We start from the raw sequence: 57,204 nt of genomic DNA on the forward strand, positions 1-57,204 counted from the left end.
TTCACCGCCAAGCCCACCGAACCCGAACCGCAGATCACCCCAAAACCGGAACCGAAACAGCTGCCGTGACTACACCACACCGCGGGACATGACCCCGGCGACGACCACTGGGCGTCCACGGCGCGCACTGTATCGCGCCCCCGGGACCCTTGAGTTGTCTAAATGTGTGACCACGCAGACGAACAACGGCGGATAAGCGCGAACGTCTGCGGACCATCAGAGCAGATAGGAACCACAGCCCAAGACTCCGCCCCACCCCAAGTTGCTTCGGGACGATGCTTCCGCCGTCGCGGCTTGCTCTGACGGACGTCATCGAGCAGCGTGGCTGAGGTCGGTGGGGGTGAATCGAGGCACACGTGCGCCTGATCGGTCGGCGCACCCGCCATCGTGGCTGACTTTCGGCGGCTGAGGCTCAGACGGCTCACACGATGGCTACGCTCCCTGGACACCCCGCCTCAGAAGTTCGTCATCGACAGCTCGAAGCCGCTGCCTCCACTCCCGCCCAGCCTTGGGGTTGCGGCCCATGCCACGCGCCACGGCACCCTCAGCCCGCTGAGCGGCGAAGGCCCGACGCTCCCGCAGTTGCTCGACAGAGAGGCCGGCCAGATCGGCGTACCAGTTGTCGTAAAGCTTCCAACGACTCATCGTCCCAGGGTGCCGATCACCACACCCCGGCCGCACACCAATTTCGGGCACCCGCGATGACCTGTTGCCCGACCGCACCACAAGCGCACCAGAACGAGCGGGGAACAGCGGGGAACCACGGGGAAAGCAGCCCAGCCGGACGACGCCGCGATTCGGCCGTTCACCCAGGTCAGAGACCGAACCAACCGCAAATGATCGGAGCTTCCCAAGCTGAGGGTCTTCACGGCACCATGGGGCGACTGACCATAGGGGGGTGTCGTGGGGAACAAGGAGACTGAACAGGCCGCGATCACGCATGTGATGGCCTTGGAGCGAGCCGCCGGCCGCGATCCGAAGGACGTCCGCACCTCGGGCCTCCCGTACGACGTCGAGAGTTCCCCTCGCATGATCGAGGTGAAGGCCTTCAGCCGCTCGGCGCGCAGTGAAGCGCTGCCGCTGGAACACCGGCAGGTGGAGGCCGCCAAGGCGAACCCCGAGCGCTACTACCTCTATGTGGTCGACAACCTTGCGGGCCTCGACGGGGCAGAGGTCGGTGTGCGCACTCTGCAAGGAGAGGCGCTTTTGGCAATGATCGAGCGAACCCAGCCCCATATCACGTATTGGCCCACGTTCAGGGCAGCCGAGTACGACCAGGCGGAACGGCTGCTGTGAGCGCTGCGGTACAGCAGTGAAGTACAGCAACCACCACGACCGCAGCCGACCACCATGAGCCGTCAGCGGCTGACTGGCCAGCTCGCTGGACCTCGAGACCACCCAGCCGAGAGTCCGGGACGAAGAGGTCGTCACCCAAGGTCTCATCACCACGCATCCGCCGACGGGGCTTGCTCTGATCGGCGGCAGGGCAGCGTGGCTGAGGCCGGTGGGGGTGCGGCGAGGCACACGCGTGCGTGGTCGGTCGGCGCGCCCGCCGTCGTGGCTGGCTGTCGTCGGCTGAGGTTCAGGCGGCCGGCGTCGAAGGTGTCCGTCGTCGGCCAACCGGCCGGACCGTGATGATCAACCTTGGGCCGTCCCTGGGCCGTCCCTGGGCCGTCCGAGGTCCCCCGAGGCCACTCGACAGCCACCGGCAACGACAGACGTCCCGCACCTGTCAACAGCGAAACCCCAGGTCACAGCCCGCCGCCCATACGGGTTTCCCCCCAGGGGTAGCCGTCCGGCAAGATGGGGTGTATCTGCCCACTGCCAGATTTCAAGCTGCCGGACGGTTTCTCTTGGCTGAGTACATCTACACCATGCGCAAGACGCGCAAGGCACACGGCGACAAGGTGATCCTTGACGACGTCTCGCTGAACTTCCTGCCCGGCGCGAAGATCGGTGTGGTCGGCCCGAACGGTGCCGGTAAGTCGACCGTTCTGAAGATCATGGCGGGGCTCGAGCAGCCGTCGAACGGTGACGCCTTCCTCTCGCCCGGGTACAGCGTCGGCATCCTGATGCAGGAGCCCACGCTGACCGAGGAGAAGACCGTCCTGGAGAACGTCCAGGAGGGTGTCGCCGAGATCAAGGGCAAGCTCGACCGGTTCAACGAGATCGCCGAGCTGATGGCCACCGACTACTCCGACGCCCTGCTCGACGAGATGGGCAAGCTGCAGGAGGACCTCGACCACGCGGGCGCCTGGGACCTCGACGCGCAGCTCGAGCAGGCCATGGACGCGCTCGGCTGCCCGCCCGGCGACTGGCCCGTCATCAACCTCTCCGGTGGTGAGAAGCGGCGCGTGGCGCTCTGCAAGCTGCTGCTGGAGGCCCCCGACCTGCTGCTCCTCGACGAGCCCACCAACCACCTCGACGCCGAGTCCGTGAACTGGCTGGAGCAGCACCTCGCCAAGTACGCGGGGACGGTCGTGGCCATCACTCACGACCGGTACTTCCTCGACAACGTGGCCGAGTGGATCCTCGAGCTCGACCGCGGGCGGGCGTACCCGTACGAGGGCAACTACTCCACGTACCTGGAGACCAAGGCCACCCGCCTCAAGGTCGAGGGCCAGAAGGACGCCAAGCGGCAGAAGCGGCTCAAGGAAGAGCTGGAGTGGGTGCGGTCCAACGCCAAGGGGCGTCAGGCCAAGTCCAAGGCCCGCCTCGCCCGCTACGAGGAGATGGCCGCCGAGGCCGAGAAGATGCGGAAGCTGGACTTCGAGGAGATCCAGATCCCGCCGGGGCCGCGGCTCGGCAACGTCGTCGTCGAGGTCAGCAAGCTCAACAAGGCCTTCGGGGAGAAGGTGCTGATCGACGATCTCTCCTTCACCCTGCCTCGTAACGGCATCGTCGGGGTCATCGGTCCGAACGGCGCGGGCAAGACCACGCTGTTCAAGATGATCCAGGGGCTCGAGACGCCCGACTCCGGTGACATCAAGGTCGGCGACACCGTCAAGATCTCGTACGTCGACCAGAGCCGCGAGAACATCGACCCGAAGAAGACCCTGTGGGCCGTCGTCAGCGACGAGCTCGACTACATCAACGTCGGGCAGGTCGAGATGCCGTCGCGGGCGTACGTCTCCGCCTTCGGCTTCAAGGGGCCCGACCAGCAGAAGCCGGCCGGCATCCTCTCCGGCGGTGAGCGCAACCGTCTGAACCTCGCGCTCACCCTCAAGCAGGGCGGCAACCTGCTGCTCCTCGACGAGCCGACCAACGACCTGGACGTGGAGACCCTCAGCAGCCTGGAGAACGCGCTGCTGGAGTTCCCCGGCTGCGCCGTCGTCGTCTCCCACGACCGGTGGTTCCTGGACCGGGTGGCCACGCACATCCTCGCCTACGAGGGTGAGTCGAAGTGGTTCTGGTTCGAAGGGAACTTCGAGTCGTACGAGAAGAACAAGGTCGAGCGGCTGGGCCCGGACGCCGCGCGTCCGCACCGCGCCACCTACAAGAAGCTGACCCGGGGCTGATCGATCTTGCGGCACATCTACCGCTGCCCGCTGCGCTGGGCGGACATGGACGCGTATGGCCACGTCAACAACGTGGTGTTCCTCCGCTATCTGGAGGAGGCCCGCATCGACTTCCTGTTCCGCCCGGAGAAGGACTTCCAGCAGGGTTCCGTGGTGGCGCGCCACGAGATCGACTACAAGCGCCAGCTCGTCCACCGGCACTCGCCCGTGGACATCGAGCTGTGGGTCACGGAGATCAGGGCGGCGTCCTTCACCATCGCCTACGAGGTGAAGGACGACGACCAGGTCTACGTCACGGCCTCGACGGTCATAGTGCCGTTCGACTTCGCCGCACAGCGACCGCGCCGGATCACGGCGGAGGAGCGCGAGTTCCTGAACGAGTACCGCGACGACGCCGAGGAGGCCGTCGCCGCATGACGGTGCTCCACCTCGCCGACGAGGGGGAGGCGGCGGACCTCGCGGCCTTCCTCTCCCGGCTGCTCCACTACGACCGTGGAGCCGCGGTGCGCCTCCAGGCGGCCGGTACGGCACTCGCCGTGTTCGGCCGGCCGCCCTCCTTCGAGGTGCTCGCGATCCGTGCCGTACGCCTCGCCAAGCCGTACGAGGACGGGCTCGCCGTCACCCTGGACGCCACCGTGTCCGCGGGTGAGCTGTTGGAGACGGTGGACGAGAGCGCGGCCACGGCCGCTGTGCCGACCGCTGTCACCGGGCCGCCGTGGGCGGGTGTCCTGCCGCCGCGCGGCGGATGGCGGGCCGAGGCCGGGCTGCCGGCGCCGGACGCGCTGCGGGCACTGGTCGGCGCGGCCGTCGCCGAGTTCCGGGGCCGTACCGAGGAACTCGCCCCCGAGAGCCGCAGCCGCGCCGAACTCGACCGGATCGGGCGGGAGATCTGGTCCCGGCCGGTCGGCGACACCGCGCTTCCGGTACGGGCCGTGCACGCGGCCCAGTCACTGGGCTTCCTGCGGCCCTCGGCCGGGGCACGGGACCTGGCGCTGCTCTCGCTCGGGGCCTGGCTGCGCCTGCGCACGCCGTACGGCTCGATCGCGGTACGGCGTGCGGGTTCGCTCGGGACCTTGGACGTCAGCGTCCGCTGACGGCCGGCGCCCCGGTCACACCAGGGGCCACAGCGCGGCCGTCAGGCCGAAGCCGATGACGCCCATCGTGGTCGTCAGGACCGTCCAGGTGCGCAGTCCGGAGGCCACGTCCAGGCCGGCCAGCCGGGTGAACATCCAGTAGCCCGCGTCGTTGATGTGCGACACGGCGAGACCGCCCGCGCCCATCGCCAGGGCGACCAGGGAGAGCTGGGCCGTGGACAGGTCGGCGCGCTGGAGCAGCGGGGTGAGGATGCCCGCCGTCGTGATCAGCGCGACCGTCGTCGAGCCCTGGGCGGCGCGCAGGGCGAGCGCGGTGAGGAAGGCCAGGAAGAGCGCCGGCAGACCTGTCCTGTCCAGGACGTCGGCGATCGCGTCGCCGATGCCGCTCGCCACCAGCACCTTGCCGAAGACACCGCCCGCGCCCGCCACCAGGATCACCATGGCGACGGCGGGGAGCGCCGAGCCCATCACGTTCGCGATGTGCGAGCGGTCCCAGCCGCGGCGGGCGCCGAGCAGGTACGCGCACAGCGCCACGTCGATCAGCAGGGCCACCATCGGGGCGCCGAGGACGGTGAGGACCGCGCGGAGCGTGGAGCCTTCGGCGAGGAGGTTCTGGCCCAGGGTGCCGGCCAGGATCAGCAGGATCGGGGTGACGATCAGTGCGAGGACCATGCCGAAGGAGGGCGCGGGCGGGGTCACGTCCGTGCTGGTGGAAGAGGCGGCGGGGGCGGGCCTGGTGAGGACCGCGGTGCCGTGGCCCTCGTCGGCGGGGGCGACGGCGGGGGCGGAACCGCCCGTGGCCTCGGGGGTGGGCTCCTCGCCGTAGACCTCCGCGTACACGGCCGGGTCCATCGGGTACTCGCGGCGGGTCATCCGGCGGGACACGAGGTAGCCGAGGAGGACGACGACCGCGGTGACCGGGATGCCCATCAGCAGGACCAGGCCCTGGTCGGCGCCGATGGCCTGGGTGACGGCGACCGCGCCGGGGTGCGGCGGCAGGAAGGCGTGCACGGTGAGCATGGCCGCGCCCATCGGAAGGGCGTAGACGAGGAGCGGCTTGCGGGAGGCGCGGGCGACGCCGTACGCGATCGGCATCAGGATGATCAGGCCGACCTCGAAGAAGACCGGGATGCCGAGGACGAAACCGGCGACCGTGAGCGCGAGCGGGGTGCGCTGGGAGCCGAAGCGGTCGATCAGGGAGTGGGCGAAGGAGGCCGCGCCGCCGGAGAGTTCGATGATCCGGCCGATCATCGCGCCCAGGGCGATGATGGTGGCTATGTGACCGAGGGTGGAGCCCATGCCCTCCTCGATGGTCTTCACCAGGTCGGCGGCCGGGACACCGGCGCTGAGCGCGACGCCGATGGAGACGACGACCAGGGCGACGAACGGCTGCACCTTGGCCCGCAGGATGAGCAGGAGCAGGGTGGCGACGCCGATCGCGGCGATGAGGAGGAGAGTGGTGTGGCTCATCTGGTGCCTCCCTCGGAGGGGACGGGGGTGGTGGGGGCTGCCGGGGCTTGCGGGGCTTGCGGGGCTTGCGGGGAGAGGATGGTGACGACCGAGGAGTCGTCGTGCGCGGCCAGGCCGGCGGCCTCGCCGAGGAGGTAGAGCTGCTGGGCGGCGGAGGCGAGCGGGACGGGGACGTGGGCGTCCTTCGCGATGCCGGTGACGATGCCCATGTCCTTCACGAAGATGTCGAGACGGGACTTCACCTCGGGGGCGGAGCCGTTCGCGTACGTCTCGACCATGCGGGGGCCGCGGTCGGCGAACATGAACGAGCCCGCGGCGCCGTGGCGGAGGCTTTCGACGACCGTGGCCGGGTCGAGGCCGAGGCCGCGGGCCAGCGCGATCGCCTCCGCGGCGGCGGCGATGTGGACGCCGGCGAGGAGCTGGTTGATCGCCTTGAGCGACTGGCCGTCGCCGGGGTTCGGGCCCACGACCGTGAGGGTGGAGGCCAGCAGGTCCAGGACCGGGCGGGCCAGGTCGAGGGCCTTGTCCTCGGCTCCCACGACGATCAGCAGATCGCCGTTGCCGGCGCGGACCGGGCCGCCGCTGACCGGGGCGTCGACGGTGAGGACGCCCCGCTCGGCGAGGCGGGCCGCCGTGGCGCGGGCGGCGTCGGGGCCGACGGTGCTGGTGAGGACGACGGCGGCGCCGGGGCGGAGGGTCTCGGCGGCGCCGTCCTTGCCGAAGAGGGCGGCGTCGACCTGGGCCTGGTCGCGTACGGCGAGGAGGACGACGTCCGCTTCCCGGGCGGCGTCGGCGGGGGTGGGGGCGGGGGTGCCGTTCGCTGCCGCGAGCTGGGCGAGGCGGGGTTGGGAGATGTCGTAGGCCGTCACGGGGAGGTGGGCGGCCAGGTGGGTGGCCATGGGGAGGCCCATGGCGCCCAGGCCGATCACGGCGGTGCGGGGAGGGAGGGGCATCGGGGGTGGGGCCTTTCTGGGGAGCGGGTGGTGGGGGTACGGGGGTGTGGGTGGGGTTTCCGGAGGGGTGCGGGTTGGCTGGTGCGGGCCGGGGGTGGGTCTCGCTCGCCCGCGCTTGCAGGGTGCCGCTGCGCCCACCCGTGCCGCCCCAGCGGCACGATTGCCCGCAGCTGCGGAGCGAATGGGGGCAGCTGCGGAGCGAATGGGGGCAGCGTGATTGCAACTCCCCAGGGGCGCGGGGAACTGCGCGACCGGCCACGACGGCCCGCAGACGAACGACGGCCGTAGCTACGTCAGCGTGCTGATCACTCGGGATGCTGCCTCGGTGACGGCGGCTCGGCCTGCTGACCACACGGTCACCGTGTCCGAAGCGGGGAGGGCGGACGGAAGCGCCGCGGATATCGCGTCGAGGTACGCGCGGCGGAGTTCCGCGTTGACGTTGATCTTGGCCACGCCGCGGGTGAGGGCGGCGCGGAGCTGAGGCTCGGGGACGCCGCTGGCGCCGTGGAGAACCAGGGGGACGGGGACGGCGGAGTGGATCGCGGAGAGGCGGTCCAGGTCCAGTCGTACCGGTTCGGCGGTGAAGCCGTGGACGTTGCCGATCGCGATCGCCAGCGCGTCCACTCCCGTCTCGGTGACGAACTCCGCCGCCTGGGCCGGGTCGGTCATGGCGGCAGGGGCGGCCGCCGCGTTCGTCGAGACGTCCTCGTCGCCCGGCAGGGCGCCCAGCTCGGCCTCCACCCAGGCGCCGTGTTCGCGGGCCCGGCGGACGGCCTCGCGGGTCAGGGCGATGTTCTCGGCGAAGGGGAGGTGGGAGCCGTCGACCATGACGGAGGTGTAGCCGGCCTCGAGGCAGGCGGTGATCTCGTCGAGGTCGCGGCTGTGGTCGAGGTGGACGCCGATGCGGGCGGTGGAGGTGGCCGCCGCGTCGAGGGCGAGGCGCATCAGGGGGTCGCGGCCCGCGTGCTTGAAGGGGCTCGAACCGGCCTGGATCAGGACCGGGTGGTCGGGGTGCGCCTCGGCCGCCGCGACGATCCCCTGGACGGTCTCCAGGTTGTACGCGACGAAGCCGGGCAGGGCGCTGCCGTTTTCGTAGGCGGTGGTGAGGGCCTTGAGGCCGTCGGGGCCGGTCAGCAGCATCGGGCGGCGCTCCTCAGCAGGGCGAGGGCGTCGGCGAGGGCGTCGTCGCCGCCGACGTTCCCCGCGAACACGATGTAGGGGATGCCCGCGGCCGGGCCGTCGACGGGCTGCCAGAGGGAGACGATGCCGGGCAGCAGCGTGCCCCGGGCCCAGGCGCGGCGGATCTCCAGACCGTGGGTGGCGGTGTCGCTGGAGGTGATGCCGCCCTTGGCGATGACGAAGGCGGGCCGGCGGGCCGCGGTGATCAGACGGACCGTCTCCACCAGCGCGGCGGAGACGCTGCGGGAGATCGCGAGGCTCTCGTCCGGGTCGGTGGCCGTGACGACCGTGCGGGTGGTGCGGACGACCGTGTCGGCGGTGGCCATCGCGGTCGCCGCGGCGTCGGCGATCTCGCGGATGTGCGGGTTCCGGCGGGCGGGGTCGAGGAGCTGGGTGACGTCCAGTTCGAACTCGGCGAGGTCCGTCGTCGTCTCGCGCAGGCGGTTCAGCTGGCGGGTGGTGAGGCCCACGTGTGAGCCGACCACGATCAGGCCGTGCGGGGCGTCGGCGCGCAGGGGGGCGAGTTCGGGGGCGGTGAGCGGGGGGTGGGCGGGCTGGCCGGCGCGGGCGCGGACGAAGGAGGGGCCGACCCGGTGCAGAAGCCGGGTGCCCTGCTCCTCCGCCTCGGCCAGGGCGAGGGCGAGGACGCGCAGGTCGTCGTCGCGGACGGCGTCGACGACCGCGGTGGCGCCGTCGCGGAGGCCGGCGAGCAGGCCGGCGACGTGGGCGGGGCCGCCGGTGCGCAGGTCGGTGAGGGTGATGCGGACGACCTTGTCGGCGGGGATACGGCCCTTCGTCTTCTCCTCCACCCAGTCGGGCAGGGCGGAGGAGGTGTAGCCGAAGGTGGCGTCGCGCGCGAACTCGCTCTCGCCGACCGGGAGGAGGCCGTCCGGGGTGCGCATCCAGTGGACCGAGTCGACCGTGAGCCGGCCGGCCTCGATGTAGGCCGGGACGAGGACGACTCCGTCGGGGGCGGCGCCGGTCGTGGACAGTTCCTCGGCGAGGACGTCCGTCTCCAGGGGGAAGTGGCCGCGCAGGGTGGAGTCGCCCCGGGAGGCGATGACGTACGGGATGTTCTCGGCCCGCGACGCCTCGTGCAGGGCGCGGGCGATCTCGCGGTTGCGGGTGGCGGCGTCCTGGGGGGAGAGGCTGCGGGTGTTGGTGAGGACGAAGAAGGCGGGGCTGTCCTGGCGCAGCGCCCAGCGGAGGTCGTCGGTCGTCCAGGTGGTGAGGACCGGGATGTCCTTGACGGTCTGGGTGCCGGTGGGGTCGTCGTCGAGGACGGCGAGACGGGGGGCCGTGGTGAGGCGGGCGGCCACCTCGGAAGGGGCGACGGTCCTCACTGGTGGGATATCTGCCAGTATTTCGGGCTCGGGGAGGGCATGGCGGGGTAGGGACATGGCGGTTCCTGGGATGGGGGTCGGCTACGGCGCGGGTGCTTGCGGCGTGGGTGCTACTGCTGCTTCAGCACATGGGTGCGGTAGTCCGTCGCCGTCTGGTGCATGTGGGCGTTCATGGCCTCGCGGGCCTTGTCCGGGTCGCCGGTTTCCAGGGCCCGTAGGACCTGTTCGTGGTGGGCGATGGCGTTGACGCGGATCTGGGGGACGGAGGAGGTCTCGCGGCGGCCCTCGGCGAGGAGCGCGCCGAAGGGTTCGAAGAGGAGGGGGACGAACAGGTTGCCCGTCGCCCGCATCACGGTCGCGTGGAAGTCGATGTCCGCCTGTACGAACTTCTCGGTGTCGTGCTCGTCGGCGGCCTCCCGCATGGTGGCGAGATGCTCGCGCAGCTCCGCGAGATGGGTCTCGTCGCGGCGGAGTGCGGCCAGTTCCGTGGCGCCGTTCTCGATCAGGCGGCGGGCCTCGATCAGACGCTCGGACAGCGAGGTGTGGGAGGAGCGGGACGCGGCGCGCACCACCGGCTCCAGCGCCGTCCAGCGGTCCGGCGCGTTGACGTAGGTGCCACGGCCCCGTACGACCCGTACGACGTTCTGCGCGCGCAGTTGCTTCACGGCCTCGCGCACGGTGAGCCGGCTCACGGAGGCCTGCTCGGCGAGCTCGCCCTCCGGGGGGAGGGCGGCGTCCGGCGGGTAGGTGCCGTCGATGATCTCGCTGAGCAGGCGTTCGGCGAGGTCTTCGGAGAGCGACATCGTTGGGCCTCCGGCAGGCGGGTGCGGGTGCGGGTCAGGAGCCACCGTACAGTCGTCAGCTGGAGATCTGACGTCAGACATCTGATGTCTCGATGGGGGTAACCATGACAGCGGGTCGGGGGTGCGTCAATACCCCTACGGGATTTCTGTCCGGTTACGGCACGGGATCGCCCGGCGTCGGCCGAACGCTCAGTCGGCCGCGTTCACCATCGACGCCGCGGCGTACGTCAGGTACTTCCACAGCGTCTCCTCGTGCTCCTCGGAGAGCCCGAGCTCCTCGACCGCGTCCCGCATGTGCTTCAGCCAGGCGTCGTGCGCCGCCCGGTCGACCACGAAGGGGGCGTGCCGCATCCGCAGACGCGGGTGGCCGCGGTTCTCGCTGTACGTCGTGGGGCCGCCCCAGTACTGCATGAGGAACAGCGCCAGACGCTCCTCCGCCGGGCCCAGGTCCTCCTCCGGGTACATGGGCTTGAGGAGCGGGTCCTCGGCCACCCCCTGGTAGAAACGGTGGACCAGCCGGCGGAAGGTCTCCTCCCCACCGACCTGCTCGTAGAAGGTCTGCTCCTGAAGCGTGCCGCGCCGAATCTCTTTCACCACCCCATGGTCTCAGACGGGTGGACCGAGGTCGGAAGGCTTAGGGCCTGTCCGGCGGATCATGCCGCAGACGCGGGGTCTGGCACGCCCTCCCCCAGAGGGGGTACCCCCAGCGGCGTTGTCGTCGGTTGCCGACTCCCCCACTCTCGACTGCGCTCGAGCGGGGGGACCCCGATCGCGTCGACGCCCTCCTCCGCCTTGCAGTTGCACGCTCCCCCACGCTCGAACGACCTCGCGCGGGGGCACCCCCATCGCCCCCGCTCACCGGCGCTTATAAGGCGTCGTCGCTTTCCTGCGACTTGATCCGCCGGACAGGCCCTAGGACCGGCCGCCTGCGCACACTCGCCTCGGCGCGGGTTCCGCCGCACAGTGGAGGCATGGGCGGGCTCGACCTCGATCACAGCCTCGACGACCTCGCCGTCTCGGCGCGGGCCGCGATGGTGCGCGCCATCGAGGCGAGTGGGGCCTTCGCCGCCGATCCGCGCTGGCGGGAGGCGTTCGGGGCGGTCCCGCGCCACCTCTTCGTGCCGTACTACTACGTCGGCTGCGTCGGCGGATTCGAACGGCGCTGGGGCGAGAGCCCCGACCCCCGCACCCGTGAGCGATGGGTGCGCGGCGCCTACGAGGACACCCCGCTGGCCACCCGGCTGCGCGACGGCGAACTGCTCTCCTCCAGCAGCCAGCCCTCACTGATGGCGCTGATGCTGGCCGAGCTGCGGGTGGAGAGCGGCGACCGGGTGCTGGAGATCGGGGCGGGGACCGGCTACAACGCGGCGCTGCTGTCGTACCGGCTCGGCGACGACCATGTCACCACCGTCGACCTGGACCCGGAGATCACCGAGTCCGCGCGCCGCCATCTCGCCGCCGCCGGCTACCACCCGACCGTCGTCACCGGGGACGGGGCGCGCGGGGTGCCGGAGCGGGCCCCCTTCGACCGGATCATCGCGACCTGCCGGCTCGCGTCCGTGCCCCGCGCCTGGATCACCCAGTGCCGACCGGGTGCGCTCATCCTGACCCCGCTGGCCACCGGCCTGGTCGCGCTGACCGTACGGGACGCCGGGCACGCCGAGGGGCACTTCCTGCACACTCCCGCCTACTTCGTGCCCCTGCGCGGGGCGAGCCGCCCCGAACCCGAGCCGACCGCGCTGGGCGGGGTGCCGCGCCGGGCGAGGGAGAGCGACCTGTTCCGCTTCCTGCTGTCGCTCACCCGAGGCAGCCTCGAACCCCGGGAGGCGTACGCCCTCTGGGAGCGCGAGGGCATGCCGGACCGGCAGCGCTACGGCGTCACGGTCGGCGTACGGCACGCCTGGGCGTGGCTGGACGAACCGGAGGGGCCGTACGCCTGGCCCCTGCCGGGGCCGTCGGGGGCCAGGCTCGTCGAACCGTAGCCCCCGACGCCTCGACGAGTTCCGTGGTCGGAGCCTGTGTCATATCCCCGGCCGGATCAGCGCGCGGCGTCATGGGGCCCCTCCCGCTCGAGCGAAGCCGAGAGCGTGCGTGCCAGGCGTCGCGCGCCCGGCCGGGGATATGACACAGGCTCTCAGCCGCGGCGGATCGTGATCGTCGTCCAGGCGCCCACGTGCACCCGGTCGCCGTCCTGCAGCGGCACCGGGACGAACGGCTGGATCGGCTCCTCGCCGTTGTTGACCGTCGTACCGTTCGTCGAGTTCTGGTCGACGACCGCCCAGGTGCCGTCCGGCTGCTGGACCAGCACCGCGTGCTGGTGCGAGACGCCCGGGTCCTCCGGCGGCACCGACAGGTCTATGTCGGGGGTCTCGCCGGTGGAGTGCCGGCGGCGGCCGATGGTGACCTGGTTGCCGGTGAGGGTGCGCTGCTGCTCGGGCGAGTACGCGGGCAGGTTGAGCCCCGCGGCCTCCGGGCCCGAGCGGTGCATCATCGCCATGAAGTACGCGCGGTCCGGGCCGATGGTCGCCGTCCAGGTCGCCGGCTGCTGTGGGAACGCCGGGCCGGGCGGGGGCGGTGCCTGCGTGGCACCGGGCTGCGGGTAGCCGTAGCCACCGCTGCCCTGGCCGCCGGGGCCCTGGCCCTGACCGGGCGGGGAGATCACCCAGTCGTCGTCGGCGCCGCCGAAGGCCGGGCCGCCGGGCTGCGGCCGGCCGGTCTCCGGCGGGAAGCCGGGAGGGGCCACCGGGCCACCGGGACCGGGGGGCTGGAAGGCCTGCGGGACCCCCGGACCACCAGGCCCGCCGGGACCGCCGGGACCGGGCGGCGGCGGGACCGGGCGCGAGGGGTCGGGGCCGAATCCGGAGGGACCACCGGGGCCACCAGGGCCACCGGGACCCGTGGGTTCACGTCGGAAGGGGTCCGGGTGCGGACCCGACGGCTCACGGCCGAAGGGGTCGGCGGAGGGCCGGCCACCGGGACCGGACGGCTCCCGCCCGAACGCCCCGGGACCACCGGCCGTGGCGCCCGGACCGCCCGGACCGGACGGCTCGCGCCCGAACGCCCCGGGACCGCCGGGTTCACGTCCGAACGCGTCGGGACCACCCGTCGTACGCCCGGGCTCACGCCCGAAGCCACCGGGCGCCCCGGGCTCGCTCCCGAACCCGCCGGGTCCGCCGGGGCCACCGGGCGCCGTACCGCCGGGATCCCGCCCGAACGCCCCGGGACCACCCGGGCCACCCGGGCCTCCGGGACCGCCCGGCCCCGACGGGTCGCGGCCGAACGCGCCGGGACCGCCGACCGTGCCCCCCGGACCCGGAGGCCGGGGCGGCTCGCCGCCGAAGGGCGGGCCCGGCGGGATCGGCTCGGCGGGCCGGTTCACCTGCGACGGCCGGGAGCTCTGGTAGTCGAAGGAGTCACTGCCGCCGAAGGACGGCGGCGGCCCCTGGAAACGCCCACCGGGACCGCCGGGGCCGCCAGGGCCGCCGGAGCCACCGGGAGCGCCCGGGCCGGGGGCCGGCGGGCGCGGGGCCGCCGGGGTGTACGAGGTCGCCGTGTTGGTGAGGAAGTTCCACCGGCACTCCTCGCAGAACGGCGCACCGCCCTCACGCGGCGTACGGCACTGCGGGCAGAGCTCCGGCTCGTGGTTCGGCACGGACGACAGATGCCGTCCGTCGCCGGGCCGGCCGCCCTGCGGGGGCGGGAAGCCGTAGCCCCCCGCGGTGGGCGGGGGCGGCGGGGGCGGAGGTACGGCACCGGCCATGCGGTGACCGCAGACCTCGCACCAGTCGTCGGAACCCGACTGGTGTCCGTTCGGGCAGGTCGGCATGTCGGCGCGTCCCCCTCTCTCCTTCGGTGACCTCGTGGTCGTCCGACGTCACTTCTTTACACGAACAGTCTTTGTGGACCGTGTCTCGAGAGTCATCTCGTCGGCCTCAGCGACCTTCGCCTTCAGTCGCACAGTACCTGTCGTGGCGTCGACCACGTCGACCACCTTCGAAAGCAGTTTCGCAGTATCGGCGTTCCCCGAGACGCTCGCGAGCTGCACGGCACGGCCCAGTTTGGCCGTCGCTCCATCCATATCGCCTGATTTGCGCAGGTCCAGTCCCTGCTGGATGACCTGTGCCAGTTCGGCCTGACCCGTGTAGTGCGCGACCTGTGGATTGATCGACGTCGAGGCCGCCATGTCGTCGGTCCACACGGCCCGTACGAGACCCTGCGCGCCCAGGTTCTGGACCGATCCGTCCGTCTGCGGGACGACCAGTGACACCCGTGCGGCCAGCATCTCCTGGCCCACGTTCGCCGCCGGGACCTCGACGCACACGTGGTAGTCGCGGGACTCGTCGCCCCAGGAACCGGTGGGGTAGTCGCCCGCGCGCGGGCCCGCTTCGGTGCGGCGGTCGGTGAGCTGTTCGACGGTCGGCGCGACCTGCTTGACGAACTTGATGGTGGTGCCGACCGGGGTCCACAGCCGCAGCGCGACGTCCGCGACCTCCTTGCCCATCGCCGTCTCCATCATCTGCGTGAAGTCGGCGGCGAGACCCGCCGGGTCGGCGACGATGTCGGCGGTGCCGAGCAGCGCGGAGGCGATGCCTGTGACTTCTTTCACTTCCCAGTCGGTGCCCACGCCACGGGCGTCACAGGTGAACCGGCCCGCGCAGTCGTCGAGCGCGGCCTTGAGGTCGCTCGGCGACTCGTGCTCGTTGCGGCCGTCGGTGAGCAGGATGCCGTGCCGGATGCCGACCTCGGCGGAGGACAGCAGCCGGTCGGCCAGCCGCAGCCAGGTGCCGATCGCGGTGCCGCCGCCCGCGCTGAGCCGGCGCAGGGCCTGCTTGGCCTGCTCGCGGGTGGTGGCGTCGGCCACCGCGAGCCGGCCGCCGCCCGGGTAGACCTCCTTGGCCACATGGGTGCCGCCGACCACCGCGAAGTGCACACCGTCGCGCAGGGTGTCGATGGCGGCGGCGGTGGCGTCCCGCGCGTTGCGCATCTTGGTCGGCGGGTAGTCCATCGAGCCGGAGCAGTCCACCATGAGCGCCACGGCGGCGGACGGGCCCTGCCCCGGCGCGTACAGATGCGGTGCGGTGACCGCGGTGCCGACGGTGCCGCCGCCGGTCGCGGTCACCGTGACGATCGCGTTGACCTCGCGTCCGCCCTCCGGCAGGTACTCGTTCTGGTAGACGTCCACCGAGAACTGCGGCACGTTCGACTTCGAGAAATTGGCCATGGCTGATCGAATCCCCCTCGCAAGGTGCGGACCGGTCCCCTCCGGCCCGTGGGCGTGTCACCCGTGGATGTCCCCGTTCGCGCGCCCTCAGGCGTTTCCTGCCCCCTGCGGCGGCGCGGGGAACGGCACGACGGCCACTGTTACGTTGTCGTGGCCCCCGCCGTCCAGGGCGTGGCCGACGAGCACCTGCGCGCAGTGCAGCGGTCGTACGGCGGCGTCGAGAGGCACGGCCTCGGCCATCTCCTCGGCCGCCTCCGCGTAGTTCCACAGGCCGTCGGTGCACACCACCACTACACCCGGACGGTCCGGCTTGAAGGAAGCGGTGTGCGGCTCCAGTTCGTAGGCGTCCGCGCCGAGCCAGCCGGTGATGGCGTGGGCGCGCTCGTCTGCGTAGGCCTCCGCCTCGCTCATCAGTCCCGCGGCGACCATCTGCGCGGCCCAGGAGTCGTCCTCGGTGAGCCGGGCCGGGGGTGTGGCGCGGTCGGCCGGGACCCAGTAGGCGCGGCTGTCGCCGACCCAGCCGACGATCAGCAGCCCCGCGGTGACGACCGTGCCGACGAGGGTGCACGCGGGGGAGTTCTGGTGCGGGGCGTGCTCGCGGGCGGTGGCGGGCTCGCCGGCCAGCGCGTTGACCGCGTGCGAGGCGGCGACGATCGCCTCGTGCATCGCCTGCTGCGGGTGGGTGCCCTGGGGGAGGGCCGCCAGGACCGACTCGCTGGCCGCCCGGGCCGCCGCCATCGACGCGTCGTCGGGGCGGGTCGCCGAGGAGACGCCGTCGCAGACGATCGCGACGAGCGCCGGGGAGCCGTCGGGCAGCGTGGCGCGGCCGAGGCCGAACGCGTCCTCGTTGCGGTGGTGGCGCAGCCCGCGGTCGCTGACGGCGGCGATCGGGCCCGACTCCAGCTCCATGTGGTCGCGTTCGCGCGGCTGGGCGTGCCCGCAGTTCTCGCAGTACCCGTCGTCGTCGACCCGCCCGGCCCGGCACGCCACACACACCTTGACGGACCCGGACCCGGCCTCGGCGGCGGCCCGGGGATCCGGCGCCTGCAGCGGATACTCCTCGGGCTCGGCGGGGCGGTCGAAGCGGACACCGGAGGCGGGGGCCCCGGGGGAGGAGGGGGAGCCAGGAGGGGCCGGGGTTCCGGCGGCCGGCGTCAAGGGGGCTGCCGGAACCGGGGCGCCGGGCGCCGGCGGGACCTGGAGTCCCGGGCTCGGCGGGACCGGGGCGCCGACGGCGGGCAGGGCGGAGCCCGGAGCGGGCGGTACAGGTGCGGCGCCCGCGCCAACTCCCGGTGCATGTAGGGGGGCCGGGGCGCCCGCGTGGTGCGGTGCCGGGGTCGTGGCCCACCCGGCCAGCGTCTCCGGAGCGGCCGGAACAGCCGGAGCCGCCGGAGCGGCCGCGGCGGCCGTGCCGGTCATCGCGAGGGTCGGGTGGTCGCCCGGGCGGGGCGGTACGACCGACAGGTCGTATCCGCACGCGCCGCAGTAACGGTCACCCGCGTCGAGCGGCTCCGCGCAGCTCGGACACGTCGGCAGGGCGGCCTGCCGGGGCATCTGGGACATCAACTACACCCACGTCCGGGGGCGGTAACGATTGGCACGTTCCACCAGGTCGATCCTCTCCTCACCGCGTGTCGCCAGCCGGGCCAGCGTGCGGTACGAGCGCTCCAGGCCGAAGCGCAGCCCCCGCTCGTCGAGTTGGGCGCCGAGCAGCGGCTGCCGGGCGTCCGGGCCGGCGCCCTGGCCCCCGGAGAGTATCCAGTCCAGGGCGCAGCCGAGGACTTCCGCCGACAACTGCTCGCGCCGCGTGGCGTCCAGCCCGTACGCGTCCAGCGCCTCGACCTGTGCCGCCGCAGCGGTGAGGTCCTCCTGGAAGGGTACGTCGGTGGCGACCGCCGTCCGCTGCCTGAGCCGGGCCCGCACCGCCGCCACCCGGGCGGCCGTGTAGTGGATGGACGACTCCGGCACCGACTCCAGCGTCCGTACGGCACTACGGCGGTCCCCGGCCGCGAGTTGCACGCGCGCGAGGCCGAACGCCGCGCTCACATAGCTCGGGTCGGTCGACCACACGAGCCGGTAGTACTCGGCCGCGTTGTCCAACTGCCCCAGCACCTCGGCGCACAGACCGAGCGCCAGCTTGGGCGCGGGCTCGCCGGGGAAGGCGTCGTAGATCGCGTCGAAGGCGAGCGCGGCGCCCTCGTGGTCGCCGGTGGCCAGCGAGGCGACGCCCCGGTACCAGACCACCCGCCAGTCGTCGGGCCGTTCGCCCTCCAGCGTGTCGAGGGACTGCAGCGCCGTCTGGTGGTCGCCGTTCTCCAGCCAGGCGCGGACCTGCCGCAGCCGGGTCTCCACGGACGGCGCCGGCGCGGCCGTGAGCGCGGTGATCAGCTCGCCCGGCGCGGACGCCGAAAGGCCCGCCAGGAAGCCCGCGTTGGGGTCGGCCGGGTCCACGTGCGGGACGGGCAGCGCGAGCCCGGCGGCCGGGGCGGCGACGGTCCTCACCAGCGCGCCGGAGGTCCCGGCCGCGGAAGGAAGCGCCGGGGCGCCCGCCGTCTCCTGGACAACCGCGGCCGGAGTACCGGAGGCGGGAGCACCGGCTGCGGGAGCACTGGAGGCCGGAGCACCGGAGGCCGGAGCACCGGAGGCCGGAGCGGCGGAGGCCGGAGCACCGGAGGCCGGAGTGGCGAGGGGCCAACCGCCGAACAGCCGCACCGAGGTGACGGCCCGTGGGCCGAGCCGGGACACCTCCCCGTCCAGCTTCGGGAACAGCTCGCTGTCCGTGACCTTCACCTCGGGCCCGAACAGTGTCGACAGGGCCGGCCGGGCCTTGCCGCTCTGCACCGAGACGACCTCCCGCAGCACCCCCGTGAGCTGCTCGGCCATCTCCTGGGCGGAGGCGAACCGGCGGGCCGGGTCGGGGTCGGTGGCGCGCACCAGCAGCCGGTAGAAGGACTCGTACCGGCGGAAGACCTCGATGTTGTCCGGGTCGGGCAGCGAGTCGGCGAAGACGGTCGTGTAGCCCTGGAAGTCGAAGGTGAGGACGGCCAGCGTGCGGCCGACGGTGTAGAGGTCGGAGGCGACCGACGGGCCGACGTCCGCCACCTCCGGCGCCTGGTAGCCGACCGTGCCGTAGATGGCCGACTCCTCGTCGTCCATCCTGCGCACCGCGCCCATGTCGATCAGCTTGAGCTGGTCCTCGGTCTGGATCGCGTTGTCGACCTTGAAGTCGCAGTACAGCAGGTTGCGGCTGTGCAGATGCCCGAGCGCCTCCAGGGCCTCGATGCCGTACGCGCACGCCTGCTCCACCGGCAGCGGGTCCCGCTTGCCGTCGGTGGTGCGGCGGGTGTTGGCGATCTCCTTGAGGGACTTGCCGCCGACGTACTCCATGACGATGTAGCCGTCGAGCGAACCGGTCCGCTGGTCGAGGTGCTCGACGAAGTTGTAGATCCGCACGATGTTGGCGTGCTCGATCTCGGCGAGGAAGCGCCGCTCGGAGATCGCGGCGGCCATCGCGTCCTGGTCGCCCGTGTCCAGCAGGCCCTTCAGCACCACCCAGCGGTCCGACACCGCCCTGTCCACCGCGAGGTAGACCCAGCCCAGACCGCCGTGCGCCAGACAGCCCGCGACCTCGTACTGGCCGTGCACGACGTCCCCGGCCCGCAGCTTCGGCACGAACGAGTACGGGTTGCCGCACTTGGTGCAGAAGCCCTCCGTGCGCCCCGGCAGGTCGCCGCGCGAACGGCCCACCGGCGCACCGCAGTCGGAGCGCGAGCAGAAACGCTTGCGCTCGGGCACCTCCGGGTTGTCCAGCACCATCTCCCGCGGGTCGGGGCGCGGCACCTGCGGCACCGACACCAGACCGACCCCGAGGCGCGCCCGCCCGGAGGAACCGGCCGAGGAACCGGAGCTGCGCACCGACACCGAGCGGCCCGTCGACTTGCCCGACAGGGAGCGCGAGAGCCGTCCCGACACCGAGCGGCGCGACTTCGCCGACTGCGACGACGTACGCGAACTGCGGGAGCTGCGGGAACTGCGGGAACTGCGGGAACTGGCGGGGCCGCCGGAGCCGCTCCCCCCGGAGCCGGGCGAGCCGTCCAGGCCTCCCGCCGAGACGACCGGGGCGAGCCCGCACGTGTCGCAGTACAGCTCACCGCCGCCCACGTCCTCGTACGCCCCCTCGCAGCCCGGCCGCTGACACGTCTGCCCTGCCTGACTCATGGCTACCGCTCCCCCCTGTGGTCCTGAGGCCCGCCCTGTTCCGGCACACGCGGGGCGGACAGCAGTTCGGCGGCCGCCCGCTGGTAGCGCAGGACGGCCTGTTCGGCGACGCGCAGATCGCAGGGCGCGCTCCACAGCATGCGGCGCGCCGCGTCGTAGCGCTCGATGAGGAACGGGTCCTCGGCGAGCCCGTGCCGGGCCACCTTCGCCTTGTACGCGTCGAGCCGGCCCCGAAGTTCCGCGCGGACGGCCAGCGGCGCGGTGACCGCCGTGAGCGACTCGCGGGCGCGCAGCAGCTCGTCCTCCGCCTTCTGCTCCAGCGACTCCAGGAGTGGGGACAGCCGGTGCCACTGCGCGTGCCGGCGGTACTCGGCGGCCGTCGCCAGCTGCTCCTGCAGCACGGTCGGCGGACCGCTGACCACCGGCACCTCCGTCGCGGCGATCTTCGCGAGGACCTCCCCGCGCGCGGTGCGCGCCTCGGCGAGCGTGCGGTCGGCCCGGCTGAGGACGTCCCGCAGCCTGACCAGCCGCTGCTCGGCGTCCTGACGGACCGTCAGCACGGCGTCGATCTCCCGCCGTACGTCCTCCAGGGCGCGCGCCTCACGGTCGTACACCGTGGTGTCGGGGCGGCCGCCGCCGGGCGCCGAACTGCCCTGCGCCGGCACCCAGTACGCCAGCGGGTCCGACACCACCTCCTCGCGCAGCCGCGTCAGCGTGCCCGTGATGCGCTCCAGGTCGTCGCCCGCCGGGTGCTCGCCCGGGCGTACGCCCACGGAGTGCGCGAGCTGGCGTGTGCGCTGGAGCTCCGCGGCCAGTAAATCGATCCGCGCGGGCAGCGCCGACCACACCGCGTCGGCGGCGACGACCATGTCCAGCGACGAGGCGTACAGGTCGTTCATCCGGTCCACGAGGGCGGCCAGGGAGAAGCTCTGGCTGAGCTTGCCCGTGCCGACCAGCGTCGGCGCGTTCGCCGTGGCGGTGGCCGAGCCGGCGACCGTGACGGACTCGCCGCGCAGCAGTTCCGTCAGCTCCACCAGGTCCTCACGGCTGGACCAGCGGCGGCGCGAGCGGATCTCCCGCGCCGCGCGCAACGCGTCCGCGTAGGCGTCGAAGTACGCCCACAGCAGGGTGATCGACGCCTCCGCGGAGGCCCAGCGCTCCTTGGTGACCCCGGTCAGCCGGGCGCCCTCCAGGAGGCGTCGGCCCGCGTGGTCCTGCAAGGCGAGGAGCGAGGTCTCGATCGCCTCGTGCTCCGCGCCGAGCCGCGCCAGCGCACGGTCGACCTCGTCCCGGTCCATCACCGGCCCGGGGGGTCCCGTGACGCCCATCGATCACCTCTCCGCTGCTGTGTGGGTCGCTGCTGTTGGGTCGTTGCTTCGGTACGTCGCCTGCCTGTCGGTCCGTCAGCTCTTGCGCAGGTACACGGGAGCGGGCGGCTTCGAAAGCCCCGCGTCAGGGCCCAGTGTGGCCGACAGCCACTTGTCGTACGACGTCTGCCAGCCGCCTGCCCGGTACTCCACGAGGATCTGGTTGACCCGGCGGACCAGGTCGTCCGCGTCGCTGTTCATCGCCACGCCGTAGTACTCGGTCGTGAACGGCTCGCCCTTGAGCGCCACCGTCGGATCCTGGGCGGCCTGGCTCGCCGCGAGCGCGCCGTCGGTGACGACCGCGTCGACCTCGCCGAGCTGCAGCCGCACCAGGCAGTCCAGCTGGCTGGGGACGACCGCGTCGAGGTTCACGCTCTTGGGTATGCGGCCCGAGTCCCGGTCCGCGTTCAGCCGGGTGTTGGCCGTCGAACTGGCCGCCGTGCAGATCTTCTTGCCGGCCAGCGTGTCGTCGTACCCCTTGATCGGCGAGGACTTGGGGGCGAGGACCTGCTGTCCGGTCCTGAAGTAGGGCGCGGAGAACGCGACCTGCTCGATCCGGTCGCAGTTGATCGTCATCGTGCGGACGACCATGTCGACCCGGCCCTCCTGGAGGGCGGGGATGCGCTGGTTGGTCGGGATGGCCTTGAACTGGACCGCGTCCGGGTCTCCGAGGATGTCCTGGGCGATCCGGTGCACCAGGTCGATGTCGAAGCCCTCCAGCTCCGCGACCGTGTTGTTCGGGTCGCGGTAGCCCCAGCGGTAGCTGTTCTGGTCGACGCCGACGATCAGCTTGCGCTTCTCGCCCTGCCGGGCCTTGATCCCGGCGATCGTCGTGCCGTCCGCGCCGGACGGCGGCAGGGTCTGCTTCTCCGGGTCGGTGCACGCGGCGTCCGCCGCCGCGGTCCCCTCGGCGATCCGCGGGCCGCCCAGGCCCGTCGAGCCGTCGCCCCGGGCGCCGGTGGTCAGCGGCAGCAGCAGCACACAGGTCAGCGCGAGGGCGCAGACGACCGCCATCGCCCCCACGCCGCCCCAGCCCTTCAGACCGTCCCGCAGACGTCGTGCGCGCATCGTCATGCCCCCTCTCACCGGTACTCCGACAGCCTGCGGCCGATGCCGAGGACCGCGCCCGCCGCACCCAGCACCGCGAGGACGGCCGCGCCGGCCGTCAGACCGGTCATCGCGTCCAGACCGTCACCGGCCGCCTGCTGGAACTCCTTCTGCTCGTGCCTGAGCGCGTTGTCCAGGTTCTTGTCGACGCTGTCGAAGCACTCGGCCGTCGCGCCCTTGTCGCCGATCACCAGAGCCAGCGCCTGCTCGTAGTTGCCGTTGTCGTCCTGGTCGCGGGCCGCGGAGTGGCGCTTCTTCCACTCCGCCATGTTGCCCTCCGCCGACGTGACCGGCTTCTCGCCCGCCTCGTCGTCGGCGAGCTTCGCCGCCTGCGCGAGGCCCTTGCCGAGGGCGCCCATGTCGGTGGTGAACTCGTGGTCGTACTTGTCGACCGACTTCTCCTCGCCGTCGACCGTGACCTTCTCGGTCTCGGCGCCGCGTGCCACCAGGGTGAGGTTCTCGTTGCCGCGCGCCTTCAGGGACGCGATCCGCGCGTCGTGCAGCACGTTCAGCGAGAGGACGCCGTGGTCGTAGGAGTCGTTCAGCCCCGCGCGGGCCACGGTGTGGCCGACGACGAGCCACAGCAGGACGACCGTGGCGGTCGCCGTGGCCGCGACCAGGCCGTGGTTCAGGACCCGGTTCGTACGGCGGTAGTTGCGGTGCTGCGCCCAGGCCAGACCGGCCAGCGCGAGGACACCCAGCGCGATCGCCGCCCACGGGTAGGGGGTGGCGTCGGCGTAGTCCTCCTCGAGGCGCTGGTTCTCCTTGGTGTAGAGCTTCTCCGCCTCCGGGAGCATCTCCTCCTGCATCTTCTGGTTGGCGTAGCGCAGATAGGCACCGCCGACCGGGAAGCCCTGACGGTTGTACGTCCGCGCGCGCTCGACCAGGCCCTTGTACTCCGGGAGCAGCGTGTTCAGCTTCGTGATGGCCTCGGCGGAGGCGGAGCCCGGGTCGGAGCTGTTGGCGGCCTTCACCAGCTCGGCGGCCGCGTTGTCGATGTCCTCCTCGTACGTCCGGCGGGAGGCCGCGGTCTCCTGACCGCCCGCCAGGAAGCCGCTGGAGGCGGCCGTGTTGGCGTCGGCCAGGGAACGGTAGATGTCGGCTGCGGCCGCGCTCAGCGGCTGGCTCTTGTGCAGCACGTCGTCGGCCGCGTCGGCGCGGTCCGCCGTCTGCCAGGCGGTCACGGCGCCGAAGGCGACCACGAGGAGGGCGAGGACGGCGCCGATGATCCGGAGCCGGCCCGGCTCCGTCGTCGCCGCGGCGCGGGCCATGTCGACGCCCTCCGCGAACGCCGTACGGCGTTTCGGTGGAGTCGCTGTTGCCGGTTCTGCCACGTTTCTGACCTCCCCCATGGTCATGCCTCGCCGCAAGTATCGCTGGCGGGGGTGACATTGCGCACCGGCCTTCACTGGATCTTGATCAGATCGCAGTCACCCCTGTTCATGAATACGCGGGGAGTGTGTGTTCGGTTCCTTCGTGGGGGGTGTCGTGTGTTCGGGGTGCGGGTGCGTTGTGGCTGGTCGCGCCCACGCGGCGGAGCCGCACATCGATACAGCCCCGCGCCCCTTCAGGTCGGCTCGCTCACCTGTCGAAAAAGGCTCGCGTTCTTTCCTGTACCTTCGCCTCCGCTCCCAGGCTGTCCAGGCCCAGCAGCGCCGCCCCCAGCACCGGGCGCGCGCGTACCACCTCTGCAACCGCCTTCGGCGCACGCGTCGTCAGGCGCTCCCGGATTCCGTCGTCCAGTTGGGTGTGACCCGCCGTCAGGACGCCGCCGCCCAGGAGGACCGGGGTTTCCTCCTCCAGGAGGTCCAGGCGGGTCAGGGCCACTGTCGCCATCGTGACCACCTCCTCCGCGAGGCGGTCGACGATTCCGCGGGCCACCGGGTCGCCCTGTGCGGCCGTCCCGAAGAGGACCGGGGTCAGTTCGTGGCGGCGCAGGTCCGGGATGTGGCCGAGGTGGAGGGCCTCGATGAGGGCGTACATGTGGGGGAGGCCGAAGTGGGCGGGGAGGGTGCGGGCGAGGGCGGTGCCGGGGCCTCTGCCGTCCTCCGCGCGGGCCGCGTGCCAGATCGCCTCCTCGGCCAGGCCCCAGCCGCCGCCCCAGTCGCCGGAGAGGCGGCCCAGGGCGGGGAAGCGGGCGGTGCGGCCGTCGGGGCGCATGCCGACGCAGTTGATGCCGGCGCCGCAGACCACGGCCACGCCCCGCGGGTCGGGCACACCGGCCCGCAGGATGGCGAAGGTGTCGTTGCGGACGTCCACGGTCGTGCCCCACGCGCGCGCGTGGAGGGCCGCGGCCAGCTGCTCCTCCTCCACCGGCAGGTCGGCGTTGGCCAGGCAGGCGGAGACATGCGTCACCGAGTTGACGCCGGCGGAGGCGTACGCGCGCGTGACGGTCTCGGCGAGGGCGTCCATGGCGGCGGTGACGCCGACGGCGGGCGGGCGGAAGCCGGCGCCGCGGGCGGTGGCGAGTACCTCCCCGTCGGCGGCCACCACCGCCACGTCGGTCTTGCTGTTGCCCGCGTCGATGGCGAGGACGCTTGCGGTCAGGCCCACGCGAGGTGCTCCCGGTTGTGTGCGATCAGTCGGTCGGTCAGCCGGTCGGCGTACTCGTACTGGGCGATCAGGGGGTGGGCGAGGAGGGCCTTGAAGACGCGGTCCCGGCCGCCGCGCAGGGCCGCGTCGAGGGCCAGGTCCTCGTACGCCGTCACGTTCGCCATGAGGCCCGCGTACAGGGGGTCCACGGGGGCCACGGGGAGTGGGGAGGGGCCCTTGTGGCCCACCGCCGCCTGCACCTCGATCACCGCGTCGTCGGGGAGGAACGGCAGCGTGCCGTCGTTGAGGGTGTTCACCACCTGGTGGGGGCTGCCGGCGCCGGTGAGCAGCGCGGCCGCCAGGTCCACCGCGGCCTCCGAGTAGTAGGCGCCGCCCCGCCGGGCGAGCAGTTCCGGCTTCTCGTCGAGGGCGGGGTCGCCGTACATCTGAAGCAACTGCCGTTCCATCGCCGCCACTTCGGCCGCCCTGGACGGCTTCGTGCGCAGTTCTCGTACGACCTCGTCGTGGGCGTAGTAGTAGCGCAGGTAGTAGGAGGGGACCACGCCGAGGAGGCGCAGGAGGTGGAGGGGCAGGCGGAGGTCGCCGGCGATCGTGTCCCCGTGGTCGGAGAGGAGGCCGGGCAGGACGTCCTCGCCGTCCGGGCCGCCCAGGCGTACGCCGGTCTCCCAGGTGAGGTGGTTGAGGCCGACGTGGTCCAGGTGGACGTCCGACGGGGAGACGCCCAGCAGCGCGGCGAACCTGCGCTGCAGGCCGATCGCCACGTTGCACAGGCCGACCGCCTTGTGGCCCTCCTTCAGCAGGGCGCGGGTGACGATGCCGACCGGGTTGGTGAAGTCGACGATCCAGGCGTTCGGGTTCGTACGGCGGACCCGTTCGGCGATGTCCAGGACCACGGGGACCGTGCGCAGCGCCTTGGCGAGGCCGCCGGCGCCGGTGGTCTCCTGGCCGACGCAGCCGCACTCCAGGGGCCAGGTCTCGTCCTGCTCGCGGGCCGCCTGGCCGCCGACGCGGAGCTGGAGCAGCACGGCGTCGGCGCCGTCGACGGCCGCGTCCAGGTCGGAGGTGGTGACGATCCGGCCGGGGTGGCCCTGCCGGGCGAAGATCCGCCGCGCCAGGCCGCCCACCAGGTCCAGGCGTTCGGCGGCCGGGTCGACCAGGACCAGCTCCTGCAGCGGGAGGGTGTCGCGCAGCCGTGCGAAGCCGTCGATCAGCTCGGGGGTGTAGGTCGAACCGCCGCCTACCACGGTGAGTTTCATGTGGGGTTAACCCTTCACTCCTGTCAGGGTGACGCCCTCGACGAACGCCTTCTGTGCGAAGAAGAACACGAGGATCACCGGGGCCATGACCAGCACGGTGGCCGCCATGGTGAGGTTCCAGTCGGTGTGGTGCATGCCCTTGAACGACTCCAGGCCGTACGACAGGGTCCAGGCGCCCGGGTTCTCGGACGCGTAGATCTGCGGGCCGAAGTAGTCGTTCCAGGCGTTGAAGAACTGGAAGAGGGCGACGGCGGCGATACCGGGCTTCGCCATCGGCAGGATGATCTTCAGCAGGGTGCGCAGATCGCCGCAGCCGTCCACCTTCGCCGCGTCCACGTACTCGCCTGGGATGGTCATCAGGAACTGGCGCAGCAGGAAGATCGAGAACGCGTCGCCGAACGCCAGCGGGATGATCATCGGCCACAGGGTGCCCGAGAGGTCGAGCTGCTTCGCCCAGAACAGGTACATCGGGATGACGACCACCTGAGGCGGCAGCATCATCATCGCGATCACCAGCATGAGCGTCAGATTGCGGCCCCGGAAGCGGAACTTGGCCAGCGCGTACGCCACGGGGACCGAGGAGACGACGGTGAGGACTGTTCCCAGTCCCGCGTAGACCAGGGTGTTCTTCCACCAGGTGAGGAAGCCGGGAGTGTCGAGGACCTTCCGGTAGTTGGCCCACTCCCAGGTGTGCGGGATCAGGTCCCGGCTGAGCGCCTGGGAGTCGCTCATCAGGGACGTCAGGAACACGAACACGAAGGGGAGGGTGAAGAAGAGGGCCGCGGCCACGCCGAGGGAGTGGATCGCGATCCACTCCAGGAGCGCCTTGCGGCGCGCGGTGCGCTCGGCGGGCGAGGCGGGGCTCTTCAGCTCCACCGGCCGTTCCAGTACCTGGGTCATGTCAGTCACCTGCCTGGACGAGACCGCCCCGGCGCCGCATCAGCAGCGCGGTGAACGCCATCGACAGGGCGAACAGGACCAGGGCGACGACACACGCGGAGCCGTAGTCGAAGCGCTGGAAGCCGAGGTTGTAGACGAGCTGGGGGAGCGTGAGCGTCGAGTGCTCGGGGTAGCCGGGCTGGAACATGGTGCCCGCTCCCTGGATCACGCCCGAGGCGACTTTTCCGGCGACGAGCGGCTGGGTGTAGTACTGCATCGCCGCGATGACACCGGTGACGACGGCGAACATGATGATCGGCGAGATGTTGGGAAGGGTGACGAACCGGAACCGCTGCCAGGCCGACGCGCCGTCCAGTTCCGCCGCCTCGTACTGCTCCTTCGGTACGTCGAGCAGCGCGGCCATGAAGATGACCATCAGGTCGCCGACGCCCCACAGGGCCAGCAGGGTCAGAGCCGGCTTCGACCAGTTCGGGTCGTTGAACCAGGCCGGGGCCGGGATGCCGATCTTCGCCAGGATCGAGTTGACCGGGCCCGTACCGGGGTTGAGGAGGAAGGCGAAGGCCATGGTGGCCGCCACCGGCGGGGCCAGGTAGGGCAGGTAGAAGAGGGTGCGGAAGACGCCCGTACCCGTCTTGATCTTCGTGATCAGCATGCCGATCCCGAGTCCGAACAGGACCCGCAGGCTCACCATGATCACGACCAGCCAGAGCGTGTTGCGCAGGGCGGGCCAGAAGAACGGGTAGGACTCGAAGACGTACGTCCAGTTCTTCGTCCCGCTCCACGTCGGCGGCTTGAAGCCGTCGTAGTGCATGAACGAGAAGTAGACCGTCGAGATCAGCGGGTACGCGAAGAAGACCGCGAAGCCGATCAGCCAGGGCGAGAGGAAGGCGAGCGTACGAAGCGCTGAGCGCCGGCGCTTCGTACGCAGCGTGAGGGTGGCCATCGGACTACTTCGCCTGCGCGATGTCCGTGTCGATCTGCGCGGCCGCCTTCTTCAGACCGGACTGCAGGTCGGTGAGCTTGCCGCTCTCGTAGTCGTAGCCGAGCTGCTGGATGGTGGTGAGGTAGACGCCGCCGTTGACCGAGGCCGGGGCGGTGGTCGAGTTCGGGTTCGCGGCGATGTCCAGGAACGTCTTGAAGCGCGGGTCGTACTTCAGCTTCGGCGACTTCAGCGCGTCCAGCGTCGAGGGCACGTTGTGGATGGCGTTGGAGAAGCCCACCACCGCGTCCGTGTCGGTGCTGATGTACTTGACGAACTCCCAGGCCGCGTTCTGCTTCTGGCTGGTGGCGGCGATACCGGCGATGGTGCCGGTGATGTAGCCCTTGCCGTACTGGTCCGCCTGGTCGTCGGGGACGGGCAGCGGGGCCACGCCGATCTCGAAGTCCGGCTTGGTGTCGAGCGCCATGCCGAGGCGCCACTCGCCGTCCAGCTGCATGGCCACCTGGCCGGTCTGGAAGGGGTGCTTGGGGCCCCACTCGTCACCGAGGCCGGAGCGGAACTTCTCCAGCTTGGTGAAGCCGCCGAGTTCGTCGACGAGCTTCTTCTGGAGGGTGAAGGCGTCGGCGACGGCCGGGTCGGTCGCGACCGTCGACTTGCCGGACTTGTCGAAGTAGGTCGGCGAGAACTGGCCGAGGTAGTGCTCGGTCGTGGTCTCCCAGCCGTGGTAGTTCGGCATGAAACCGAGCTGCTTGTACGTGCTGCCCTGGGTGATCGTCAGTTTCTTGGCGTCGGCCTCGAATTCGGACCAGGTCTTCGGCGGGCTGGTGATGCCGGCCTTCTCGAACGCGGTCTTGTTGTAGTAGAGGCCGTAGGCGTCACCCAGCAGCGGCACCGCGCAGCGGTCGAGCTCGTACTGGGTGTAGTCGTTCATCGCCTTCGGGAAGGTGGTGTCCGGGTCGACGCCCGACTTCTTGAAGAACGGGTTGAGGTCGACCAGGGCGCCGGAGGAGCAGAACTTGCCGACGTTGGCGGTGGTGAACGACGAGATCACGTCGGGCGCCTTGCTGCCGCCCGCCCGCAGGGCCTGGTTGATCTTGTCGTCGGTCATGGCGCCGACGACGTTCACATGGATGTTGGGGTGCGCCTTCTCGAAGCCGGCGACCAGCGCCTTCACGGCCTTGACCTCGCTCGGCGCGCTCCAGGCGTGCCAGAAGGTGATGGTCTGCTCCTTGGACGCGTCGTCGCTCGCGCCGGCCGACGACGCCTGGCCGGTACAGGCGGTGGTGCCGAGCAGCAGGGCCGTCGAGGCGGTCAGGGCGAAAGCCGCCTTTCGGGCGACTGAGGGGATGCGTGCGGACATGACGGGACCTCCCGGGGCGGGGCATGGCAGGGTGAGGTGAGGAGAGGGAATCTGCGAAGAAAGAGGTGCGTGCGGGGCGTTGCTAGCGCGAGGTGTCGAAGACCTCGTCGCGGGTGGCCGCCAGCGCGCTCTCCAGCGCGCCGCGCAGCACGGGCCGTTCGGTGACGTCGCCCAGGACCAGCTTGGGCCGGGACGCGGCCAGTTCCTCCAGTTCGGCCTGGACGAGGGCGCGCAGCACCTCGCCGCCGGCCGTCAGGGAGGCGCCGCTGAGGACGACGAGTTCGGGGTCGAGGACGGAGACGAGTGAGGCGAGACCGGTCGCGAGCCGGGTCGCGTACGTCTGGAGCAGCAGCCGGTTGAGGACGGTGTCCTCGGCTGCGGCCCGTTGCAGGAGCGCGGCGGCGGCCTCGGCGTACGGCCCGTCCGGGACGCCGGTCATGCCGAGCTCCCGGGCGAGCCGGGGGATGGCCTGGGAGCCGGCCAGCTCCTGATAGCCGCCACTGTTGGCCTTGGTGACATGCCGGACCAGGGGCGCGCCCGGAACAGGCAGGAAACCCACCTCTCCCGCGCCGCCGGTCCAGCCGCGGTGCAGCCGGCCGCCGAGGACGAGGGCGGCGCCGAGCCCGCCCTCGTTCCAGACCAGGACGAAGTCGTCGTGTCCCCGTGCCGCGCCGAGGCGTTGTTCGGCGACGGCGACGAGGTTGACGTCGTTCTCGTACTCGACCGGCATCGGCAGCGCCGCGGCGAGTTCGTCGAGCAGCGTGGGCGAGTGCCAGCCGGGGAGGTGGGAGGCGTAGCGCAGTCGGCCGGTGCCCGGGTCGAAGGCGCCTGGAGTGCCGATGACCAGCCGGTGGACGTCGGCCCGGGCCAGTCCCGCCGCCTTCACCGCGCCGTCGAGGGCGTCGGTGACCTGTCGGACGACGGGGGTGGAGCTTCTTCTGCCGGGGGTGGGCAGTTCGTACGACCCCACCGTGCGGCCGGTGATGTCGGCGACGGCGGCGAGGATCCGCTCGGGGGTGACATCGAGCCCGGCGGCGTATGCGGCGGCCGGGTTGACCTCGTACAGCTGGGCGTTGGGTCCCGGCCGGCCCTCGCTGGTGCCGGTGGCCAGGACGAGCCCCGAGGCCTCCAGGCGGGCCAGCAGCTGGGACGCGGTCGGCTTCGACAGGCCGGTGAGCTTGCCGATCCTGGTGCGGGAGAGCGGGCCGTGCTCCAGGAGCAGGTCGAGGGCGGCACGGTCGTTCATGGCGCGCAGGACGCGTGGGGTTCCCGGCGTACCGGCTGTTCCTGCCATGGGCTCGACACCTGCCTCTCTCGACCGACCAGCTTCCCAGATGGATACTGTTAGGAAGGTTTCCTATCGGATGCAGGGAACATAGGTCTGGACCACCAGGGAGTCAAGAGGGGAAAGCGAACCGCCCCCGCAGGAAACGGAGTCGTTACCTGCGGGGGCGGTTCGGGGTGGTTCGGGCGGTGCGGGTGTTCCGGCTGGGACTACCGGACGTCGACGTAGTCGCCGGCGGTCGTCTTGGCCGCGGTGGTGGCCGTACCGGCGAAGGTGAAGCGGTAGTAACCGTCCTTGCTCGCCTTCACGGTGGTGGACAGGGCGCCGCCGGTGCCGGAGGTGATCGTCTTGACGGCGGTGTAGGAGCTGGCGCCCTTGGCCCTGAACTGGAGGGTCGCCTTCTGGCCCTTGTAGCCGGTGTAGGTGCCCTCCTCCCAGTTCGCGCGGGTCAGCTTGCCCTTGACGGTGAGCGTGCCGCCCTTCTTGACGGGCTCGGGCGTGGCGTTGACGGTCAGCCTGGCGGCGCGCTGGATCTTCGCGGTCGCCGAGTTCGCCCAGATGTCGTAGCCGAACTCGAAGCTGATGTGGCCGTCGGAGTCGTCGAGGTCGGTGGCGCCGTGGCCGTAGAAGCCCGCGGCCTTCCAGGTGCCGGCGTCGGCGGCCTCGTAGAGGTTGTCCCACGGGTCGATGACCAGGGTCTCGGTGCAGGACGCGGTCACCGTGGTGTCGGTGGTGGCGGTCGTGGTGCAGACCGGCGCGGTGTCCGGCTCGATGGAGTTGTCCTCCTCGGCCAGCGAGCCGCGGTAGAGCATGACGCCCGCGAAGTTGTTCTTGTAGTCGATCGTCAGGTCGGCCGGACGGGTCAGCGTGTACGTGACCGGCACCTTCACCTTGGCGGTGGTGCCCACGACGATCTTCTTGCCGTTGTTGACCTTCACGGTGGCGAACGTCAGATCCGGCGAGTCCGCCTGGGCGGCGGGTGCGGCCAGAACCCCCAGAGCCAGGGCACCGGTCAGAGCGGTGCCTATGGCGAGTTTCCTCATGTATCCCCACAATCGAGCCGGGCCCCTGGGCTTTGCGCTCCAGAACAAGGGACCGGTAACAGGCTGACGATAGGGGGTGGTGTGACGTGGGGGACAGGTGGTGCGCCTGTGAAGATCCTTAGATGTCGGCGTCGAGGAAGGGGGCCGTTTCCATGCCGGCAGCGGCGTAGGTACGGAACTTGGGGCCGGTGTCGGTCTCGTGGTTGGTGGAGGTGACTTCGCCCACGAGGGCGACCATGTCGATGGGGTACCAGCCCTTGTGGGCCTTGCGGTAGGACTCGTCGAGTTCGGTCGGCCTGCGGCGGCGGATGTAGAAGTCCGGGATGAGCAGAGCCATCGTTCTGCCGTCCTTGTGGGCGGCGCGATAGCCGTTGCCCATGCCCACCAGGCGGAATCCGGCTGAGCGGAACTGGAAGCTCAGTTCGAACGCTCCGTCGTTGTGGTTGTCGTTCGGCGTCGACGGCACGATGGCCATCCCCTCGACGTACTCCGGTCGAGTCGGCATAGGGGCTGCCTCTTCGATCGCGCTCAACAGGTCGATGGGGTCCACATGCGTCATGACCGGCTCCATGATGGGTTCGGCGCTCATCCCTGGTTCTCCTCGTCGCGTTGATGCCAGGCTCACCAGCCGGATTGGCGATCCGTAGTCATCTTGTGACAGACTGTCACGTGCACGCCCGGCGCCCAGGCGACGTCGGGCACCCTCCTCGGTGAGATCGCGAGACTTCACCGACCAGCGTCCGGAGGGACGTGTCACGAGGGCTGACGGCTCCCGCCGTTCAGCACCAGGACACGAAGGCGATTGGCTCACATCCCTGAGCAACACTGGGGATCCCTAAGTCAATCAGAGACGCTAAGCCCGCGCTGGGTGTCAACGATGAGGCATCCCGGTGCCTACGCGGCGCCGGAATGCCCCACCACTCACTCGAACGAGCGTGCTGAAACCGTTCCTCTACTTCGGCGAACCGGAAGGCGCAGCCGCCCCCCGCTGCGGAGCGATCGGCGACGCCGCCGCCACCTGCGGTGAGTCCGCGTTGGAGAAGACCGACGGCGCCGCGACGACCGCCGTCGGGTCGACCGGGTCCTCCTCGGCGGGGGCCGTCGCGCCGCCGACGATCCGGATGTCCGCCGCGTCGAACGCCCGCTTGATCCGCCAGCGCAGCTCGCGCTCCACCTTCAGGGCGTTGCCCGGCATGGTCTTCGCCGAGACCCGGACCACCATCGAGTCCAGCAGCACGCTGTCCAGGCCCAGCACCTCGATCGGGCTCCACAGCAGCTCGTTCCAGGGCTCTTCCTTGCTCATCTTCTCGGCGACCTCGTCCAGCGTGGCCTTGACCCGGTCCAGGTCCTCGGACGCCTTGACGGTGACGTCGACACCGGCCGTCGCCCAGCCCTGGGAGAGGTTGCCGATCCGCTTGACCTCGCCGTTGCGGACGTACCAGATCTCGCCGTTGTCGCCGCGCAGCTTCGTCACGCGCAGCCCGACCTCGATGACCTCGCCGGTGGCGACACCCGCGTCGATCTGGTCGCCGACGCCGTACTGGTCCTCCAGGATCATGAAGACGCCGGAGAGGAAGTCCGTGACCAGGTTGCGCGCGCCGAAACCGATCGCCACACCGGCGACACCGGCCGAGGCCAGCAGCGGGGCGAGGTTGATCTCGAAGGCGGACAGTGCCATCAGGGCCGCTGTGCCCAGGATCAGGAAACTCGCCACCGAGCTCAGCACCGACCCGATCGCCTGCGAGCGCTGGCGCCGCCGTTCGGCGTTCACCAGCAGACCGCCCAGCGTGGAGCCCTCGGGCGTCTCGACCGTGCGGTTCATCCGCTCGATCAGCTTGGAGATCGCCCGCAGCACGAACTTTCTGAGTACGACCGCGATCACCAGGATCAGCAGCACACGCAGACCGATCGCGAGCCACGTCGACCAGTTCTGCTCGACCCAGCTGGCCGCGTTCGTCGCGCTCTCCTGGGCGTCCTGGAGCGACGGGACCGACACGGTCGGCGACCCCGAGGGGGTCGGCGAGGGCGACGAGTCGGCGGCCAGTAGGACGGCGGGCAAGGACACGGCAGGTACCTCCAGGTGCAGCGGTCCGCCTCCGGTGCGATGGTCAGGTCGGCGGCGACTTCGAGGTCTCGAGTTCTTCGAGGTCCCGAGTTCTTCGAGTCTTCAAGGTCTTCAAGGTCACGAAAGGGGCACCGGACGGGCAGAACCACCACACTAACCGGGCATTGTGTGTGGGTCCGCCCGATGCGGCAAGGAGAGACCGTCCTCACCCGCGCTTGAACAGGCCATGATCCGGGGGATGTATCCGGGTGTGGTCGAAAACACTCCCAGCCCGTTACCGGGACATGGTGGCGCGTCCACCAGGCCAGAGGGGAGACTGACTGCAGATCGTCCCGGCGCGAGCCACGCGCCGCCGACGCCCAAGGAGGCATCCGTGCCGCATGTCCTGGTCCTCAACGCGTCGTACGAGCCCCTCGGCGTCGTACCGCTCCGCCGCGCGCTCGTCCTCGTCCTGGAGAACAAAGCGATCTCCCTGGAAGAGTCAGGCGCCTTTATGCACAGCACGACCGTCACAGTCCCCGCACCCAGCGTGGTCCGGCTCAAGCGATTCGTCCGGGTTCCCTATCGGGGGCCCGTTCCTCTGACCCGTCGAGCGCTCTTCGCGCGGGACGGGGGCCGGTGCATGTACTGCGGTGGCGTCGCAACCAGCGTCGACCACGTCATCCCGCGCAGCCGCGGGGGCAAGCACGTGTGGGACAACGTGGTGGCGTCCTGCCGTCGCTGCAACCACGTCAAGGCCGACCGCCATCTCGTCGAGATCGGCTGGCGGCTGCGCCACAAACCCGCCCCGCCCACCGGCCTCGCCTGGCGCATCATCGGCACGGGCCATAGGGACCCGCGCTGGCTGCCCTACTTGCAGCCGTACGGCGCGGACGACGCCTTGGCCCGGATCGACGGCATCTCCGCCTGACGATCCGGGCTTCTTCATGCCCCGTGGCCCGGTCCGGCCCGGACCGGCCCCGCCCGGCCGACCCGGACCACGGGGCCCTTCGGAACGCTCGGGTGCGCCGGTTCAGCGGGGTGCCTCCTCCCGCCGCGCCCCGCCTACCGCGTACAGGGCCGCGCCCAGTGCGAACGCACCCCCGGCCACCACCCACGCCGCCGTCACGTCCCCCGGCTGCACCGGCCAGGCCCAGTAGGTGACCGCCCGCCCGCGCACCCCGTCCGACGCGAGGTACACGGCCCCGACGTAACCGCACGCGGGCACCCAGCTCAGCCGGGCGCCCAGCAGGACGGCCGAGGCGGCGACGACGCCCGTGCAGCCCAGCAGGTTGCGCAGCACGGCCGCCCCGTCCCCGAGGACGGCGAGCGGCAGCAGGAGCGCCGCGAGCGCCGTCGGGCCGAGCAGCAGGGCCAGCCGGCGCGGCCACCAGGGGCGTACGGCCGTACGGTCCAGCTCGTCCGAGGCGGAGTACAGGCGCGCACCGGTCACCGCGGCGGCCAGCAGCGGGGCCAGCGTCACGACCGGCAGCAGCCGGTCCGGATCCGGGCTGTGGCCCGTCCGGGCCGCCGCCCCCAGGGCGAGGACGGCGGTCCCGGCGAGCACGGCGAGGGTGCCGGGGACGGCACGCGAGCGGGCGTACAGCAGGACCCCGTTCACAGGGCGGGCACCTTCCCCGCGTCGCAGTCGCCGACCGTCGCGAAGTACGCCGACAGCCACTCCCGGCGCGCGTCGGCCCCCATCGAGGCCAGCCGCTCCCGGGCCGCCTTCCGCCGCGCCAGTTCGCCACGGCGCTCCGCGTCCCCCGCCGCGTCCAGCTCGTCGAAGGACGCCTCGGCCGGGCTCGGCGCGAGGTAGTGCTCCACGGCGTCGTCCGCCACGATCACGCGCGGGGCGAGCGTCCCGCAGTCCCCCCGGCCCCGCAGCATCGCCACCGCCTCCCACGCGTACTGCTCGGGATCGGTCAGCCGCCCCCGCACCACGGACCAGCCGAACGGCGTGATCATCGGCAGCTGCACCTCCCCGGCGCGCGGTTCACCCGGATGGTCCTCGAACCGGACCGGCAGGTTCCGTACGCCTTCCAGGCGACCGGTGATCCCCGACAGGGCGGCCGTGACCTGCGGCAACAGCTCGCCGTAGCGGGCGTTGACGCACACCTGGGGTGTCGTCGACGTGTCGCACACCTGCCGGCGCTCGGCCGGGTTCGTCCGCCACAGCGCGTCCCCCGTCTGCACCAGCAGCCCGCCCGCCGCGAGGGCCGCCGCCAGCGGCAGCAGGGCCGTCCACCGGCGCCGCGCCGCGTACGCCAGCACGGTCGCCGTCGCGAGACCCACCACCCACACCGCCATCGCGGGCTGCCGCAGGCCGACCGGGACCGTCCAGTAGCTCACCGGGAAGGCCGGGTTCACGAAACGGCCCGCGCCGTCGTCCGACGCCACCGACAGACCCAGCACCGCGTACCCGGCGAGCGGCAGCAGCGCCGCCGCCGGGCGCCAGGCCACCAGCCGCCCCACCACCTGCCCGGCCACCGAGGCCGCCGCGACGGCCACCACGTCCACCGGCAGCAGATCGAGATACGGCCGGTCGCCCCGGGCGTACGGCCAGGTCGCCAGCAGCGCACCCGCCGCCACCACCGCGTACCCCGCCGCCAGCCACAGCGCGAGCGGCATCGCCGACGCCAGGAACCGGGCCAGCGGCGAGCGTACGGCCGTCCCCCACAGCTCCTCCGTACCGCGCCGGTGCTCCCGCCCACCCAGCCAGCAGCCCGCGGCCGCGGCCAGGGGGAGCAGCACCAGCAGCAGGTCGTGCAGCTCGGAGCGGGTCTCCACCCAGCCGCCCTGCCAGCGGTCCGCCGACGCGCCCAGCACGGCACCCAGCGCCAGTACCACCACGCCCCCGGCGGCGGGCGCGAACCCGCGTACGGCCTCCGCACGCAACGGATGCCGCAGCACGGACCCGCGCCCCACCCTTTCCCGCACTTGTACTCGTACTCGCTCTCGTACTCGTACGAGGGTCATCGCGCCGCCTCCCGCCCGGTGCGGTGGGCCCGCAGGGCGGCCGTGTAGCCGCGCTCGATGGCGCTGTCCCCGACGCCGTTCGCCTCCGGCCCCTCGCCCAGCGCGCTGAGGGACTCCGGAGTCCCCCGGTAGGCGACCCGGCCCGCGTCCAGCAGGGTGACCTCGGTGCAGGCGGCCGCCACGTCCTCCACCAGGTGGGTGGAGACGATCACGGTCGAGGTGGAGCCCAGCTCCCGCAGCAGCGCACGGAACTCCACCCGCTGCTCCGGGTCGAGGCCCGCCGTCGGCTCGTCGAGCAGCAGGACGGCCGGATCGTTGACGACGGCCTGCGCGATGCCGACCCGGCGGACCATGCCCCCGGACAGCGTCCTCACCTTCGCGTCGATCCGGTCCCCGAGCCCGACCCGCTGCACGGCCCGCTCCACGGCGGCCGGGGTCCCCGCCACCGGCATCTCCTTCAGCCACGCCACGTACGCGACGAACTCCCGCACCGTGAAGCCCGGGTAGTGGCCGAACTCCTGCGGCAGATAGCCGAGCCGGGCGCGGACCGTACCGCGCCGCGCGGGCTCGCCGACGTCCTCGCCGAGGATCTCCACCCGCCCTGCGTCCGGCCGCGCGACGGTGGCCAGCACCCGGATGAGGGAGGTCTTCCCGGCGCCGTTGGGACCGAGCAGACCGTGCACACCGACGCCGAGATCCAGATCCACGCCGTCCAGGGCGACGGTCCTGCGGTGCCGGACACGCAGTCCGCTCACCCGTATGGTGCTCACTTCACGTTCTCCAGAGCTCACAGAGTGCACAGAGTTCACAGGGTTCATGGCGCGGCTCACCGTCGGTCCAGCCCGTCGTAGGCGCCGCGGCGGACGGCCAGCACGGCGGCGCACAGCACGGCCGCCGCCGCCCACGCGCCCTGGGCCGGGGCGCCGTCCAGACAGCGCGAGAGCTGCTCGGCGAGCCGGGTCACCGGGGTGCCGCCGGCCGAGGCCAGGACCGGGGCGACGACGGCCGCGAGCCATCCGCCGCAGGTCACGGCCGTCGCCGCACGACAGCCGACGTACCCGGACAGGGCGAGCGAGGCCAGGGTCAGCGCCAGCCCCGGCAGCAGCCAGGCCGCCGCGCCCGGAGCGCCGGAGGCGGGCAGCAGCAGCCCCGTGACGGTGAGCAGCGGCAGGCTGACCCCGAGGACGGCGGCCGTCCGCGTCAGCACCAGCCGCAGCCCGCCGGACGGGGTGGCCGCCGCGATCTCGTGCAGCGGATCGGCGTACCCCCCGTAGGACACCGCGACCCCGGCCACGGGCACCACCGGCGCGAGGGCGAGGAGCAGCGGCCGTACGCCCTCGACGTCCGCGCCGTACGCCAGTCCGAGCGCCCCCAGCGCGACCAGCAGCACGGCGGGCAGCCAGGCCCCGCGCACGGCGGGCCCGGCGGCCCACAGGGCCTGGGCGAGGAAGGAGGACCAGAGGCGGGCGCGGGGGGCGGGCGGGGTCGGCGGCGCGGCCTCACGCACGTCCTTCGCTACGACGACCTGCCGTACGTCGTCGAGCACGGCCTCCCGCACCTCCGCGAGGACCAGAGCCGGCGCCGGAAACCGCCGTACCGCCCCCGAGACGCGCGCCGCGCACTCCCCGCACCGCTCCAGATGGCTCTCCAGGGACCAGGCGTCGGCCTCCGGGAGGGTGCCGTCGGCGTAACGGGCGGCGAGGTCGTCGGACACATGCCAAGGACCGGTGCCCGGGTGACCGGTGTTCCTGCTGTCGGTGCTCATGCCAGGCCTCCCGAGGCCGGTGCGGGGCTCAACTGGGCGAGGGCGGCGCGCAGTTCGGCGCGGGCGCGCATCGCGCGGGTCTTGACCGTGCCCTCGGGGATGCCGAGCAGCCGGGCCGCCTCACGCGTGGTGAGCCCGTCGACGACGGTCGCGCGCAGTACCTCGCGCAGCTCGGGCGAGATCCGGTCCAGGGCGGTGCCGACGTCGCCGAACTCCAGCCCGGCCAGCACCCGTTCCTCCGCCGAGGGCACCTCGGCGGACACGGGGCCGCCGTCGGCGTACTCCATGGGGGCCGTCTCGATCCGCCCGGCCCGCTCCTGCGCCCGCCGGGTGTCGACGAGCCGCCGGGCGGCGATGGTCCACAGCCAGCCGCCCGCCTCCCCGCCCCGGTGCCCGGCCGCCGACCGCCACACGGTCACGAAGGTGTCCTGCAGCACTTCCCGCGCGACCTCGGCATCCGCGCACCGGCGCGCGAGCCGGGCGTACAGCCACCCGGCGTGCCGGTCGTACAGCGTGGCCAGCGCCCCCGCGTCCCCGTCCGCCACGGCCCGCAGCAGCACCGCGTCCGTGTCGCTCTCCCCGTGGCCCCTCATGGGGCGGAACAGTCTCACACCCCTTCTATCGACGGGCGCCTCGCCGCCGGTTCACGAACCGGGGAGGTGTGTGCTGTCGGCGGATCCGGCCGGGCAGGAGGCGGGCGGGACCAAGTGTGCGCACAGTCTCAGCGACACGCCGTGCAGACGGCGTGTCGCTGAGACTCTCGCCCCACAACGGCATTTCCACAGGCCTGGACGCAGTTCACCGCGTCGCTGGGCCGACCGACCTCGAGCGGTCGGCGCCTGAGCGGGCTCACGTGCAAAAGGCGCCGCCCCCTCGACCCGTCCGCGCGGGGTGCGCGTCGGGTGGGGGCGGCGTCCTGAGGTGTGGGGTGGTGCTGTGGGGCGCGGGAGGGTCAGACCTTGGCCTTGCCCGGCTTGAAGACACGGTGGTCGGGGTCGGACTTGTCGAGGACCATGACCAGGCCGACGATGGCCAGGAAGATCACGATCGGGAGCGCGACGTAGAGACCCAGCGTCTCGACGACGCTCAGGCCGGTGCCGGGGTCGTCGCCGTCGTCGCGGGTCAGCGCGAGCGCGGGGGACGACATGAGCAGCATCATCAGCGTCGTACCGGCGGCCAGGGCGCCGGCGCGCAGGGCGTTCTTCTTGTCCACAGAGCAAAAGTAGCGAACGCCTCGCGGGGCCGCGCGCCCGGGGTGCCGTACGGGAGCCCGTCAGTCCTCCGGGGGCTCCCTCAGGACGTCGGTCAGGGCGTGCAGACGGGGTGAGGCCGCCAGGTCCTCAAGGGTCACCGGGCGGCCGTCCCCGTCGGCGATCGGCAGGCGCCAGTTCGGGTACTGGTCCCAGGTGCCCGGGAGGTTCTGGGGGCGGCGGTCGCCCACCCCGTCCGGGAGCCAGACGCCGATCATGCGGGCGGGGGTGCGGAGCAGGAAGCGGTGGAGGCCCTGGACCTCGGCCTCCTCGGAGGAGAGGTCGCCGCCGCCCGCGGTCCCGGAGAGCAGCCCGAGCCGGGTGAGCAGGGCCAGCCACTCCCCCGTGTCGGCGGCGGCCTCCGCGCGCTCCTCCTCCAGCGGGCCGGTGAGCAGGCCCAGCCGGTCGCGGAGCTCGACGTGTTCGCCGGTCAGGCGGGCGGCCGTGGAGGGCAGGTCGTGGGTGGTGGCGGTGGCCAGGCAGTCGGCGCGCCAGCGGTCCGGGGGCAGGGGGCGCCCGTCGCCGTCCCAGTCCCGCTCGAACCAGAGGACGGACGTCCCGAGGACCCCGCGCTCGCGCAGTGCCTCCCGGACGCCCGGCTCCACGGTGCCCAGGTCCTCGCCGATCACCACCGCGCCCGCCCGCGAGGCCTCCAGCACCAGGACGGCGAGCATGGCCTCGGCGTCGTAGCGGACGTACGTGCCCTCGGTCGGCGCCTCCCCCTGCGGCACCCACCACAGCCGGAACAGGCCCATGACGTGGTCGACGCGCAGGGCGCCCGCGTAACGGAAGAGGCCCCGCAGCAGGCGGCGGTACGGGGCGTAGCCCGACTCGGCCAGGCGGTCGGGGCGCCACGGCGGCAGGCCCCAGTCCTGGCCGCGCGCGTTGAAGGCGTCCGGCGGGGCGCCGACGGACATCCCGGCGGCGAAGTACTCCTGCTGCGCCCAGGCGTCCGCGCCGGACGGGTGCACGCCGACCGCCAGGTCGTGCACGATCCCGATGCCCATCCCGGCCTCGCGCGCGGTGCGCTGGGCGGCGGTGAGCTGGGTGTCGGTGAGCCAGGCGAGCCGGGAGTGGAAGTCGACGCGGTGCATCAGCTCGCCCCGCGCGCGGGCGGTCCCGGCCGACCGGGGGTCCCTGAGCTCCTCCGGCCAGCGGCTCCACTCCGCCCCGTGCGCCTCGGCGAGAGCGCACCAGGTGGCGTGGTCCTCCAGGGCCTGCCCCTGTTCGGCGAGGAAGTCGCAGTAGGCGGCGCGCCGGCCGGGCCCGAGCGGCACCCCGGCGAGCAGCTCCAGCGCCTGCCGCTTGGCCTCCCACACGGCGTCCCGGTCGATCAGCTCCCCCTTCTCCAGCACGGCCTCCCGCAGCCGCGCCCCACGCTCCGCCGCCGTACGGTCCTCGGCGTACGCGTACTCGGGCACCTCCTCGACACGCAGATGCACGGGGTCGGGGAAGCGCCGCGAGGACGGCCGGTACGGCGACGGGTCGGTCGGCGCCCCCGGTACGGCCGCGTGCAACGGGTTGACCTGCACGAACCCGGCGCCGAGCACCCGCCCCGCCCAGTCGGCCAGCTCCCGCAGATCACCGAGGTCCCCCATGCCCCAGGAGCGGCGGGAGAGGAGGGAGTACAGCTGGACGAGGAGTCCGTACGAGCGTTCCGGCGGCGTGGGCAGCCGGGGCGGGGCCACGACGAGGTGGACGCGGGCGGTGCGGCCGTCGGGCGCGGTGGCCGTCAACCGGTGCACCCCGTACGGCAGCCCTTCGGCTCCGTCCCGGATCTCGCCCTGCTCGGTCTCGACGCGGAGCCGGGTGCCCTCGGGGAGGGCGGCGAGCGCGTCGCACGGGCCGCCGCTCCAGCTCACGACCGTCGGCGGCAGCAGCCGCCCGGCCAGTTCACGCTCCCGTGTGTCAAGGGCCTCCCGCACGGTCTGCGGGGTGCCCGCGTCGACGCCGAGCGCGGCGAGCGCGCGGATGACGGCGGTGGGCGAGGCGGTGACCGTGCGGTCGGGGGCGGGCTGGTAGGCGGTGGCGACACCGTGCAGCGCGGCGAGGCGGGCGAGTTCGTCGCCGGGGGGTGCGGTCATCTACGGCCTCGTGGTGTCGGAATCCGCGGCGGCGAGCGGCGGCTCGCTGGTGAGGGGCTCGGCGTCGGGCAGCGGAGGCTCACTGGTCAGCGGGGGCTCCGCACTGGCGCCTTCGGCGCTGAAGGCGCACCGGCGGGGCTCGGCGTGAGGGTCGGAGAGGGGGGTGGCGAGGGGGTCGGCGGAGGGTTCCGCCGGGCGTTTGGAGCGGGCCTGTGCGATCACGAGGGCCTCCTGTGGGGTACGGCATCGGTCATCGCAGGCCTACCCAGCGCACGCGAGGACAGACGTCCCCACCTCGACCCCACGCTGTCACATCCATGCCCACCACGGGCGGAATGGGCGGAATGGGCGCGGGTCAGGCCGACGGGTGCGGTGCCGTCAGGTAGCGCTGGACCGTGGGTGCCAGCCAGGCCACGATCTCCTCGCGGCTCAGGGCCACGGCGGGGGGAAGGCGTAGGACGTAGCGGGTCAGGGCCAGGCCGAGGAGTTGGGTTGTCACCAGGCCGGCCCGGGTGGGGGCCTGGAGCGGGTCGGGGCACACCGTGTGGGCGAGCGGCATGAGCTGGTCGCGGAAGATGCTCTGCATCCGCTCGGCGCCGGCCTCGTTGGTCACGCCGACCCGGAGCAGGGCTGTGAGCACCTCGTTCCGCTCCCACATGGCGAGGAAGTGGGTGACGAGGGCGTGGCCGGTGTTCTCGCGGGGGAGCGTGGAGAGGTCGGGCAGCTTCAGGTCGATGGAGACGGCCGCCGCGAACAGGCCCTCCTTGTTGCCGTAGTAGCGCATGACCATGGAGGGGTCGATGCCGGCGTCCTTGGCGATGACGCGGATGGTCGCCTTCTCGTAGCCGTCGGCGGCGAAGCGTTCGCGGGCGGCGTCGAGGATCGCGGTGCGGGTGGTGTCCGAGCGTCGGCGGGGGGTGCCGGAAGCGGAATCTGTGCTGCTGCTGTTGCTGCCTTTCATGTCAACGAGCGTAGGCCAACAGGTGTGGGTCAACAAGTGTGGGTCAACAAGTGTTGGTCGGCATCTGTTGGCCTGCGCTCGTTGGTCTACGAGTGTTGGCCAACGGGTGTTGACAGTGCCGCGCGGCCGGCCCTATGTTTGCCAACAAGCGTTGACCAACAAGCGTTGACCAGCAAGCGTTGGCATCTCAGGAGGCCAAGATGACCGGCACCACCGGCACCACGGGCACGACCCCCGGAACCACCGGAACCCCCGGAACCACTGGCACCAACGGCAACGTGATCGTCGTCGGCTCCGGCCCCACCGGCCTCCTCCTCGCCGGTGACCTCGCCACCGCCGGCGTCCCCGTCACCCTCCTCGAAAAGCGCCCCCGGAAGATCAGCAACCTCTCCCGCGCCTTCGTCCTGCACGCCCGCACCCTCGAACAGCTCGACGCCCGCGGGCTCGCCGACGAGATCGAGCAGGCCGGTCGCCCCCTCGACCGCCTCCGGCTCTTCGGCCGGCTCACCATCGCCCTCGACACCCTCCCCTCCCGCTTCAACCACCTCCTCGTCATCCCGCAGTACGAGGTGGAGAAGGCCCTGCTGCGGCGGGCGACGGAGGCCGGGGTCACGTTCCGGTACGAGACCGAGGTGACCGGCCTCGAACAGGACGCGGACGGGGTCGCCGTCACCGTCCGCACCGCCGCCGGGGACACCGCCGCCGGGGACACCGAGTACCTGCGCGCCGCGTACGTCGTCGGCACCGACGGCATGCGCAGCGCCGTACGGAACGCCGTCGGGCTGGACTTCCCCGGCCACTCCGTCATCCGCTCCGTCGTCCTTGCGGACGTCCGGCTCGCCGAGGAGCCCGAGTCGTTGCTCACCGTCAACGCCGTGGGCGACGCCTTCGCCTTCCTCGCCCCGTTCGGCGACGGCTACTACCGGGTGATCGGCTGGAACCGCGCCCGCAACGTCCCCGACAGCGAGCCCCTCGACCTGGAGGAGGTCAAGGAGGTCACGCGCCTCGCCCTCGGCCGGGACTTCGGGATGTACGACGCCCGCTGGATGTCCCGCTTCCACAGCGACGAACGCCAGGCGCCCGCCTACCGCGTCGGCCGTGTCTTTCTGGCCGGCGACGCCGCGCACGTGCACACCCCGGCCGGCGGCCAGGGCATGAACACCGGTCTGCAGGACGCGGCCAACCTGGGCTGGAAGCTCGCCCAGGTGCTCCACGGCCACACCGGCCCGGAACTGCTCGACACCTACCAGGCCGAACGCCACCCCGTCGGCCGGTCCGTGCTGCGCAGCAGCGGCGGCATCGTCCGCATGGCGATGGCCAAGCGCCCCTGGACCCTGGCCCTGCGCGCCGGCCTCACCGCCTTCCTGAACACCGCCGCCCCCGCCCGACGCCGAGCGGTCGGCCAGATCACCGGCATCGGCTACCGCTACCCCGCCCCGCGCGGCGCCCACCGCCTCACCGGCACCCGCGTCCCGGACGTCGCCCTGGCCGGTGGCGGCCGCCTCTACGAGGCCCTGCGCGGCGGCAGGTTCGTCCTGATCACCCCGGACGGCCACGACGGCAATGACAACCACGACGGCAATGACAACCACGACGGCAATGACAACCACGACGGCAATGACAACCACGACGGCCACGACGGCCAAAGCGCCGCCCGCAAGGACCGGCTCACCGTCGAACACTGGGCGAGCGACCGCCGTACGGCCCTCCTCGTGCGCCCCGACGGATACGTGGCCTGGGCGTCCGACACCGCCGACGCGCCCGCGATCGAGGCCGCCCTGGCCACCCATGTCGGCTGACGGTCAGAGCGCGCCGACCCCGTGCGGCGCGCGCTGTCGTCCGTCATGCGTCGGTGGCGGCGAGTGCCCTGCGCCTGTCCGCCAGGTAGCTCGCCACGGTCTTTCTGTCGCCTGCCGTCAACAGGCGCTTCTCGACCGCCCGTTGGACGTCCCGGACGGCTTCGGAGAGCCCCGTGCCGGCCTGGCAGTCCGCGTCGGCGCGTGCCGAGCGGATCTCGTCGCGGCCGACTGCGCGCAGGTCCTCCTCCGACGTGACCTTCCGCAGGCGGGAGTCGACGGCCTTCCGAGGGGCCTGGAGGTCCTTCGCCGGTTGTCCCGCCTTCGTCATGCACGCGGACCAGCGCCGGACGGCGGCACGGTGGGCGGAGTCCGCCTCGACGGCGCCGATCACATGGTTCGCCAGTCCCACGGTGAGGAGAGCCACCGTGTTCCAGTCCGCCCCGTACACCTCGGCGCGCGCCCGGGCGACACAGCCGTCGGTGGAGTACTCGACGCTGAGGCCGTCCGCCAGCCGCAGGCTCACCCGGTGCGCCGGTGCGCCGGCGTGCCGGTCAGGGCCCGCTGCGGAACGCCGGGGACCGCTCGGGCGAGGCGATCGCGCTGAAGGACCTCGCCACCGTCGAGGGCCGACTGGGCCGCTACGGAGAGGCCGCCGACCATCTCCGGGAGGGGCTGGCCCTGCTGCGCCGGACCGGCAACCGGTATCTGGAGGCCCACGCGCTGAACGACCTCGGCACGGTCGAGGCGCGACTCGACCGGCTCGACTCGGCCGCCCGCCACCAGGAACAGGCCCTGGCCCCGTTCCGGGAGGTCGGCGACCGGTACGGCGAAGCCGGGGCCCTGCGCGCCCTCGGTGTCGTCCACACCCGGCTCGACCGGCCCGAGCAGGGCGCCGAGTACCACCGGCAGGCGCTCGCCATCCACCTGCAGAACGGCGACCGGGACGGCGAGGCCAGGGCGCTCAACGGGCTCGGTGAGGCCGCCCGTGCCGCCGACCGCCACGCCGATGCCCTCACCCACCACACCGACGCCCTCACCATCGCCGAGGACATCGGCCATCCCGGCCTGCGGGCCGGCGCCCACAGGGGACTCGGCGGCGCTCACCACGCCCTGGGCGACACCTGTCGGGGGCTCCGGTGCTACGAGCGGGCGCCGGCCCTGTACGCCGGACTCGGCATGCCCGAAGCCGACGACATCCGCGCGCGGATGGCCGTACTGGACAGGTCGTCACTGACGGGGCATCACACGGCGAAGTAGTGCTCCTCGTCGAGGTCTTCGAGGAGCCCCGGACCCGTCGGTTCCCAGCCGAGCCATTTCCTCGTCAGTGCGTTCGACGCCGGTACGTCGAGAGCGGTGGCGATGGCGAACCAGCCGAAGTGCGCCGGTGCGTCCTCGGGAGCGACCGGGGCGACCGGGAGGTCCAGCTGTCGGCCGATGGCGGCGGCTATGTCACGCAGCGGTATGCCCTCCTCGCCGACGGCGTGCAGACGGCTGCCCGCCGGTGCCGACTCCAGCGCGAGCCGGACCAGGCGGGCCGCGTCAGAGACGTGCACGGCGGGCCACCGGTTGGCGCCGTCACCGATGTGGGCCGCGAAGCCCTTCTCCCGGGCGAGGGAGATGAACTGCGGGACGAAGCCCAGGCGGTCGCCCCGGCCGTGCACGGACGGCGGGAAGCGGACGGACGAGGTCCGTACCCCTCGCCCGGCCATCTCCACGACCGCGGTCTCCGCCCGGCCCCGGAGCGCGCCGAACGACTCGGAGTCCACCGTGTCCTCCTCCGTGCCGACCGTCCCGGGGGCGAGACCGGCCGTCCCCGAGGAGATCACGAAGGGCTTCCCCGAGCCCTCCAGTGCCGCCCCGATCGCCTTCACGGCCCGCAGGTCGGTCGCGCACGCCCCGGCGAAGTCCGAGAAGTCGTGGATGAAGGCGAGGTGGGCGACGCCGTCGGCCGCGACCGCCCCCGCGCGCAGACTGCCGAGGTCGGAGAGGTCTCCGCGGTGCACCCCGGCCCCGGCGGCCGTCAATGCCGCCGCGGCCCTGTCCGAGCGGGCGAGCCCGGTGACCCGGTGACCCGCGTCGAGGAGTTCACGGACGACGGCGGAACCGATGAAACCGGTGGCACCGGTGACGAACACACGCATGGCGAAGCCCTTCGAAGAGGAAGTGAGTGGCGGTGACTCCATCCTCGGAAGGAGTGGCCCCGCGCGTCCAAGGCTTCTTTCGTATGGCGCAATACGCTTCGGGCATCACCGCAGGTGGATAGGCTGGAGACATGGCCGACCTCGATCTCCGGCTGGTCCGGTACTTCGCCGCCGTCGCCGAGCACCGCCACTTCGGCCGCGCCGCCGAGGCCCTGCACATCACCCAGCCCTCCCTGAGCCGGCAGATCCGCCGGCTCGAACAGCAGGTGGGCGCCCGCCTCCTGGACCGCACCCCGCAGGGCACCCGGCTCACCGACGCGGGCGAGGTGTTCCTGCCCGGGGCCCGGGCACTGCTGCGCTCCGCCGCACAGGCCGCCGCGCAGGCCCGGGCGGCGGCCGAGCCCGGCCGGATCACCGTCGGGTTCTCCAGCGGACTGATCGTCACCCCGGCCGTGCGCGAACTGCGGCGCCGGCACCCGGACGCGGACGTACGGACCATGCATCTGGACTGGACCGAGGCACGCGCGGCCCTGCTCGACCGCACGGTGGACGCGCTGGTGGTCCGGCTGCCCTTCCCCGGCGACGGGCTGGACATGACCGTCCTCTACGAGGAGCCCAGGGTCGTGGTCGTCCCGCTCGACCACCGGCTGGCCGGCAAGGAGTCCGTCACCGTCGACGACATCGCCGACGAACCGCTGCCCCAGGTGACCGGAGCCGATCCGGAGTGGAGCGCCTTCTGGCGCATCGACCCCCGCCCGGACGGCCGTCCGGCACCCGACGGCCCCTTCGTGCAGGCCCTGGAGGACAAGCTGGAGGTCGTCGCCGAGGGCCGGGCCCTGGTCATCACGGCCGGGATCCGCGGCCACCATCTGCGCCCCGATCTCACCACCGTCCCGCTGCACGGTGTCGAGCCCAGCCAGGTCGCCCTCGCCACCCGGGCCGGCGACCGGAGCCGCCTGGTGACCGCCTTCCGCGTGTGCGCGCGCAGCCACCTCACCGGGACATGAGCGAGGGCGCCCGGTGCGACACCGGGCGCCCCCACCGTCGTACGGACTACCGCGCGTCGGCCGCCTGGGCCTTCAGCGCGCGTTCCACGCCCGCGCGGGCCTCGGAGACGAGGCGGCGCAGGGCCGCGTTCGGCTCGGCGGAGGACAGCCAGGCGTCCGTCCTGTCCAGGGTCTCCTGGGAGACCTGGATCGCCGGGTACAGGCCGACCGCGATCTGCTGGGCGATCTCGTGCGAACGGGTGTCCCAGATCCCCTTGACCGCCTCGAAGTACTTCTCGGTGTACGGGGCGAGCAGCTCACGCTGGTCGGTCTGGACGAAGCCGCCGATGACGGCTTCCTGGACGGCGTTGGGCAGCTTGTCGGACTCGACGACCGACGCCCAGGCCTCCGCCTTGGCCTCCGGCGTCGGACGCGCGGCCCGGGCGGTCGCCGCGTGGCGCTCACCGGCGGCCGTCTTGTCACGCTCGTACTCGCCGGAGATCTCCGCCTCGTCGAACCGGCCCACGGCGGCGAGCCGCTGCACGAACGCCCAGCGCAGCTCGGTGTCCACGACCAGGCCCTCGATCGTCTGCGAGCCCTCCAGCAGGGCCTCCAGCAGGTCCAGCTGCTCCGGCGTACGGGCCGTGGCCGCGAACGCGCGCGCCCACGCCAGCTGGTGGTCGCCGCCCGCCTCGGCCGCCCGCAGATGGGCGAGCGTGGCGTCGGTCCAGCGGGTGAGGAGGGCCTCGCGGGCGGCCGGGTCGCCGTACAGGTCGATGGCGAGCTTGACCTGACGGTGCAGCGACTGCACGACACCGATGTCGGACTCCTTGCCGATGCCGGACAGCACCAGGGACAGGTAGTCACGGGTGGGCAGTTCGGCGTCCCGGGTCATGTCCCAGGCCGATGCCCAGCACAGGGCGCGGGGGAGGGAGGACTCGAAGTCGCCGAGGTGCTCGGTGACGAAGGCGAGGGACTGCTCGTCGAGCCGGACCTTCGCGTACGACAGGTCGTCGTCGTTGAGCAGGACGACCGCCGGACGGCGCTTGCCGACGAGCTGCGGTACGACGGTCAGCTCGCCGTCGACGTCCAGCTCCACGCGCTCGCCGCGCACCAGCTTGCCGCTGGCGTCGTCGAGGTCGTACAGGCCGACGGCGATGCGGTGGGGCCGCAGGGTGGGCTCGCCCTTGGCGCCCGCCGGGAGCGCCGGGGCCTCCTGGCGGATCGCGAAGGAGGTGATGACACCGTTCGCGTCCGTCTCGATCTCGGGGCGCAGGACGTTGATGCCGGCCGTCTCCAGCCACGCCTTCGACCAGGCCTTCAGATCACGCCCCGAGGTCTTCTCCAGGGCGCCCAGCAGGTCCGACAGACGCGTGTTGCCGTACGCGTGCGCCTTGAAATAGGCCTGGACGCCCTTGAAGAACTCGTCCATGCCGACGTAGGCGACGAGCTGCTTCAGCACGGACGCGCCCTTGGCGTACGTGATGCCGTCGAAGTTGACGAGGACGTCGTCCAGGTCACGGATCTCGGCCATGATCGGGTGGGTGGACGGCAGCTGGTCCTGCCGGTACGCCCACGTCTTCATGGAGTTGGCGAAGGTGGTCCACGAGTGCGGCCACCGTGACTCGGGGTAGTACGCCTGGCAGGCGATGGAGGTGTAGGTGGCGAACGACTCGTTCAGCCACAGGTCGTTCCACCACTCCATGGTGACCAGGTCGCCGAACCACATGTGGGCCAGCTCGTGCAGGATGGTCTCGGCGCGCAGCTCGTACGCCGCGTCGGTCACCTTGGACCGGAAGACGTACTGGTCGCGGATGGTGACCGCGCCCGCGTTCTCCATCGCGCCCGCGTTGAACTCCGGCACGAACAACTGGTCGTACTTCTTGAACGGGTACGTGTAGTCGAACTTCTCCTGGAACCAGTCGAAGCCCTGCCGCGTCACCTCGAAGATCGCGTCCGAGTCGAGGAACTCGGCGAGCGACGGCCGGCAGTAGATGCCGAGCGGGACGGACTGCCCGTCCTTCTCGTACACGCTGTGCACGGAGTGGTACGGCCCCACGATCAGCGCGGTGATGTAGCTGGAGATCCGCGGCGTCGGCTCGAAGACCCAGACGTCGTCCTTGGGCTCGGGCGTCGGGGAGTTGGAGATGACGGTCCAGCCGGTCGGCGCCTTCACCGTGAACTGGAACGTGGCCTTCAGGTCCGGCTGCTCGAAGGAGGCGAACACCCGGCGGGCGTCCGGCACCTCGAACTGCGTGTACAGGTACGCCTGTTCGTCGACCGGGTCGACGAACCGGTGCAGACCCTCGCCGGTGTTGGTGTAGGCGCAGTCGGCGACGACGCGCAGGACGTTACGGCCCTGAAGCAGGCCCGGCAGCGCGATCCGCGAGTCGTCGAAGACCTCCGCCGCGTCCAGCGGATCGCCGTTGAGCGTGACCTCGTGGACGGCCGGGGCGACCAGGTCGATGAAGGACTCGGTGCCGCCTTCGGCGACATCGAAGCGCACTGTCGTCACGGACCGGTAGGTGCCGCCCTCCTGCGCGCCGGACAGATCGAGATCGATCTCGTACGAGTCAACGGTGAGCAGCTTCGCCCGCTGCTGCGCCTCTTCGCGAGTCAGGTTTGTGCCAGGCACGCGGTCATCTCCTCGTTATGTGTGGGTTGCGCCATCCTTCCACGGGAGGGGTGCGCGGGGCGACGACGTTACGGGCGGGCCGACGAGCGCGTTCGAGGGGCGACGCGCCCCCTTCGAGGGGGTGACGCGCCCCCTTCGAGGGGGTGACGCGCCCCCTTCGAGGGGGTGACGCGCCCCCTTCGAGGGGGTGACGGCCCGTCCGCCCAGAGCACCGCCCCCGGCGCGCGGTCACGCAGACGCCATCACGCCTGGGGCCCCGGCCGCGTGGCTCTCAACCACCCCGGCGGTCACCCCGGCGCTCGACCCGCGCCCACCACCCCCGGCACCCCCGCCCGCCGCTCCATGGTCCGCCCTCTGCCGGCCGGATCCGCGGCACCGACCGCCGGCCCGTCGGCCGTGGTCTGGCGGTCGGTGCCGCGGCCGCCCGCTTTGGCGGCGCCGCCCGTGGCCCGCCGGGTCCGACCGGCGGGGGGAACCGCGCCCGCTGCCCACGGAGGCGGCACCAACCACTGCCCCTCAGAGGTTTCTGGTCAGGTACCGCTCTCAAGCTCCACGGCGGTCACTTCGACGGTCCGAGCCGCGCCCGCCGCCCCCAGCAGCGCTGTCCGTGGCGCCGGCCCCGCGGTTCCCCGCTCGTCGGCCGGCTCCGCGTGTGCCGCGACCGGGGGTGCCGGCCGTGGCCCGGCGGTCGGCCTTGCCGGAATTGGCGCCGGTGGCCGCGTCGGCCGTGGCTCGGCGGCTGGTGCCGCGACTGCCCGTTCCGGCGGTGCCGCCCGAGGTCCCGCCGGAGGCTGTCGGTGGTCGGCCGGATCCGCGGGCGGCCTTGCCGGAGTTGGCGCCGGTGGCCGCGTCGGCCGTGGTCCGGCGGTCGGTGCCGCGGCCGGGGCCGCGACCGCCCGCGTCGGCGGCGCGGCCCGTGGTCCCACCGGATCCCGACCGGCGGGCGGAGCCGCGCCCGCCGCCCGTGGAGGCGGCATCGGCCGCAGCCGACCCGGCTGCGCCCCGGCGACCGGAGTCCCGCCCCCTCGCCCCGGCGGCAGTACCCGTCGAGGCGGCCCCGGTCCCGGTCCCGCTGCTGTTCCGGCGGCGGCGGGACGGGCGGCTGTTCGGCTCGGTGCCTGATTTCCGTTGCGGGCGGGACGCCGTCGGTGCCGGCGGCTGGGGGGCCTCGATGGTGACGGCCACGCCGGAGGGCTCGCGGGCGCCGGTGAGGGCGGCCAGTTCCGTGTCGTCGCTCGATCTGATGCGGGCCGTCCGGGGGCGGATGCCCGCGTCCGACATGAGCCGGGTGACCTCCCGTTTCTGGTCGGGCAGGACCAGGGTGACCACGCTGCCGGAGTCGCCGGCGCGGGCCGTGCGGCCGCCCCGGTGGAGGTAGTCCTTGTGGTCGGTGGGGGGATCGACGTTCACGACGAGGTCGAGGTCGTCGATGTGTATGCCCCGGGCCGCGACGTTCGTCGCCACCAGCGCGGTGACCTGACCGTTCTTGAACTGCTCCAGGGTGCGGTTGCGCTGCGGCTGGGAGCGGCCTCCGTGCAGTGCCGCCGCGCGGACGCCGACGGCCAGGAGCCGCTTGGCGAGCCGGTCGGCGGACCGCTTGGTGTCGAGGAAGAGGATGACCCGGCCGTCACGGGCCGCGATGCGCGCGGTGACGGCCTTCTTGTCGGTCTCGTCCTGGACGTGGAGGACGTGGTGCTCCATGGTGGTCACCGCTCCCGCGGAGGGGTCCACGGAGTGCACCACGGGGTCGGTCAGGAACCGCTGCACGAGGCGGTCGATGTTGTGGTCCAGGGTGGCCGAGAACAGCAGGCGCTGTCCGTCGGGCCGTACCTGCCGGATCAGCTTGGTGATCTGCGGCAGGAAGCCCATGTCGGTCATCTGGTCGGCTTCGTCCAGCACCGTGATGCGTACGTCGCCGAGGACGCAGTCCCCGCGTTCCACGAGGTCGTTGAGCCGGCCGGGGCTCGCCACGACCACCTCGGCGCCGCGCCGCAGCGCGTCGGCCTGCCGGGTGATGGACAGCCCACCGACCACGGTGGCCAGCCGGAGGTTCACCGCCGTCGCGTAGGGGGTGAGCGCGTCCGTCACCTGGAGGGCGAGCTCACGGGTGGGTACCAGCACCAGGGCGAGCGGTGCCTTCGGCTCCGCCCGCAGTCCCGCCGTGCGGGCCAGCAGCGCCAGCCCGAACGCGAGGGTCTTGCCGGAACCGGTGCGCCCCCGTCCCAGCAGGTCACGGCCGGCGAGCGAGTTGGGCAGGGTGGCGGCCTGAATGGGGAACGGGGTGGTCACCCCCTGCGCGGTGAGGGTTTTCAGCAGACCCGCCGGCATGTCCAGCGCGGCGAAGTCCGGGGCGGCGGGAAGCGCCGGCGTCGTGCTTTCCGGCAGCCGGAATTCCCTCGGCGACGACGCGGAAGGCGCCGGGGGTGACGAGGTACGCCGGTTCGTTCTCTGCTGGGGCCTGCGGGACATGCGGGGTCTGCCTTCCTGGAAACAGCACAAACCGGGGTCCGCACCGTGATGGTGCGGACCCCGGTGAGCGGAATACGCGTCCGGCGATCAGGCGGGGACGATGTTCTCCGCCTGCGGGCCCTTCTGGCCCTGCGTGACGTCGAAGGAGACCCGCTGGCCCTCCTGCAGCTCACGGAAGCCCTGGCTCGCGATGTTCGAGTAGTGGGCGAAGACGTCGGGGCCGCCGCCGTCCTGCGCGATGAAGCCGAAGCCCTTTTCAGAGTTGAACCACTTCACGGTTCCCTGTGCCATTTCCTTCTCCTTCAGTAGGCATTCTGTAAGCAGAGGCCCCATCCGGAGATTCCGGAAAACAAACAAATAATGCGCCCGAAGGATAAACATTCCCGTCAGGCGCACATAGGTTCATGGGTACCACAACTGCAACGCCACGACCGTAGCACAGCTCAGCGGCTCGACGTCGGGATTCCGCCGGTGACGCGGCCGACGCGGCGCCAGGGTGGACGTATGACCGAAACGGAAACGCCGAGCACGACAGTTGTCACGTACAGCCCAAGGCCCATTCCGGCGGACGTCCTCGACGAACTGCGTGCCGTCGACGACGCCGGGCGGCAGACCGTGGGTTTCGCCGACCGGGAGGGCGGTGCGCCGCTGCGGTGCTGTCTGCGCCGCAGCCGGAAGGGGGAGTCGATCGCGCTGGTGTCGTACGCGCCGCTGCGGCGGTGGGCGGCCCGCGGCGGGGCCGAGCCAGGGGCCTACGACGAGCAGGGGCCGGTCTTCATCCATGGCCGGGGGTGTCCGGGGGCGACCGGTGACGGGCTGCCGTTCACGGAGACGCACCGCACCGTGCGCCGGTACTCCGCCGACGGGCACATCCTCGGCGGGGAACTGGTCACCGACGGCGACTTCGTACGCGCCTTCCGGGACGCCTTCGACGACCCCGACGTGGCGCTCGTCCACGTCAGGGCCGTCGAGTACGGGTGCTTTCTGTACGAGGTCCAGCGGGCCCGGAGGGGCTAGGAGGCCCTGGGAGGCCCTGGGAGGGGCTAGCCCTTCAGCTCCGCCGCCACCAGCTCCGCGATCTGGACCGCGTTCAGCGCGGCGCCCTTGCGGAGGTTGTCGTTGGAGACGAAGAAGGCGAGGCCGTGGTCCACCGTCTCGTCGGCGCGGATGCGGCCGACGTACGACGGGTCCTTGCCGGCCGCCTGGAGGGGCGTCGGGATGTCGGTGAGGACGACGCCCTCGGCGGAGGAGAGCAGCTCCGTGGCGCGCTCCACGGACAGGGGGCGCGCGAAACGGGCGTTGACCTGGAGGGAGTGGCCCGAGAAGACCGGGACGCGGACGCAGGTGCCGGCGACCTTGAGATCCGGGATCTCCAGGATCTTGCGGGACTCGTTGCGGAGCTTCTGCTCCTCGTCCGTCTCGTTCAGGCCGTCGTCGACGATCGAGCCGGCGAGCGGGACGACGTTGAAGGCGATCGGGCGCTGGTAGACCTGCGGGTCGGGGTAGGCCACCGCCTCGCCGTCGTGCGTGAGCTTGTCCGCCTCGGCGACGACCTTCTGCGCCTGGCCGTGCAGCTCCGCCACGCCCGCGAGGCCCGAGCCGGACACCGCCTGGTAGGTGGCGACGACCAGCGCCTCGAGGCCGGCCTCGTCGTGCAGCGGCCTCAGGACCGGCATCGCGGCCATCGTCGTGCAGTTCGGGTTGGCGATGATGCCCTTGGGGCGGTTCGCGATCGCGTGCGGGTTCACCTCGGAGACGACCAGGGGGACCTCGGGGTCCTTGCGCCACGCGGACGAGTTGTCGATCACGACCGCGCCCTGCGCGGCGACCTTCTCCGCCAGCGCCTTCGAGGTCGCGCCGCCCGCCGAGAACAGCACGATGTCCAGGCCGCTGTAGTCGGCCGTGGCCGCGTCCTCCACCGTGACGCCGTCCAGCTCCGTCCCCGCCGAGCGGGCCGAGGCGAACAGACGCAGTTCCGTGACCGGGCCAAGGGGAGAAGTTGCAGCCCGCTCCTTGAGGATCCTGCGCATGACCGTGCCGACCTGACCGGTGGCTCCGACGATTCCGACCCTCACGGCGACTCCCTCTGTCTCGTTACGTACGCATTGCCTGGCCGTGGCTTTTCCATCATGCGGCCGACCCCGGCCCGCCTGTCCAATTCTTTGGCGCGCATGCCCGAGGGATGGGACACCCCGGCACCCCCGACGGTTGCGGAACTTCCCCCCACACCCCGCTGAGCTGGAGAAATTCCCCCCACGACGGTCCCGCACCGCAAGCTGTGCTGCCACGCCCCACGGTGTGACGTACACCTCGGCCCCGGCCCACCGAAAGATCTTGAGGATCCGCCGAACGTTTCCCCCGCGCCGCGCGTCGTAGGGAAAACGCGGGGAGGGGTGTCTGTGCTGCGCAGAATGACCCGCCGCGGCCAGGGGGACGGCGCCGTACCGGGCGACCCGCTGGACGCGGCGCAGGAACGCCGGGTGCGGGCGGTGCTCGCGCTGGGCGGGGTGCCGCAGGCGGACCTGCTGGACGGGGTACAGCAGGTCCGCCTGCGGCTGCTGGAGCGGGCCGCCAAGGGGTACGAGGCCCCGAGGGACGTCTCCGCGTGGGCGGCGGTCGTCGCCTCGAACCTCGCGATGGACTGGCACCGCGCCAAGCGGCGCCAGGAGCGCCTGGGCGAGCGGCTGGCCTCCCTGCGCCAGCACGAGCACCCCTCCGGCGAGGACACCAGCGTGCTCTCCCTCGCCGTCGCCCAGGGCCTGGACGACCTGCCCGACGCCCAGCGCCAGGTCGTCGTCCTGCGTTTCTTCGCCGATCTGCCGGTCGCCTCGATCGCCCAGGAGCTCGGTGTTCCGGAGGGCACGGTCAAGAGCCGCCTGCACACGGCGGTCCGGGCCCTGCGCGCCCGCCTGCACGAGGACGAGGTGGTGTGACATGCCCGGACAGCAGAACGAGACGCCCGAGGAATACGACGGCATGGACCCCCTCATGGCCGCGATCACCGGCGCCCCGCTCCCCGACGACGCCGACCCCGCCCGCCGCGCCGCGTACCGCACGGCGACGGCCGACGTGGCGCTGCTGAGGGAGCAGCTCGGTCTCATCGCCGACACCCTGACGGCGGCGCCCGCCGAGGAGCCCGCGCCGGCGGTCGTACGGCCGCCGCGGCAGCCCCGGCCCCGGCTGCGCCCGTTCGTCCTGCGTGCCGTGGGCGCCGCCGCCGCCGGTGCCCTGGTGTTCGGGGCCGGGTGGGTGGTGGTGCAGCTCGGTCCCGGTGTGGCCGGCGTCCAGTCGAGCTCCGACAGCGGGGCGAAGGCCGCGTCGGGTGCGGACGAGAAAGCGGACAGCCCCCTGGGCGACCCCGGCTACCTGGCCTGCGTCCGGCTGGTCGTCGAGGGCGATGTGACGGCCGTCGACGCGCTGCCCGGTACGGACGGGGAGCGGGTCACCCTGCGCGTGACCCGCTCGTACAAACCGGAGAAGGCGCCGCAGGACGTCCGGTTCGTGCTGCCGCCGGACATGGATCCGCTGGTGGTGAAGGGCGACCATGTGCTGGTCGCCCTGCCGAACGGGTCGTCCTCCCCGGACGTCTGGGCGGTCGGCGAGGCGGACATCGCCCCCGAACGCGCCGCCGTCGGCCGCGCCCTGCCGCAGTCGGAAGGGCTGGCCTGCGAATGAGGTGCGAGTGACTCACGGATGACGAAGGGGCGGGTGTCCCCCCGGACACCCGCCCCTCGGTCAGCTCATACGGGCCTTACGGGGTGACCTTCTCGATCGCCACGTTGCCCGAACCCGTGGCGGTGCCACGGGCGTTCACCAGCTGGACCTGGCCGAAGAAGGCCCGGCCCTCCGGCGCGGCGGCCGCGGGGGTGACGGTCGCGGAGACCTGCGCCGAGGCGCCCGTGGCCAGCTTGACCGGCGTGGACTCGTCGACGGAGACGGTGCCGAGCGTGGACGAGTAGAACACGTCGACGTAGTCGTACGCCGTCGTCCCGGCCGGGACCGAGTAGCCGGAGACCACGATGGTGTAGGTGCCGGCGGCGGGCGACGGGATGGAGACTGCCTCCTCGGAGTCGCCGTCGGCGGAGATCCCCACCTGGGTGCCGTTCGCGTCCAGAACCACCAGGTCGAGGTCGGCGGAGGCGTCGGAGACGTCCCCGATCCGCACGTCGAGGGACTCGGCGCCCGCGGGGACGTCGACCGTGGTGGTCTGGTCCTCACCGTTCGCGATGGTCGGGCGAGTCGTCTTGGACGAGCCGAGCGGACCGCCCACCAGCTTGCCGTCGATCGCGGCGAAGTCGTTCGTCACCTTCCAGGAGGCGGTGGCCGGCTGGCCGACCTTCGCCTCGGGCACGGTCACGGTCGCCGGGTCGAACGCGGCGCCGTAGACGGTGACGTCCAGCTTGTAGGGGTTGTCGAGCAGCGGCGAGGTGCGGCGCGACTCGACCTCGATCTCCCAGACGCCCGGCTGCGGGTCGGCGTAG

50 protein-coding genes (1 of these 50 only partly in view) are annotated in these 57,204 nt (G+C 72.2%); 12 read left to right on the top strand and 38 right to left on the bottom strand.

Annotated elements, in window-relative coordinates; translation table 11 throughout:
- The first annotated feature begins 903 nt into the window (after window positions 1-903).
- The 4 genes from ACLZN2_RS22430 (at window position 904) to ACLZN2_RS22445 (ending at window position 4,612) form a co-directional block, all read left to right on the top strand.
- A complete protein-coding gene (locus ACLZN2_RS22430) occupies window positions 904-1,296 on the top strand; it encodes a DUF3883 domain-containing protein (RefSeq protein ID WP_416980772.1) in 393 nt (130 codons plus the stop codon).
- Window positions 1,297-1,853: 557 nt separating this feature from the next.
- Window positions 1,854-3,518, top strand: coding sequence for an energy-dependent translational throttle protein EttA (ettA, locus tag ACLZN2_RS22435; protein ID WP_416980773.1), 1,665 nt, complete (start codon window positions 1,854-1,856; stop codon window positions 3,516-3,518).
- Between the two features lie 6 nt (window positions 3,519-3,524).
- Window positions 3,525-3,935: an acyl-CoA thioesterase gene (locus ACLZN2_RS22440; protein WP_416980774.1), complete on the top strand. Its 411-nt coding sequence runs from the start codon at window positions 3,525-3,527 to the stop codon at window positions 3,933-3,935.
- Entirely contained in the window at window positions 3,932-4,612 is a 681-nt protein-coding gene (locus tag ACLZN2_RS22445; RefSeq protein WP_416980775.1) for a hypothetical protein, read from the top strand. The genes ACLZN2_RS22440 and ACLZN2_RS22445 overlap by 4 nt, the downstream gene beginning before the upstream one ends.
- A gap of 15 nt (window positions 4,613-4,627) precedes the next feature.
- On the opposite strand, the gene ACLZN2_RS22450 is transcribed toward ACLZN2_RS22445, so the two are convergent.
- From ACLZN2_RS22450 to ACLZN2_RS22475, 6 genes are all read right to left on the bottom strand, one after another.
- Window positions 4,628-6,082 (bottom strand): SLC13 family permease, encoded by a 1,455-nt coding sequence (locus tag ACLZN2_RS22450; RefSeq protein ID WP_416980776.1) that lies wholly within the window; start codon window positions 6,080-6,082, stop codon window positions 4,628-4,630.
- Entirely contained in the window at window positions 6,079-7,035 is a 957-nt protein-coding gene (locus ACLZN2_RS22455; RefSeq protein WP_416980777.1) for an NAD(P)-dependent oxidoreductase, read from the bottom strand. Before ACLZN2_RS22455 ends, ACLZN2_RS22450 begins: the two co-directional genes overlap by 4 nt.
- Before the next feature lie 288 nt (window positions 7,036-7,323).
- The gene (locus ACLZN2_RS22460; RefSeq protein WP_416980778.1) at window positions 7,324-8,175 is read right to left on the bottom strand and encodes a class II fructose-bisphosphate aldolase; all 852 of its coding nucleotides are present in this window, start codon (window positions 8,173-8,175) and stop codon (window positions 7,324-7,326) included.
- Window positions 8,166-9,557: a four-carbon acid sugar kinase family protein gene (locus ACLZN2_RS22465; protein WP_416980779.1), complete on the bottom strand. Its 1,392-nt coding sequence runs from the start codon at window positions 9,555-9,557 to the stop codon at window positions 8,166-8,168. Before ACLZN2_RS22465 ends, ACLZN2_RS22460 begins: the two co-directional genes overlap by 10 nt.
- 110 nt (window positions 9,558-9,667) lie before the next feature.
- Window positions 9,668-10,360, bottom strand: coding sequence for a FadR/GntR family transcriptional regulator (locus ACLZN2_RS22470; RefSeq protein ID WP_416980780.1), 693 nt, complete (start codon window positions 10,358-10,360; stop codon window positions 9,668-9,670).
- A gap of 189 nt (window positions 10,361-10,549) precedes the next feature.
- Complete coding sequence (locus ACLZN2_RS22475) at window positions 10,550-10,954, bottom strand: globin (RefSeq protein ID WP_416980781.1); 405 nt, start codon at window positions 10,952-10,954, stop codon at window positions 10,550-10,552.
- A gap of 377 nt (window positions 10,955-11,331) precedes the next feature.
- Here ACLZN2_RS22475 and ACLZN2_RS22480 point away from each other — a divergent pair, with 377 nt between their 5' ends.
- On the top strand, window positions 11,332-12,342 hold the full coding sequence (locus ACLZN2_RS22480) for a methyltransferase domain-containing protein (RefSeq protein ID WP_416980782.1): 1,011 nt from the start codon (window positions 11,332-11,334) through the stop codon (window positions 12,340-12,342).
- 152 nt (window positions 12,343-12,494) lie between these two features.
- Here ACLZN2_RS22480 and ACLZN2_RS22485 read toward each other — a convergent pair whose 3' ends face one another.
- From ACLZN2_RS22485 to ACLZN2_RS22560, 16 genes are all read right to left on the bottom strand, one after another.
- Window positions 12,495-14,186, bottom strand: a complete 1,692-nt coding sequence (locus ACLZN2_RS22485) for an FHA domain-containing protein (RefSeq protein ID WP_416980783.1) — start codon at window positions 14,184-14,186, stop codon at window positions 12,495-12,497.
- A gap of 48 nt (window positions 14,187-14,234) precedes the next feature.
- Complete coding sequence (locus ACLZN2_RS22490; protein WP_416980784.1) at window positions 14,235-15,581, bottom strand: vWA domain-containing protein; 1,347 nt, start codon at window positions 15,579-15,581, stop codon at window positions 14,235-14,237.
- An 87-nt stretch (window positions 15,582-15,668) separates the two neighbouring features.
- On the bottom strand, window positions 15,669-17,144 hold the full coding sequence (locus ACLZN2_RS22495) for a PP2C family serine/threonine-protein phosphatase (RefSeq protein ID WP_416980785.1): 1,476 nt from the start codon (window positions 17,142-17,144) through the stop codon (window positions 15,669-15,671).
- Window positions 17,145-17,147: 3 nt separating this feature from the next.
- Window positions 17,148-19,799, bottom strand: coding sequence for a tetratricopeptide repeat protein (locus ACLZN2_RS22500; protein WP_416980786.1), 2,652 nt, complete (start codon window positions 19,797-19,799; stop codon window positions 17,148-17,150).
- A 2-nt stretch (window positions 19,800-19,801) separates the two neighbouring features.
- Window positions 19,802-21,127 (bottom strand): hypothetical protein, encoded by a 1,326-nt coding sequence (locus tag ACLZN2_RS22505; RefSeq protein ID WP_416980787.1) that lies wholly within the window; start codon window positions 21,125-21,127, stop codon window positions 19,802-19,804.
- Window positions 21,128-21,202: 75 nt separating this feature from the next.
- Window positions 21,203-22,234, bottom strand: coding sequence for a glutamate ABC transporter substrate-binding protein (locus ACLZN2_RS22510; RefSeq protein WP_416980788.1), 1,032 nt, complete (start codon window positions 22,232-22,234; stop codon window positions 21,203-21,205).
- 14 nt (window positions 22,235-22,248) lie between these two features.
- A complete protein-coding gene (locus ACLZN2_RS22515) occupies window positions 22,249-23,544 on the bottom strand; it encodes a hypothetical protein (RefSeq protein WP_416980846.1) in 1,296 nt (431 codons plus the stop codon).
- 310 nt (window positions 23,545-23,854) lie between these two features.
- Window positions 23,855-24,826 (bottom strand): N-acetylglucosamine kinase, encoded by a 972-nt coding sequence (locus ACLZN2_RS22520; protein ID WP_416980789.1) that lies wholly within the window; start codon window positions 24,824-24,826, stop codon window positions 23,855-23,857.
- Window positions 24,817-26,082, bottom strand: a complete 1,266-nt coding sequence (locus ACLZN2_RS22525; protein ID WP_416980790.1) for a 6-phospho-beta-glucosidase — start codon at window positions 26,080-26,082, stop codon at window positions 24,817-24,819. The genes ACLZN2_RS22520 and ACLZN2_RS22525 overlap by 10 nt, the downstream gene beginning before the upstream one ends.
- A 6-nt stretch (window positions 26,083-26,088) precedes the next feature.
- Entirely contained in the window at window positions 26,089-26,982 is an 894-nt protein-coding gene (locus ACLZN2_RS22530; RefSeq protein WP_416980791.1) for a carbohydrate ABC transporter permease, read from the bottom strand.
- 1 nt (window position 26,983) lies between these two features.
- Window positions 26,984-27,925: a carbohydrate ABC transporter permease gene (locus ACLZN2_RS22535; protein WP_416980792.1), complete on the bottom strand. Its 942-nt coding sequence runs from the start codon at window positions 27,923-27,925 to the stop codon at window positions 26,984-26,986.
- Window positions 27,926-27,929: 4 nt separating this feature from the next.
- Entirely contained in the window at window positions 27,930-29,282 is a 1,353-nt protein-coding gene (locus ACLZN2_RS22540) for an ABC transporter substrate-binding protein (RefSeq protein WP_416980793.1), read from the bottom strand.
- 82 nt (window positions 29,283-29,364) lie between these two features.
- A complete protein-coding gene (locus ACLZN2_RS22545; protein WP_416980794.1) occupies window positions 29,365-30,576 on the bottom strand; it encodes an ROK family transcriptional regulator in 1,212 nt (403 codons plus the stop codon).
- 200 nt (window positions 30,577-30,776) lie between these two features.
- Entirely contained in the window at window positions 30,777-31,610 is an 834-nt protein-coding gene (locus tag ACLZN2_RS22550; protein WP_416980795.1) for a hypothetical protein, read from the bottom strand.
- A gap of 118 nt (window positions 31,611-31,728) precedes the next feature.
- The gene (locus ACLZN2_RS22555; protein WP_416980796.1) at window positions 31,729-32,199 is read right to left on the bottom strand and encodes a Uma2 family endonuclease; all 471 of its coding nucleotides are present in this window, start codon (window positions 32,197-32,199) and stop codon (window positions 31,729-31,731) included.
- Between the two features lie 363 nt (window positions 32,200-32,562).
- Window positions 32,563-33,675, bottom strand: a complete 1,113-nt coding sequence (locus ACLZN2_RS22560; RefSeq protein ID WP_416980797.1) for a mechanosensitive ion channel family protein — start codon at window positions 33,673-33,675, stop codon at window positions 32,563-32,565.
- Between the two features lie 373 nt (window positions 33,676-34,048).
- Between ACLZN2_RS22560 and ACLZN2_RS22565 the strand changes: the two genes are divergently transcribed.
- A complete protein-coding gene (locus ACLZN2_RS22565; protein WP_416980798.1) occupies window positions 34,049-34,585 on the top strand; it encodes an HNH endonuclease in 537 nt (178 codons plus the stop codon).
- A 102-nt stretch (window positions 34,586-34,687) separates the two neighbouring features.
- Here ACLZN2_RS22565 and ACLZN2_RS22570 read toward each other — a convergent pair whose 3' ends face one another.
- From ACLZN2_RS22570 to ACLZN2_RS22610, 9 genes are all read right to left on the bottom strand, one after another.
- On the bottom strand, window positions 34,688-35,275 hold the full coding sequence (locus ACLZN2_RS22570) for a hypothetical protein (protein WP_416980799.1): 588 nt from the start codon (window positions 35,273-35,275) through the stop codon (window positions 34,688-34,690).
- Window positions 35,272-36,567, bottom strand: a complete 1,296-nt coding sequence (locus ACLZN2_RS22575) for a hypothetical protein (RefSeq protein ID WP_416980800.1) — start codon at window positions 36,565-36,567, stop codon at window positions 35,272-35,274. Before ACLZN2_RS22575 ends, ACLZN2_RS22570 begins: the two co-directional genes overlap by 4 nt.
- A gap of 62 nt (window positions 36,568-36,629) precedes the next feature.
- Window positions 36,630-37,403, bottom strand: a complete 774-nt coding sequence (locus tag ACLZN2_RS22580; protein WP_416980801.1) for an ABC transporter ATP-binding protein — start codon at window positions 37,401-37,403, stop codon at window positions 36,630-36,632.
- 56 nt (window positions 37,404-37,459) lie between these two features.
- Window positions 37,460-38,398: a zf-HC2 domain-containing protein gene (locus ACLZN2_RS22585; RefSeq protein ID WP_416980802.1), complete on the bottom strand. Its 939-nt coding sequence runs from the start codon at window positions 38,396-38,398 to the stop codon at window positions 37,460-37,462.
- The gene (locus tag ACLZN2_RS22590; RefSeq protein ID WP_416980803.1) at window positions 38,395-38,991 is read right to left on the bottom strand and encodes an RNA polymerase sigma factor; all 597 of its coding nucleotides are present in this window, start codon (window positions 38,989-38,991) and stop codon (window positions 38,395-38,397) included. The genes ACLZN2_RS22585 and ACLZN2_RS22590 overlap by 4 nt, the downstream gene beginning before the upstream one ends.
- A 359-nt stretch (window positions 38,992-39,350) precedes the next feature.
- Entirely contained in the window at window positions 39,351-39,611 is a 261-nt protein-coding gene (locus ACLZN2_RS22595) for a hypothetical protein (RefSeq protein ID WP_416980804.1), read from the bottom strand.
- Window positions 39,612-39,671: 60 nt separating this feature from the next.
- The gene (malQ, locus tag ACLZN2_RS22600) at window positions 39,672-41,732 is read right to left on the bottom strand and encodes a 4-alpha-glucanotransferase (RefSeq protein ID WP_416980805.1); all 2,061 of its coding nucleotides are present in this window, start codon (window positions 41,730-41,732) and stop codon (window positions 39,672-39,674) included.
- The gene (locus tag ACLZN2_RS22605) at window positions 41,733-41,954 is read right to left on the bottom strand and encodes a hypothetical protein (RefSeq protein WP_416980806.1); all 222 of its coding nucleotides are present in this window, start codon (window positions 41,952-41,954) and stop codon (window positions 41,733-41,735) included.
- Between the two features lie 133 nt (window positions 41,955-42,087).
- Complete coding sequence (locus ACLZN2_RS22610; protein WP_416980807.1) at window positions 42,088-42,693, bottom strand: TetR family transcriptional regulator; 606 nt, start codon at window positions 42,691-42,693, stop codon at window positions 42,088-42,090.
- 200 nt (window positions 42,694-42,893) lie between these two features.
- Between ACLZN2_RS22610 and ACLZN2_RS22615 the strand changes: the two genes are divergently transcribed.
- Window positions 42,894-44,492: an FAD-dependent monooxygenase gene (locus ACLZN2_RS22615; RefSeq protein ID WP_416980808.1), complete on the top strand. Its 1,599-nt coding sequence runs from the start codon at window positions 42,894-42,896 to the stop codon at window positions 44,490-44,492.
- A gap of 43 nt (window positions 44,493-44,535) precedes the next feature.
- Here the strand turns inward: ACLZN2_RS22615 and ACLZN2_RS22620 are convergent, their stop codons facing one another.
- Window positions 44,536-45,015, bottom strand: coding sequence for a hypothetical protein (locus tag ACLZN2_RS22620; protein WP_416980809.1), 480 nt, complete (start codon window positions 45,013-45,015; stop codon window positions 44,536-44,538).
- Window positions 45,016-45,026: 11 nt separating this feature from the next.
- Here ACLZN2_RS22620 and ACLZN2_RS22625 point away from each other — a divergent pair, with 11 nt between their 5' ends.
- The gene (locus tag ACLZN2_RS22625) at window positions 45,027-45,749 is read left to right on the top strand and encodes a tetratricopeptide repeat protein (protein WP_416980810.1); all 723 of its coding nucleotides are present in this window, start codon (window positions 45,027-45,029) and stop codon (window positions 45,747-45,749) included.
- On the opposite strand, the gene ACLZN2_RS22630 is transcribed toward ACLZN2_RS22625, so the two are convergent.
- The gene (locus ACLZN2_RS22630) at window positions 45,734-46,633 is read right to left on the bottom strand and encodes an SDR family oxidoreductase (protein ID WP_416980811.1); all 900 of its coding nucleotides are present in this window, start codon (window positions 46,631-46,633) and stop codon (window positions 45,734-45,736) included. The two genes, ACLZN2_RS22625 and ACLZN2_RS22630, sit on opposite strands and share 16 nt — an antisense overlap.
- Window positions 46,634-46,764: 131 nt before the next feature.
- On the opposite strand from ACLZN2_RS22630, the gene ACLZN2_RS22635 reads away from it, so the two are divergent.
- Window positions 46,765-47,640, top strand: coding sequence for a LysR family transcriptional regulator (locus ACLZN2_RS22635; RefSeq protein ID WP_416980812.1), 876 nt, complete (start codon window positions 46,765-46,767; stop codon window positions 47,638-47,640).
- A gap of 46 nt (window positions 47,641-47,686) precedes the next feature.
- On the opposite strand, the gene pepN is transcribed toward ACLZN2_RS22635, so the two are convergent.
- The 3 genes from pepN to ACLZN2_RS22650 form a co-directional block, all read right to left on the bottom strand.
- Window positions 47,687-50,254 (bottom strand): aminopeptidase N, encoded by a 2,568-nt coding sequence (pepN, locus tag ACLZN2_RS22640; protein ID WP_416980813.1) that lies wholly within the window; start codon window positions 50,252-50,254, stop codon window positions 47,687-47,689.
- Window positions 50,255-50,797: 543 nt separating this feature from the next.
- Window positions 50,798-52,723: a DEAD/DEAH box helicase gene (locus tag ACLZN2_RS22645; protein WP_416980814.1), complete on the bottom strand. Its 1,926-nt coding sequence runs from the start codon at window positions 52,721-52,723 to the stop codon at window positions 50,798-50,800.
- A gap of 87 nt (window positions 52,724-52,810) precedes the next feature.
- Window positions 52,811-53,014, bottom strand: coding sequence for a cold-shock protein (locus tag ACLZN2_RS22650; RefSeq protein ID WP_055635265.1), 204 nt, complete (start codon window positions 53,012-53,014; stop codon window positions 52,811-52,813).
- 213 nt (window positions 53,015-53,227) lie between these two features.
- Between ACLZN2_RS22650 and ACLZN2_RS22655 the strand changes: the two genes are divergently transcribed.
- Window positions 53,228-53,740: a DUF1203 domain-containing protein gene (locus ACLZN2_RS22655; protein ID WP_416980815.1), complete on the top strand. Its 513-nt coding sequence runs from the start codon at window positions 53,228-53,230 to the stop codon at window positions 53,738-53,740.
- Between the two features lie 26 nt (window positions 53,741-53,766).
- On the opposite strand, the gene ACLZN2_RS22660 is transcribed toward ACLZN2_RS22655, so the two are convergent.
- Window positions 53,767-54,798, bottom strand: a complete 1,032-nt coding sequence (locus ACLZN2_RS22660) for an aspartate-semialdehyde dehydrogenase (RefSeq protein WP_416980816.1) — start codon at window positions 54,796-54,798, stop codon at window positions 53,767-53,769.
- A gap of 318 nt (window positions 54,799-55,116) precedes the next feature.
- On the opposite strand from ACLZN2_RS22660, the gene ACLZN2_RS22665 reads away from it, so the two are divergent.
- Entirely contained in the window at window positions 55,117-55,656 is a 540-nt protein-coding gene (locus tag ACLZN2_RS22665; RefSeq protein ID WP_416980817.1) for a sigma-70 family RNA polymerase sigma factor, read from the top strand.
- A 1-nt stretch (window position 55,657) separates the two neighbouring features.
- Complete coding sequence (locus tag ACLZN2_RS22670; RefSeq protein ID WP_416980818.1) at window positions 55,658-56,398, top strand: hypothetical protein; 741 nt, start codon at window positions 55,658-55,660, stop codon at window positions 56,396-56,398.
- A gap of 76 nt (window positions 56,399-56,474) precedes the next feature.
- On the opposite strand, the gene ACLZN2_RS22675 is transcribed toward ACLZN2_RS22670, so the two are convergent.
- A protein-coding gene (locus tag ACLZN2_RS22675) for a S8 family serine peptidase (RefSeq protein WP_416980819.1) crosses the window boundary here: on the bottom strand, window positions 56,475-57,204 show its final stretch. The gene runs 2,591 nt beyond the window's last position; only the last 730 of its 3,321 coding nucleotides appear in the window; the start codon falls outside the window, past its right edge — the gene reads right to left on this strand; the stop codon is at window positions 56,475-56,477.

The organism is Streptomyces sp. T028 (assembly GCF_048159505.1).
In the GTDB taxonomy this organism is placed as follows: Bacteria; Actinomycetota; Actinomycetes; order Streptomycetales; family Streptomycetaceae; genus Streptomyces.

Excerpts from the sequence above, each read along its gene's own strand:
- ACLZN2_RS22505 (WP_416980787.1), bottom strand. The coding sequence starts at position 21,127 with ATGGGCGTCACGGGACCCCCCGGGCCGGTGATGGACCGGGACGAGGTC.
- ACLZN2_RS22535 (WP_416980792.1), bottom strand. The coding sequence starts at position 27,925 with ATGGCCACCCTCACGCTGCGTACGAAGCGCCGGCGCTCAGCGCTTCGT.
- ACLZN2_RS22515 (WP_416980846.1), bottom strand. The coding sequence starts at position 23,544 with ATGGCCCGCGCCGCGGCGACGACGGAGCCGGGCCGGCTCCGGATCATC.
- ACLZN2_RS22650 (WP_055635265.1), bottom strand. The coding sequence starts at position 53,014 with ATGGCACAGGGAACCGTGAAGTGGTTCAACTCTGAAAAGGGCTTCGGC.
- ACLZN2_RS22485 (WP_416980783.1), bottom strand. The coding sequence starts at position 14,186 with ATGCCGACCTGCCCGAACGGACACCAGTCGGGTTCCGACGACTGGTGC.
- ACLZN2_RS22655 (WP_416980815.1), top strand. The coding sequence starts at position 53,228 with ATGACCGAAACGGAAACGCCGAGCACGACAGTTGTCACGTACAGCCCA.
- ACLZN2_RS22610 (WP_416980807.1), bottom strand. The coding sequence starts at position 42,693 with ATGAAAGGCAGCAACAGCAGCAGCACAGATTCCGCTTCCGGCACCCCC.
- ACLZN2_RS22490 (WP_416980784.1), bottom strand. The coding sequence starts at position 15,581 with ATGGCCAATTTCTCGAAGTCGAACGTGCCGCAGTTCTCGGTGGACGTC.
- ACLZN2_RS22645 (WP_416980814.1), bottom strand. The coding sequence starts at position 52,723 with ATGTCCCGCAGGCCCCAGCAGAGAACGAACCGGCGTACCTCGTCACCC.
- ACLZN2_RS22630 (WP_416980811.1), bottom strand. The coding sequence starts at position 46,633 with ATGCGTGTGTTCGTCACCGGTGCCACCGGTTTCATCGGTTCCGCCGTC.
- ACLZN2_RS22615 (WP_416980808.1), top strand. The coding sequence starts at position 42,894 with ATGACCGGCACCACCGGCACCACGGGCACGACCCCCGGAACCACCGGA.
- ACLZN2_RS22450 (WP_416980776.1), bottom strand. The coding sequence starts at position 6,082 with ATGAGCCACACCACTCTCCTCCTCATCGCCGCGATCGGCGTCGCCACC.
- ACLZN2_RS22555 (WP_416980796.1), bottom strand. The coding sequence starts at position 32,199 with ATGAGCGCCGAACCCATCATGGAGCCGGTCATGACGCATGTGGACCCC.
- ACLZN2_RS22590 (WP_416980803.1), bottom strand. The coding sequence starts at position 38,991 with ATGAGGGGCCACGGGGAGAGCGACACGGACGCGGTGCTGCTGCGGGCC.
- ACLZN2_RS22545 (WP_416980794.1), bottom strand. The coding sequence starts at position 30,576 with ATGGCAGGAACAGCCGGTACGCCGGGAACCCCACGCGTCCTGCGCGCC.
- ACLZN2_RS22480 (WP_416980782.1), top strand. The coding sequence starts at position 11,332 with ATGGGCGGGCTCGACCTCGATCACAGCCTCGACGACCTCGCCGTCTCG.
- ACLZN2_RS22500 (WP_416980786.1), bottom strand. The coding sequence starts at position 19,799 with ATGAGTCAGGCAGGGCAGACGTGTCAGCGGCCGGGCTGCGAGGGGGCG.
- ACLZN2_RS22510 (WP_416980788.1), bottom strand. The coding sequence starts at position 22,234 with ATGCGCGCACGACGTCTGCGGGACGGTCTGAAGGGCTGGGGCGGCGTG.
- ACLZN2_RS22585 (WP_416980802.1), bottom strand. The coding sequence starts at position 38,398 with ATGAGCACCGACAGCAGGAACACCGGTCACCCGGGCACCGGTCCTTGG.
- ACLZN2_RS22635 (WP_416980812.1), top strand. The coding sequence starts at position 46,765 with ATGGCCGACCTCGATCTCCGGCTGGTCCGGTACTTCGCCGCCGTCGCC.
- ACLZN2_RS22455 (WP_416980777.1), bottom strand. The coding sequence starts at position 7,035 with ATGCCCCTCCCTCCCCGCACCGCCGTGATCGGCCTGGGCGCCATGGGC.
- ACLZN2_RS22470 (WP_416980780.1), bottom strand. The coding sequence starts at position 10,360 with ATGTCGCTCTCCGAAGACCTCGCCGAACGCCTGCTCAGCGAGATCATC.
- ACLZN2_RS22525 (WP_416980790.1), bottom strand. The coding sequence starts at position 26,082 with ATGAAACTCACCGTGGTAGGCGGCGGTTCGACCTACACCCCCGAGCTG.
- malQ (WP_416980805.1), bottom strand. The coding sequence starts at position 41,732 with ATGACCGCACCCCCCGGCGACGAACTCGCCCGCCTCGCCGCGCTGCAC.
- ACLZN2_RS22670 (WP_416980818.1), top strand. The coding sequence starts at position 55,658 with ATGCCCGGACAGCAGAACGAGACGCCCGAGGAATACGACGGCATGGAC.
- ACLZN2_RS22445 (WP_416980775.1), top strand. The coding sequence starts at position 3,932 with ATGACGGTGCTCCACCTCGCCGACGAGGGGGAGGCGGCGGACCTCGCG.
- ACLZN2_RS22460 (WP_416980778.1), bottom strand. The coding sequence starts at position 8,175 with ATGCTGCTGACCGGCCCCGACGGCCTCAAGGCCCTCACCACCGCCTAC.
- ACLZN2_RS22540 (WP_416980793.1), bottom strand. The coding sequence starts at position 29,282 with ATGTCCGCACGCATCCCCTCAGTCGCCCGAAAGGCGGCTTTCGCCCTG.
- ACLZN2_RS22550 (WP_416980795.1), bottom strand. The coding sequence starts at position 31,610 with ATGAGGAAACTCGCCATAGGCACCGCTCTGACCGGTGCCCTGGCTCTG.
- ACLZN2_RS22495 (WP_416980785.1), bottom strand. The coding sequence starts at position 17,144 with ATGTCCCAGATGCCCCGGCAGGCCGCCCTGCCGACGTGTCCGAGCTGC.
- ACLZN2_RS22530 (WP_416980791.1), bottom strand. The coding sequence starts at position 26,982 with ATGACCCAGGTACTGGAACGGCCGGTGGAGCTGAAGAGCCCCGCCTCG.